58 protein-coding genes, 1 tRNA gene and 2 pseudogenes (1 of these 61 cut by a window edge) are annotated in these 55,032 nt (G+C 65.9%); 27 read left to right on the top strand and 34 right to left on the bottom strand.

Annotated elements, in window-relative coordinates:
* Nucleotides 1-180: 180 nt before the first annotated feature.
* Nucleotides 181-253: transfer RNA gene (locus A3ES_RS0115990), tRNA-Lys, on the top strand.
* A gap of 760 nt (nt 254-1,013) precedes the next feature.
* Nucleotides 1,014-1,298: a helix-turn-helix domain-containing protein gene (locus tag A3ES_RS47335; protein WP_020387847.1), complete on the top strand. Its 285-nt coding sequence runs from the start codon at nt 1,014-1,016 to the stop codon at nt 1,296-1,298.
* Nucleotides 1,299-1,469: 171 nt separating this feature from the next.
* Here the strand turns inward: A3ES_RS47335 and A3ES_RS52595 are convergent, their stop codons facing one another.
* The 14 genes from A3ES_RS52595 to A3ES_RS0116065 form a co-directional block, all read right to left on the bottom strand.
* Nucleotides 1,470-3,083 carry a thiol-activated cytolysin family protein gene (locus tag A3ES_RS52595; RefSeq protein WP_083933484.1) on the bottom strand — a complete coding sequence of 538 codons (1,614 nt, stop codon included), beginning with the start codon at nt 3,081-3,083 and terminating at the stop codon, nt 1,470-1,472.
* A gap of 479 nt (nt 3,084-3,562) precedes the next feature.
* Nucleotides 3,563-4,987 (bottom strand): helix-turn-helix domain-containing protein, encoded by a 1,425-nt coding sequence (locus A3ES_RS47340; RefSeq protein WP_020387848.1) that lies wholly within the window; start codon nt 4,985-4,987, stop codon nt 3,563-3,565.
* A gap of 21 nt (nt 4,988-5,008) precedes the next feature.
* Complete coding sequence (locus A3ES_RS0116010; protein WP_020387849.1) at nt 5,009-5,200, bottom strand: helix-turn-helix transcriptional regulator; 192 nt, start codon at nt 5,198-5,200, stop codon at nt 5,009-5,011.
* Nucleotides 5,201-5,401: 201 nt separating this feature from the next.
* Nucleotides 5,402-7,003: a DUF3987 domain-containing protein gene (locus A3ES_RS0116015; protein WP_020387850.1), complete on the bottom strand. Its 1,602-nt coding sequence runs from the start codon at nt 7,001-7,003 to the stop codon at nt 5,402-5,404.
* Nucleotides 7,004-7,070: 67 nt separating this feature from the next.
* The gene (locus tag A3ES_RS0116020; protein ID WP_020387851.1) at nt 7,071-7,955 is read right to left on the bottom strand and encodes a bifunctional DNA primase/polymerase; all 885 of its coding nucleotides are present in this window, start codon (nt 7,953-7,955) and stop codon (nt 7,071-7,073) included.
* Between the two features lie 92 nt (nt 7,956-8,047).
* Nucleotides 8,048-8,227, bottom strand: a complete 180-nt coding sequence (locus A3ES_RS0116025; RefSeq protein WP_020387852.1) for a hypothetical protein — start codon at nt 8,225-8,227, stop codon at nt 8,048-8,050.
* A 69-nt stretch (nt 8,228-8,296) separates the two neighbouring features.
* Nucleotides 8,297-8,557: a hypothetical protein gene (locus tag A3ES_RS0116030; protein ID WP_020387853.1), complete on the bottom strand. Its 261-nt coding sequence runs from the start codon at nt 8,555-8,557 to the stop codon at nt 8,297-8,299.
* A 118-nt stretch (nt 8,558-8,675) separates the two neighbouring features.
* Complete coding sequence (locus A3ES_RS47345; RefSeq protein WP_020387854.1) at nt 8,676-10,997, bottom strand: FtsK/SpoIIIE domain-containing protein; 2,322 nt, start codon at nt 10,995-10,997, stop codon at nt 8,676-8,678.
* A gap of 11 nt (nt 10,998-11,008) precedes the next feature.
* The gene (locus A3ES_RS51270; RefSeq protein WP_020387855.1) at nt 11,009-11,803 is read right to left on the bottom strand and encodes a DUF2637 domain-containing protein; all 795 of its coding nucleotides are present in this window, start codon (nt 11,801-11,803) and stop codon (nt 11,009-11,011) included.
* A gap of 23 nt (nt 11,804-11,826) precedes the next feature.
* Nucleotides 11,827-12,294 carry a DUF3307 domain-containing protein gene (locus tag A3ES_RS0116045; RefSeq protein ID WP_020387856.1) on the bottom strand — a complete coding sequence of 156 codons (468 nt, stop codon included), beginning with the start codon at nt 12,292-12,294 and terminating at the stop codon, nt 11,827-11,829.
* Nucleotides 12,294-12,659, bottom strand: a complete 366-nt coding sequence (locus A3ES_RS0116050; RefSeq protein ID WP_020387857.1) for a hypothetical protein — start codon at nt 12,657-12,659, stop codon at nt 12,294-12,296. The genes A3ES_RS0116045 and A3ES_RS0116050 overlap by 1 nt, the downstream gene beginning before the upstream one ends.
* On the bottom strand, nt 12,659-12,838 hold the full coding sequence (locus A3ES_RS0116055) for a hypothetical protein (protein WP_020387858.1): 180 nt from the start codon (nt 12,836-12,838) through the stop codon (nt 12,659-12,661). Before A3ES_RS0116055 ends, A3ES_RS0116050 begins: the two co-directional genes overlap by 1 nt.
* Nucleotides 12,838-13,059, bottom strand: coding sequence for a hypothetical protein (locus A3ES_RS0116060; RefSeq protein WP_020387859.1), 222 nt, complete (start codon nt 13,057-13,059; stop codon nt 12,838-12,840). The genes A3ES_RS0116055 and A3ES_RS0116060 overlap by 1 nt, the downstream gene beginning before the upstream one ends.
* Nucleotides 13,056-13,259, bottom strand: coding sequence for a hypothetical protein (locus tag A3ES_RS0116065; protein ID WP_020387860.1), 204 nt, complete (start codon nt 13,257-13,259; stop codon nt 13,056-13,058). Before A3ES_RS0116065 ends, A3ES_RS0116060 begins: the two co-directional genes overlap by 4 nt.
* 165 nt (nt 13,260-13,424) lie before the next feature.
* On the opposite strand from A3ES_RS0116065, the gene A3ES_RS51275 reads away from it, so the two are divergent.
* Entirely contained in the window at nt 13,425-14,258 is an 834-nt protein-coding gene (locus tag A3ES_RS51275; RefSeq protein WP_020387861.1) for a GntR family transcriptional regulator, read from the top strand.
* Nucleotides 14,255-14,830, top strand: a complete 576-nt coding sequence (locus A3ES_RS47360) for a GNAT family N-acetyltransferase (protein ID WP_020387862.1) — start codon at nt 14,255-14,257, stop codon at nt 14,828-14,830. The genes A3ES_RS51275 and A3ES_RS47360 overlap by 4 nt, the downstream gene beginning before the upstream one ends.
* Nucleotides 14,831-14,947: 117 nt before the next feature.
* Here A3ES_RS47360 and A3ES_RS54045 read toward each other — a convergent pair whose 3' ends face one another.
* Together A3ES_RS54045 and A3ES_RS52600 are read right to left on the bottom strand one after the other, a co-directional pair.
* Complete coding sequence (locus A3ES_RS54045) at nt 14,948-15,790, bottom strand: hypothetical protein (RefSeq protein WP_157630546.1); 843 nt, start codon at nt 15,788-15,790, stop codon at nt 14,948-14,950.
* Nucleotides 15,791-15,798: 8 nt separating this feature from the next.
* Entirely contained in the window at nt 15,799-17,181 is a 1,383-nt protein-coding gene (locus tag A3ES_RS52600) for an AAA family ATPase (RefSeq protein WP_083933488.1), read from the bottom strand.
* Nucleotides 17,182-18,697: 1,516 nt separating this feature from the next.
* Here A3ES_RS52600 and A3ES_RS0116095 point away from each other — a divergent pair.
* Nucleotides 18,698-18,916 (top strand): hypothetical protein, encoded by a 219-nt coding sequence (locus tag A3ES_RS0116095; protein WP_020387866.1) that lies wholly within the window; start codon nt 18,698-18,700, stop codon nt 18,914-18,916.
* 104 nt (nt 18,917-19,020) lie between these two features.
* Here A3ES_RS0116095 and A3ES_RS0116100 read toward each other — a convergent pair whose 3' ends face one another.
* From A3ES_RS0116100 to A3ES_RS0116110, 3 genes are read right to left on the bottom strand one after another with little or no spacing between them, the layout of a single operon-like run.
* Entirely contained in the window at nt 19,021-19,491 is a 471-nt protein-coding gene (locus A3ES_RS0116100) for an Imm1 family immunity protein (protein WP_020387867.1), read from the bottom strand.
* Nucleotides 19,491-20,210, bottom strand: coding sequence for a DddA-like double-stranded DNA deaminase toxin (locus A3ES_RS0116105; RefSeq protein WP_020387868.1), 720 nt, complete (start codon nt 20,208-20,210; stop codon nt 19,491-19,493). Before A3ES_RS0116105 ends, A3ES_RS0116100 begins: the two co-directional genes overlap by 1 nt.
* A 5-nt stretch (nt 20,211-20,215) precedes the next feature.
* Nucleotides 20,216-20,476: a hypothetical protein gene (locus A3ES_RS0116110; RefSeq protein WP_020387869.1), complete on the bottom strand. Its 261-nt coding sequence runs from the start codon at nt 20,474-20,476 to the stop codon at nt 20,216-20,218.
* 574 nt (nt 20,477-21,050) lie between these two features.
* On the opposite strand from A3ES_RS0116110, the gene A3ES_RS47370 reads away from it, so the two are divergent.
* Together A3ES_RS47370 and A3ES_RS0116120 are read left to right on the top strand one after the other, a co-directional pair.
* Entirely contained in the window at nt 21,051-22,460 is a 1,410-nt protein-coding gene (locus A3ES_RS47370; RefSeq protein ID WP_020387870.1) for a hypothetical protein, read from the top strand.
* 21 nt (nt 22,461-22,481) lie between these two features.
* Nucleotides 22,482-22,925, top strand: a complete 444-nt coding sequence (locus A3ES_RS0116120) for a glycoside hydrolase family protein (RefSeq protein WP_020387871.1) — start codon at nt 22,482-22,484, stop codon at nt 22,923-22,925.
* A 221-nt stretch (nt 22,926-23,146) separates the two neighbouring features.
* On the opposite strand, the gene A3ES_RS51280 is transcribed toward A3ES_RS0116120, so the two are convergent.
* Both A3ES_RS51280 and A3ES_RS47380 read right to left on the bottom strand, forming a co-directional pair.
* The gene (locus tag A3ES_RS51280) at nt 23,147-23,713 is read right to left on the bottom strand and encodes a hypothetical protein (RefSeq protein WP_020387872.1); all 567 of its coding nucleotides are present in this window, start codon (nt 23,711-23,713) and stop codon (nt 23,147-23,149) included.
* Nucleotides 23,714-23,836: 123 nt separating this feature from the next.
* The gene (locus A3ES_RS47380; protein WP_020387873.1) at nt 23,837-24,634 is read right to left on the bottom strand and encodes a RibD family protein; all 798 of its coding nucleotides are present in this window, start codon (nt 24,632-24,634) and stop codon (nt 23,837-23,839) included.
* Nucleotides 24,635-24,823: 189 nt separating this feature from the next.
* Here A3ES_RS47380 and A3ES_RS0116135 point away from each other — a divergent pair, with 189 nt between their 5' ends.
* Nucleotides 24,824-27,058 carry a penicillin acylase family protein gene (locus A3ES_RS0116135; RefSeq protein ID WP_202806520.1) on the top strand — a complete coding sequence of 745 codons (2,235 nt, stop codon included), beginning with the start codon at nt 24,824-24,826 and terminating at the stop codon, nt 27,056-27,058.
* A gap of 147 nt (nt 27,059-27,205) precedes the next feature.
* Nucleotides 27,206-27,811, top strand: coding sequence for a hypothetical protein (locus A3ES_RS0116140; protein WP_202806521.1), 606 nt, complete (start codon nt 27,206-27,208; stop codon nt 27,809-27,811).
* Nucleotides 27,812-28,342: 531 nt separating this feature from the next.
* On the opposite strand, the gene A3ES_RS0116145 is transcribed toward A3ES_RS0116140, so the two are convergent.
* Nucleotides 28,343-28,837, bottom strand: coding sequence for a hypothetical protein (locus A3ES_RS0116145; RefSeq protein WP_157630547.1), 495 nt, complete (start codon nt 28,835-28,837; stop codon nt 28,343-28,345).
* A 133-nt stretch (nt 28,838-28,970) separates the two neighbouring features.
* Between A3ES_RS0116145 and A3ES_RS47385 the strand changes: the two genes are divergently transcribed.
* Nucleotides 28,971-31,256 (top strand): tetratricopeptide repeat protein, encoded by a 2,286-nt coding sequence (locus tag A3ES_RS47385; RefSeq protein ID WP_157630548.1) that lies wholly within the window; start codon nt 28,971-28,973, stop codon nt 31,254-31,256.
* Here A3ES_RS47385 and A3ES_RS0116155 read toward each other — a convergent pair.
* From A3ES_RS0116155 to A3ES_RS0116170, 4 genes are all read right to left on the bottom strand, one after another.
* Entirely contained in the window at nt 31,245-31,805 is a 561-nt protein-coding gene (locus A3ES_RS0116155; protein ID WP_157630549.1) for a hypothetical protein, read from the bottom strand. The two genes, A3ES_RS47385 and A3ES_RS0116155, sit on opposite strands and share 12 nt — an antisense overlap.
* A gap of 90 nt (nt 31,806-31,895) precedes the next feature.
* The gene (locus A3ES_RS0116160; protein WP_020387879.1) at nt 31,896-32,840 is read right to left on the bottom strand and encodes an SDR family oxidoreductase; all 945 of its coding nucleotides are present in this window, start codon (nt 32,838-32,840) and stop codon (nt 31,896-31,898) included.
* A 52-nt stretch (nt 32,841-32,892) separates the two neighbouring features.
* The gene (locus tag A3ES_RS0116165) at nt 32,893-33,516 is read right to left on the bottom strand and encodes an NADPH-dependent F420 reductase (protein WP_020387880.1); all 624 of its coding nucleotides are present in this window, start codon (nt 33,514-33,516) and stop codon (nt 32,893-32,895) included.
* A gap of 67 nt (nt 33,517-33,583) precedes the next feature.
* Nucleotides 33,584-34,318 carry an SDR family NAD(P)-dependent oxidoreductase gene (locus A3ES_RS0116170; RefSeq protein ID WP_020387881.1) on the bottom strand — a complete coding sequence of 245 codons (735 nt, stop codon included), beginning with the start codon at nt 34,316-34,318 and terminating at the stop codon, nt 33,584-33,586.
* Nucleotides 34,319-34,537: 219 nt separating this feature from the next.
* Between A3ES_RS0116170 and A3ES_RS0116175 the strand changes: the two genes are divergently transcribed.
* Complete coding sequence (locus A3ES_RS0116175) at nt 34,538-35,431, top strand: LysR family transcriptional regulator (protein ID WP_020387882.1); 894 nt, start codon at nt 34,538-34,540, stop codon at nt 35,429-35,431.
* A gap of 6 nt (nt 35,432-35,437) precedes the next feature.
* Here the strand turns inward: A3ES_RS0116175 and A3ES_RS0116180 are convergent, their stop codons facing one another.
* Nucleotides 35,438-36,103: a hypothetical protein gene (locus A3ES_RS0116180; RefSeq protein WP_020387883.1), complete on the bottom strand. Its 666-nt coding sequence runs from the start codon at nt 36,101-36,103 to the stop codon at nt 35,438-35,440.
* Between the two features lie 134 nt (nt 36,104-36,237).
* Between A3ES_RS0116180 and A3ES_RS51285 the strand changes: the two genes are divergently transcribed.
* Together A3ES_RS51285 and A3ES_RS0116190 are read left to right on the top strand one after the other, a co-directional pair.
* Nucleotides 36,238-38,181 (top strand): sensor histidine kinase, encoded by a 1,944-nt coding sequence (locus A3ES_RS51285; RefSeq protein WP_083933492.1) that lies wholly within the window; start codon nt 36,238-36,240, stop codon nt 38,179-38,181.
* Nucleotides 38,172-38,822, top strand: a complete 651-nt coding sequence (locus A3ES_RS0116190; protein ID WP_020387885.1) for a LuxR C-terminal-related transcriptional regulator — start codon at nt 38,172-38,174, stop codon at nt 38,820-38,822. Before A3ES_RS51285 ends, A3ES_RS0116190 begins: the two co-directional genes overlap by 10 nt.
* 288 nt (nt 38,823-39,110) lie before the next feature.
* Here the strand turns inward: A3ES_RS0116190 and A3ES_RS0116195 are convergent, their stop codons facing one another.
* Together A3ES_RS0116195 and A3ES_RS0116205 are read right to left on the bottom strand one after the other, a co-directional pair.
* Entirely contained in the window at nt 39,111-39,275 is a 165-nt protein-coding gene (locus tag A3ES_RS0116195) for a hypothetical protein (protein ID WP_157630550.1), read from the bottom strand.
* Between the two features lie 231 nt (nt 39,276-39,506).
* Complete coding sequence (locus A3ES_RS0116205) at nt 39,507-40,079, bottom strand: TetR/AcrR family transcriptional regulator (protein ID WP_020387888.1); 573 nt, start codon at nt 40,077-40,079, stop codon at nt 39,507-39,509.
* On the opposite strand from A3ES_RS0116205, the gene A3ES_RS0116210 reads away from it, so the two are divergent.
* Complete coding sequence (locus A3ES_RS0116210; protein ID WP_020387889.1) at nt 40,072-40,950, top strand: hypothetical protein; 879 nt, start codon at nt 40,072-40,074, stop codon at nt 40,948-40,950. The genes A3ES_RS0116205 and A3ES_RS0116210 overlap by 8 nt on opposite strands.
* A gap of 8 nt (nt 40,951-40,958) precedes the next feature.
* Here A3ES_RS0116210 and A3ES_RS0116215 read toward each other — a convergent pair whose 3' ends face one another.
* A complete protein-coding gene (locus tag A3ES_RS0116215; protein WP_020387890.1) occupies nt 40,959-41,870 on the bottom strand; it encodes a LysR family transcriptional regulator in 912 nt (303 codons plus the stop codon).
* Between the two features lie 126 nt (nt 41,871-41,996).
* Here A3ES_RS0116215 and A3ES_RS0116220 point away from each other — a divergent pair, with 126 nt between their 5' ends.
* From A3ES_RS0116220 to A3ES_RS0116240, 5 genes are all read left to right on the top strand, one after another.
* The gene (locus A3ES_RS0116220; protein ID WP_020387891.1) at nt 41,997-42,704 is read left to right on the top strand and encodes an SDR family NAD(P)-dependent oxidoreductase; all 708 of its coding nucleotides are present in this window, start codon (nt 41,997-41,999) and stop codon (nt 42,702-42,704) included.
* Nucleotides 42,704-43,060 (top strand): nuclear transport factor 2 family protein, encoded by a 357-nt coding sequence (locus A3ES_RS0116225; RefSeq protein ID WP_020387892.1) that lies wholly within the window; start codon nt 42,704-42,706, stop codon nt 43,058-43,060. Before A3ES_RS0116220 ends, A3ES_RS0116225 begins: the two co-directional genes overlap by 1 nt.
* Nucleotides 43,061-43,153: 93 nt before the next feature.
* Nucleotides 43,154-43,741, top strand: coding sequence for a CGNR zinc finger domain-containing protein (locus A3ES_RS0116230; RefSeq protein WP_237744974.1), 588 nt, complete (start codon nt 43,154-43,156; stop codon nt 43,739-43,741).
* Nucleotides 43,738-44,556: a pyridoxamine 5'-phosphate oxidase family protein gene (locus tag A3ES_RS47395; RefSeq protein ID WP_020387894.1), complete on the top strand. Its 819-nt coding sequence runs from the start codon at nt 43,738-43,740 to the stop codon at nt 44,554-44,556. Before A3ES_RS0116230 ends, A3ES_RS47395 begins: the two co-directional genes overlap by 4 nt.
* A 2-nt stretch (nt 44,557-44,558) precedes the next feature.
* Nucleotides 44,559-46,241, top strand: a complete 1,683-nt coding sequence (locus A3ES_RS0116240) for an MOSC and FAD-binding oxidoreductase domain-containing protein (RefSeq protein ID WP_020387895.1) — start codon at nt 44,559-44,561, stop codon at nt 46,239-46,241.
* Nucleotides 46,242-46,450: 209 nt separating this feature from the next.
* On the opposite strand, the gene A3ES_RS0116250 is transcribed toward A3ES_RS0116240, so the two are convergent.
* Both A3ES_RS0116250 and A3ES_RS0116255 read right to left on the bottom strand, forming a co-directional pair.
* Nucleotides 46,451-46,906, bottom strand: coding sequence for a rhodanese-like domain-containing protein (locus A3ES_RS0116250; protein WP_020387897.1), 456 nt, complete (start codon nt 46,904-46,906; stop codon nt 46,451-46,453).
* Nucleotides 46,907-47,025: 119 nt separating this feature from the next.
* On the bottom strand, nt 47,026-47,721 hold the full coding sequence (locus A3ES_RS0116255) for a hypothetical protein (protein ID WP_020387898.1): 696 nt from the start codon (nt 47,719-47,721) through the stop codon (nt 47,026-47,028).
* Between the two features lie 239 nt (nt 47,722-47,960).
* Here A3ES_RS0116255 and A3ES_RS0116260 point away from each other — a divergent pair, with 239 nt between their 5' ends.
* The 3 genes and pseudogenes from A3ES_RS0116260 to A3ES_RS56735 form a co-directional block, all read left to right on the top strand.
* A complete protein-coding gene (locus tag A3ES_RS0116260) occupies nt 47,961-48,662 on the top strand; it encodes a GAF and ANTAR domain-containing protein (RefSeq protein ID WP_020387899.1) in 702 nt (233 codons plus the stop codon).
* Between the two features lie 11 nt (nt 48,663-48,673).
* Complete coding sequence (locus tag A3ES_RS0116265) at nt 48,674-49,828, top strand: ROK family transcriptional regulator (RefSeq protein WP_020387900.1); 1,155 nt, start codon at nt 48,674-48,676, stop codon at nt 49,826-49,828.
* A gap of 35 nt (nt 49,829-49,863) precedes the next feature.
* A pseudogene (locus A3ES_RS56735) lies at nt 49,864-49,971 on the top strand (GNAT family N-acetyltransferase); the annotation flags it as partial.
* A 123-nt stretch (nt 49,972-50,094) separates the two neighbouring features.
* Here the strand turns inward: A3ES_RS56735 and A3ES_RS0116270 are convergent.
* Together A3ES_RS0116270 and A3ES_RS47400 are read right to left on the bottom strand one after the other, a co-directional pair.
* Nucleotides 50,095-50,568: a carboxymuconolactone decarboxylase family protein gene (locus A3ES_RS0116270; protein ID WP_020387901.1), complete on the bottom strand. Its 474-nt coding sequence runs from the start codon at nt 50,566-50,568 to the stop codon at nt 50,095-50,097.
* Between the two features lie 237 nt (nt 50,569-50,805).
* Complete coding sequence (locus tag A3ES_RS47400) at nt 50,806-51,177, bottom strand: CGNR zinc finger domain-containing protein (protein ID WP_157630551.1); 372 nt, start codon at nt 51,175-51,177, stop codon at nt 50,806-50,808.
* 238 nt (nt 51,178-51,415) lie between these two features.
* On the opposite strand from A3ES_RS47400, the pseudogene A3ES_RS57080 reads away from it, so the two are divergent.
* The 5 genes and pseudogenes from A3ES_RS57080 to fdhF all read left to right on the top strand — a co-directional run.
* A pseudogene (locus tag A3ES_RS57080) lies at nt 51,416-51,853 on the top strand (alanine racemase); the annotation flags it as partial.
* Between the two features lie 37 nt (nt 51,854-51,890).
* A complete protein-coding gene (locus A3ES_RS56740; RefSeq protein WP_020387904.1) occupies nt 51,891-52,355 on the top strand; it encodes a D-alanine--D-alanine ligase family protein in 465 nt (154 codons plus the stop codon).
* Nucleotides 52,356-52,425: 70 nt separating this feature from the next.
* A complete protein-coding gene (locus tag A3ES_RS0116290) occupies nt 52,426-52,920 on the top strand; it encodes an NAD(P)H-dependent oxidoreductase subunit E (protein ID WP_051084727.1) in 495 nt (164 codons plus the stop codon).
* Nucleotides 52,917-54,485, top strand: coding sequence for a formate dehydrogenase beta subunit (locus A3ES_RS0116295; protein ID WP_020387906.1), 1,569 nt, complete (start codon nt 52,917-52,919; stop codon nt 54,483-54,485). Before A3ES_RS0116290 ends, A3ES_RS0116295 begins: the two co-directional genes overlap by 4 nt.
* Nucleotides 54,482-55,032 carry the 5' portion of a formate dehydrogenase subunit alpha gene (gene fdhF / locus A3ES_RS0116300; RefSeq protein WP_020387907.1) on the top strand. The gene runs 2,263 nt beyond the window's last position, so 551 of the gene's 2,814 nt are visible here — the first part of the coding sequence; it begins with the start codon at nt 54,482-54,484; its stop codon lies off the right edge, out of view. The genes A3ES_RS0116295 and fdhF overlap by 4 nt, the downstream gene beginning before the upstream one ends.

Consider the following 55,032-nt stretch of genomic DNA (forward strand, 5'->3'; position numbering starts at 1 on the left):
ACCACCGCTGGTCGGCCGGCGGCGATGCCCTCACCCCCGAAGAACGACCCACCACCCCATCCGGTTCAACCACCCGTGACCTTTCCATCACCCTCCGAAACCACCCGACGCACTGGTCTACCCCCAACCCATTCGCGCCCCACCCCCGTCACCTGACAGACTGTCCCCAGCACACACCCAGGGCCTCTAGCTCAATTGGCAGAGCAGCGGACTTTTAATCCGCGGGTTGTCGGTTCGAGTCCGACGGGGCCTACAAAACCGCAGGTCAGAGCATCGACCTGCGGTTTCGCGTCTCTCCGGCCCATGGTTTACCCCATGGTTTTGCCTTGTGACCTGAGGATTCGGTCCGGCACCTTGCTGCCCAGCCACCATGGCCGGCGGCACTCTTGAACGTGAGCCTTGGGCATCCAGCCGGCCATACCGGGCGAACTTCGCCGCCAGTAGATGCCGTGTTGGACGATCGATCCGTCAGACCAAGTCGGCACCGTCACCACATGGCCGCCATCGCCCATGTCCGTATTCAGCACCCACCCATCCCCCGCAGGCCGAACCTGGGTCAAAAGCGGCTCCTCAACTAGCGCAAGCCAATGCACTACGCCGTACTGCCAGTCCGGTGCGTATTCGGCCGCATGGTCGCCGCTCACCGATGACACTCCAGATCGTCGCGTCCACTCGATGCCACGAGCACAGGCCAGCCGCGAGCATCCAGCACCGCTACCCGTAGAGGCGGTGGCGGGCTAAGAGCCAGTTGAACAGCCCGGAGCTTCTCGGCCGGCGCTCGCGTCGAGCTGAGGATTTGCCGGATCTCATCCCGCAGAAAGCACGCCTCGCATCGGATCGCATGGTCCAGGTGCTCGGGATCAGGTCTGTCCATGGTGCGCCCCCGTTCGGCCATTTCACTTTGTGTCGATTTTTCAGACACTGAGTGAGATTATCCTACTTGGCGTTTACAGAGGATTGCTCTAGGCGACTTGAGGTACATCACGTCGTGTTCTTCGCCATGACGTCAGCCGATGCCAGCGGGCAAGATCGGCAACGTGAAGCCGGAAGAGATGGACGCGCTGATTGCGGGCAACGTGCGCGCAGCTCGCGCCAGAACCCGACTACGCCAAGAAGACCTAGCCGACGAGATGGGCTGGCCGCGCGCCACAGTCACCAACCTCGAATCCGGCACCCGCCGCGTCACCCTGGCAGAAGCCGTACAGCTCTGCGCCGCCCTGAACCTCAGCCTCCGCGAACTCCTCCACGGCGCCCCACAAGACGTGTTCGATTCACTGGGCTTCCCGGAGGCCCAGTGACGTCGCCTCAGACATCGCCTTGGGGCGGAGACGAGGGGATTCCACCCCTATCTCCGGCCCTGCGAAGGCGGTTGCGCTAACCCCCTTGTCGGGTGCCGTGCCGGGCACCATACGACTTTGCCGAGCCCCTGGTAGCGAACCCCAACTGCTTTTGCCCGACTCATGAGTTGGTCAAGCGAGATAAATTCTTGCGCTGGCGGGCTCGCCACGGTACACGTGAATCGTCGCGCCGAACTGCTTCCTTGGGTCTCCATTGCTGGGATCGTTGTCATTTATACCCAGGACGAGTCGCTCAACTGCGGTGGATCCACTGTTCCCCGACCAGTAATCACCTACTTTGAACGGGTCATTGTCACCGAAACGCGCGGTGAGGCAATGCACATTTTCGCCGGGGAGCGGCCAGTCAGCCGGCGCGAGCCAACCGGACCACCCGTTCGGACCCGTATCTGGACCCAGGAATACTCCGGAAGATGTTCGACCCGAACCGATAATCTCAACTTTGTCACCTGGGGCGACGAGTATCTCCGTAGCAACGGTGCCACCATTCACCCCATCCCAGACCGGTATCGGTAGCGTTGTGTGGTAATCGGGCAGAGTGGCACTGACGGGCTCAACGTAGTCAGCAAACATTCCTATCGCTGCTACGTCATTGTCAAGCAAATAGTTTGCCGAGAAGCTTATAGGCTCACCAGGGTTGTCGACCGAGACTTTCAACCCCTCGTTGATTAATCTCGGCAGATCTTCTGCTGGATTCAGAAGCTCGAACGGCGCCCCCATCGACATCACGCCGGTGGCATAGAACCTCACTTCAGACCTCTCTAGGATCTCTTTCGCTCGCCCTTCGAAGGCGGCCTTCCCGCCGGCCACGACAGCTCCCCATCCGCCTTCGAGAGCCAACTTTAGTTCTTGTCGAGAAGTATCTGCCTTGACAGTGATGTACATAGCGCGGCCGACGTCGACCTTCGAGACATAGAGCGGCGGCCCACCATTCACCGGTTCGGTGAAAGGTGCGAGATCGCCGCCCTTGACTTTTCCTGTGAATAATCCGCCCGGCGGCGGAGAGTCTGGCGTGAAGGTGACTGAGTAGAAGACTTGACGCAACCAGAACATCAGGGTAGTCGAGTCGAGATTGACGTCGGCGGAAGCATCAAGCTTGACGTTGTAAGTCGCGGCGCGGACGTCAACTCCGAGCTTGAGAAATGTCTCTCGGATTGTGTGTACACGCTCAAAGTCTGCCGCGACCTGTCCAGATGAGCCGTCTGGATCGACTGCGTGAAGGATCTCGCGCACCGCCTCGTTGGCGCTGGCTGAGGAGGGCCTTTCAAGATGCCGATACTGACGCACCGGCCCGGCCGCCTTGTTTTTTGGCTTGAAGTTCGTCGTGATTTCAAGAGTTCCGGGCGCGCGTTCAGCGATTGGTATTTCGGCCGTGGTTCCCCTAGTCAAAGGACCAGCTTGCAGCAACTGACCTGGCCATACTCGCGTGGCAGTATCCTGTAGATAGGAAAGCGAGAGAAGGTTATTGAACTTATTCCATCTCTGCTCGGTGACTACCCAAGATAGTCCGCCTCGCGTCACGGATCGCTGCGTTGTGCCTAACGGAATGTCTTGAGAGGAGCGGGGCGCAAAGCGCCCCGCATCAACAACCACATCGAACACGGTCCGCGCATTCGCACTAGCTGCGCTTTCCCCATGCTGGCGAATGAAGGGATTGGCTTCATGCTGAGCTCGGAGCGCGGCAAGCGCTGCTTCATTCAATACCGTCGTACGCATTACGCCCGCCATTGCTCCCCCTTGACTCGCAGGTTGGTCTACGATTTAGAGTTACATAGGCCTGATTGGTCGGCAAGCGTCGACGACTCGCATATTTGGATTAAGCGATTGATTTTCAGAGCAAGCGTTTATTTCACTTGCGCCTTTAAAGAAGGCTCCGTCTAGTCCGAAGGTAGACGTGCGCGGGCGTGCATGGGTCCGGCTGGGCGTCAGGGCTGGCCGGTGCCAGGTCTTGCCGCTTCCGCTTGGTATGAGAGTCCTTCCAACTTCACACCGGATCGTCCGGGGCGCGGGATTCGGCCGACAAGGCACGCCCCGGAACAATCCCCGCCCACCGCTTCGGAGGCCTGCCCCCAAATCCGTAAGTGGTCGAGCAAGAAGATCGGAGAGTTGGACCTCTTCCACAGTCCAGCCCTCACAAGCTTCTGCTGGCCATGGGGGTGCCGACTTCGTTGCTGCGCGTTTTGAGCTACGACCGCCGGATTGCTGACCTACTCGGTAGTCTTGAAGACGGCTTCCAACGCACTCGCAGCGCTCGGGTTCTTTGCCTTCCGCCCCATATAGACGTCCTGGGTCATCGACGGTCGCGCGTGGCCGAGCTGGTCCGCGATTTGGCGGGCACTTTGGCCGGCGTCGTCCAACATCGTTGCCGTGGTCTTGCGGAACACATGCGACGTCAGCCACGAGAACGCGTCTGCCTCGCTCGGCTCGGCCGCCGCGTCGACCATGGCCAGGGCTGCCGCACGCTCCGCCCCACGTTGGCGGTAAAGGTCCAGCAGGGCGACGGCATCTTCACGGCTGAGCTTCAGCCGGGCTCGCTCAATCAGCGAGATCCGAGAATCAGCCCAGCCCAGCCGTCGCGAAGTCTCCTTCTGAGTAAACCCCGCCTGCCGCCGCGCGTCTCGGAGATGAGTGCCGAGGTTCTGGCGCACCTGACCGCCGACCGGCGAACGGGCCATCCGGAGATCGCGACTGACGTTGGAGGGGTCACGGAATCCGCCGGCCGAATCGGCGAACACCGGTCCGTCCATCCGTATCGCCGGCGCCGCTCTGTTGCGCAGCATTGAGACGCACCAGGACGGCGCCATCAGCACCCGCTCGCCTGCACTGGACTTCGTGCCCGTACGGATCAGCCCTTGACCGGTCGCACGGATGATCTGGTGCGTGATCTCGACTTCCCCGCTGTACAGGTCGACCTGCGACCACAGCAAGCCCAGCGACTCCCCGATCCGGACGCCGGTGGCGAGTAGAAACATCGTCAGGTCTGGCAGATCAGCACGTACGGCGTCTTCGTCTTCGCGAATGTGCGTGAACCAGGCTTCCCGTTCCGCCTCGGTCAGCGACCGCGGCTTCTTCTTCGGCAAGCCCTCGATTCGCTCGACATCTCGGACGGGGTTGGAGACCAACGCGCCGTAACGAACTGCTAGCCCGAGGACACCGGAGATGATGCTCCGGCAACTCCGAGCGGTAGACTGCCCGACCTCATCCCGGATCGCGCCTACCACCTTGTCCACAAGGGGTGTCGTCATTTCTCCTAGGCGGAGCTCCCCAAGAGCGGGAAGCACAGTCCGGTCCAGGTGACACCTGTAGGTGTCCAGGCTCCCGGCCGACCGCCGGCCTTCCTTCACCATCTGCCGGAACTTCTTGAGCCAGAGGTCCGCCGCGAGAGCGAACTTGTCCGACCCCTTGAGCTTGCTACCGCGGCCGGCACTGGTTCGTTCTAGAAGCTTGGTTTTCAGGTTGCTTTCAGCGGCGGTCGCGCTTCGCCCGTTGGCCTCTACCTGACGGGTCCGGCCGTCGAAGTCGCGGAAGTACGTCGCTGCACGATAGCCATCGGCCTTGCCCTTCTCGTTGGTGTGAGTGACGTAGGTGCGGATCTTGCCCCACGTGCCCAGCTCAAGCGGCTTTCTCGCCATTTCTGCAGGTCCCCTCTGCCGTCAGGAAGCGATCTTCTGAGCGTCGAACCATGCGGCGACGTCTTGCGGGTCGTACTTGATGTGCTTGCCCAGGCGGACGCCTTGCGGGCCATAGCCGGCAGTCCGCCAGTTGTAGAGCGTCTTCACTGGGATACCGAGGTATCGAGCAACGTCAGCCACGCTCCAGCGGGGCTCGGTGTTCGTCGACATCATGTGGCCTTTCTCGATTGATCAGCGCAGACGTTGGGTGTTCGTCGTGGCTCAGGGCCCGGAAGGCGTTGACACGTTGACAATGCGGCGCGTGCGGTGAAGTTCCCGCAGGTCAGGGCAGGGTCGGTGCCGTCAACGGGTTCCGTTGACAGGCGCTGACAGCCGTTGACAGCAGCGCTGGGTGTCAACGCCTGTCAGCGGACGTCAACGGGCCCTGTTGACGCTTTGGATAGGACTACGACCTGCGGAAACGTCGCTCACGATGTCGGCTGTCAACGCGTCAACGCTCCCGGAGGCTTCGGCCGCGCGGGGGTGGATCTCGTAGCGAGCGTCCGGCGTTCGGCGCACCCATCCGAGTGCGGTCAGCTCGTCCAGAACGGCGCCGACCTGTTCGGCCTTGGGAAGCTGCCGAGAGACGCGCCTGTGCAACTCGCGCTTGGTGAAGACGGTCATGTTCTTGGTGGTGAGCACGTCCAAGACGTAGCGGGCGGTCTCGATCGCGCTGTCACTGGAGATGGCGGTCAGGGCAACGCGGTAGTGCGCCACGAAGAATTCCGCGAGCCTCACAGCGCTAGCCATCTGATCGGCGGCGATCGGCCGGCGCCATGCTTCGGAGGGATGGTGAGCAACGTGCAACAGCCCGGCCAGGCGCAGGGTGGCGCCCGTCAGTTTGTTGCCCCACTCCCTGAATTCGTAGAGATCTCCGCTCGGCCGTAGCTGAGCCTCAACCGCGGTGGCGGCTTCCAAGCGAACTCGGGTGGCTTCGGGAGTGAAGACGACGACGGCGGGGTCTTCCCACTCGGCCAGCGTCACGGCCAGATCGTGAATGTTGGCCGCGTAGGCGGAAGCAACTGCCTCAGGGATCGGCGCCATCTCAACACCGCGATATCCGGCCAGGGAGCGAGGCAGCGCGAACAGGAACCGGGCAGGCAGACCACGCCCCGCCAGCTCGGCATTGCCCCCGAACTTCCGCAGTACGGACGGTTGAGCCATGACGCAAACCGTCAGAGCTGGCTTGTCGACCGAGACACCTTCTCTGGTCTGGCGTTCGTTCGACATGGGCTGACCGGCATGGCCCTTGAGATAGGGGTCGAGATTCGGGGCACCGGAGTAGCGGCCGGCCACGGTATCGAAGATGCCGCCTTCATCGCTGATGATCGCCATTCGCCCACCGTTGGCGGCCATCAATCCGATGAGCGCTTCCGGGGTCGCATCGTCCACGATCAGCCGGGGAAGGTTCGGCACAGTGACCGCTTCGGCTGCGAGTGCGGCGGCAACAGCAGCGTCGGAGGCGTCCACCCGCTGATCCGGGTCGGAGGTCTTGGCGGCTGCGGTCTTGGCTTGCTCGGCTTGACGCTCGGCGATGTCCTTCAAGGCAGCCGCTTCGGCGATCCGCGGACGCATCGCCTCCCCCAACGTGGACTGAGCAGCGAACAGCGGCCGCGTCATCGCTCGATGTACGGGGCTCTTCCGTTCGCCGGGACCAGCGATGACGGCGGCGAATACATTGACCGGTTCGCGCCACCCAGCCACGGGTTCTACCTCGAGGCGGCCACCGGCACAGGCCGACAGCACAGCGACGGCCAAAGTGCCGGCCATCGCGGGATCGGTCTGGGTGAACTGAGCAACCCCAGTCACCATGTCGGCCAGCCAACCGGGGAACACATCGACCGGAAACGGCGGCGGCGCGATGACCGGACCGTTCAACGGAACTGGAACATCCCAGAGTCGGCCGGTCTGATCCTGAGGACCGTCGTCGGCGACCGTCGTGAGTAGCTGAAGGTTCGGCACCTCGGCGGTACTCATACCTCGTGGCTCCTTCCGTGCAACCGGGGCGCGTGTCCCTGGGCGACTTGGCGTCGTGTGGTGAGCATCAGGCGGCTACCGTCCTTGGTCGCTTGGCTCCGGCCCGCAGGCCGGACGCGATGGTCTTGTGGGCTTGCCTTTCCGTGTGAGGCGGGTTCGCTGAGCAGGTGGCGGCTAGCTGGTGTTCCGCGGTGAGCAGTGCGGCGTACACATCGGCTTCGGCCAGAGCGCCGCCGGCGACCAGGCGCCCGAGGTTCTGTGCGGCGATGAACAGGGCGATGTTGTGTTGTCCGGCAGGCGCGTTGACGACGTGGTCGCATTCGGCACGCAGTGCAGCCGTCAGGTAGGTCGACCGCCGCGCGGCGTCGAGCTGGATGGGCGCGGCTTGGGCCATCGGTGCGGGCTTGAGAGCGTCTGTGAGCCACTGCGGCAACGGAGATGGGCTGATGCTGTGGGCAGTGCGGTAGCGGCGTCCAGCGGCGAGAGAACCGGCACCGACGACGTACCCACCGGCCGCGCGGGTGTCGATCAGCCAGCCCAGTCGAGCCTGTGTGTTACGCAGCTCGGTTCCTGTCGGGGCACTGAAGTACAGATGCTCGCCACCTCGCCCGGTGACCACGGTGTGTGTGTTCCAGGGATAGGCCTGCCCGGCCGATTCGGCGCGGTCGGCCAGCACGTCGGCGCCGCAGGTGATCCCCGGTCGCTGCCATGCCTCAGGCGGGGTCTGACGGGGCTTGGGCTGGTCCAGGTCGACCACCACTAGCCGAGACGGTCCGCAGGCGATGCCGACGCCGTACGGTCCGGCGGACCAGCACTTGTCGATCCGGGCCGGGTCGAGGGTGGCGCGGTTCTCCCAGTCCTCCACAGCCGGGCGCTTGTCGTCAGGGATGAGCGGGAACACGTGCCAGCCACGTTCGGCGGCTGTGTGTGCGGCGTTCAGCAGGTCGTTCACGTCGGTCTCCTTCGCGGGATTGGGTAGGTCCGGTGGGTGCGCGCGCCCGACTCGAACGGGCTCGGCTACCGGCTAGCGGCGCGCTGTCGGGGCTAGAAGAGGCTCAGCCGGTTCAGCCGACGTTCGGCCGTGTCAAGACGTTCAGCGGCCTGGCGGTAGGCGCCGGTCTCGTTGTTGGCGTCGAAGCGGCGAAACTCCTTGAGTGCCTCGCGGTACTCAGCTAGAGCCGCCTTGCGTTGCAGTCGACGGCTGGTCTTCGGGTTGTCTGGCATGGCCCTGCTCCGTTCGCGGAAAGGAATCTCGGGTCAAGCGGCGGATCTGCCTGAGTGCGGTGGCCGGCCTTATCGCCCGGCCCGTTCGCGGCCACGGAGCCGCATGTAGGCGCGGCGACCGATCCGGACGCGGGCGCCAGATCCTCCACAGCGCTTGCAGTCGCGCCAGTGGGCCCGACCGGGCGAGTGATGGCGACCGAGGCCGTCGCACTTGCGGCACTTGCCGAAGGGGTAGGCGGCACAGGCGAGGAAGTAGCCGGCGACCAGCAATCCGGCGACAACGACCAGGCTGAATGTGCTGCTAGCGCTAGCGGCGATGAGGGGGGTCATGGATGGCTCCTTGAGGCATGGCGGGGTCTGGCGTTCTGGCGGGTGCTAGAACGCTTGTTCGCAGGTCAGAGGGTGTTTTTGCCGCTAGCGCGGGTGCTAGGTCTAGCGGCCCTCGGTGCTAGCGGTCGGTCTCTTCTGCTTCGCTGCCGATCGAGTCGTTCGAGGTGGCCGGCCGGGGCGAGTCGACCGGGCGCGGCTGGTGCTTGGCGATGGCGCGGTCAAGGTCGTTGCGGGTGATGCCACGCCGGTTGGCGCCGACGCCGGTGTCTTCGTCCTTGCCCCACACCTGAACCGTCTTGACTCCGTACGGCGCGAGCGCCCCGGCGAGCTGGGCGGGCTCCCAGCCCTTGTACTGATCCGGCCGCAGGCCAGCGAGTCGGGCCACGAGGGTTTCGGACCAGACCTTGTCCTCTCCGCCCACAAGCACGGCGGCCACGTCGGCCAGCACCGAGGAAGCACGGGTGTTGTCGTCGGCCACCTGTTCGCCGATCGCGTGCCCTGTAAGGGTTCCTGCCGCGTCCCGCAAGGCGCGGGCGCGAGTCACGATCGCTTCAGCAGCCGGGCCGTCCACGTAGTACGTGCGAACGACCTGCGGGTCGTCGGACGCACCGGAGAGGTACCCGATGCCCTTGTCCTTCGGCGTGAGCGTTGTGGCACGCACGCCGTTGCGGTAGGCAGATGTCCCGAGAACCATGTCGTTTTCAAGCTGCCCGGTGACTCGCAGACAGAACCGGATGCCCACGTTCGCGCTGACGCCGGTCGGGAGCGACTTGGCATCTGGGCGCTGTGTGGCAAGCAGCAGGATCACGCCGAGGGCGCGGCCAAGCTTGATGATCGCGGTAGCCAGGTCTGCCGCTTCGGCGCCGTGATCGGGATGCGTGAACAGGTTCTGACACTCATCGATCGCCATCACGATCGGTCGCAAACCCTTGTTCCGCTTGGCGAGTTCGGCCGTGACTTTGTTCTCCGGGCACACATCCCGCGGCAGCCGCTTGATGATGTCCGCCCGCTTGCGGACCTCATCCCGCAGTGCCCGCAGGCCAATCAGCGCAGCCTCGGCCGACTCATCGTCGGCGCCGGACGAGTACCGCTCGCACACCGGCTCCAATGGCCCAAGGTCACCGGTCCCCTTCAACTCGTACAGCCACAGCCGGACCAGCGGGTCAAGCGCGGCGGCCAGTAGCGGACCGCGCAGAGCGAACGTCTTGCCAGCCCCAGGCATGGCGCCGATGAGGACGTTGTCGTACATAAGCGTCACGGTCGCGGGACGGCCACGCTGATCGGTCCCGAACGGGATCGGCTTGAAGATGTCAGCCGTGCCCTTCTTGGCCAGCGGCCACGGTGCAGGCTTAGCCTGCGACATGTCCCGGTCCCCGACCCAGAGCACGAGCCGTCCCGCGTGCTGATCGTGAGCCGGTTCCGGCCACACGCATCCGAGCGGGCGGCGAAGTCCCGACGCGACCCGGTCCCGTCGTTCGATGATGTCGACGGCGGTCACGCCGTACGGCAGATCAACGTCGGCCCGGAAGCCGGGACCGTCGCGGGTGATAGGCGCCGGGAACGAGATCCCATTTCCGCCCTTGGCGATGGCCTTGTTGATCTCGGCAATACCCAGCGCAGCCAGAGCGCGGACCACCATGTCGTCGGTCAACTTCGGGACCTTGCGTGTGACCACAGCACGTCCCGTCAGCGGTCGGTCAGCAGGTGCACCGATCTTGCCCAGCAACGCCAATACTCCCGCCATCGTCAGTCCCGGCAACCAGCCCGGTCCCGCCATCATCAACGCCAGTCCCGTCCCGGCAGCGGTCAGAGTCCCGGTCGCGAACAACGCAAGCCGGGTCCGCTGCCGCTCCGAGCGGAGCCGGGCCAGCCGCATGTACTCCGTAGCATCCGCGACCCTCACGGCTTCCTGCCGCAGCGGCGCCGCCTCGGCATCGGTCAACCACCGTGCGGTCGCAGCAATCACACGGCCAGCACCGCGCGGCGAGCGGGCCAAGAGAGTCCCGCCGTACAGGGGCAGGCGCATTGCGTGGAACGCGGCGTGATGTCCTGCGTACGACGCAGCCCACCGGGCGGCGGTCTTCGCCTCATCCTTGTCGCGGAGCCACACCGGGACCACCGCGCGTCGTTGCGCCTCGCGCTGCCAGGGCGCGACGTAGTCGGCGATCTCGCCCGGCATGTTCACCGGGACAACCGGAGCGTCGTCGTCTACGAGCTCGCCGTCAACCGCCTCACTCTCGCTCCCGGTCAACGGGACCTGGAACACCTTCGGTCCGGTTTCGGACTCAGTCCCGACTGACCGCGCGTCGTCGTCCCGGGACCGGAACAGCAACACCTCTCCCCCGTCCTGATCTTCAGTCCCGCTCGCGGTCCCGGAGAGCGCGTCATTCAGGTCTACCGGGATCTTGCCGTTGTTGTCGCGGTCCCGTCGCTTGTCCATCCAACTAGCCATCAGGCAGCCCTCCCGGTCGTCTCACCGATCACGGAAACTTCGCTGTTGCTCTCGCTGGTCGCCTCTGCCGGACTGGTAGCGGCCTGCCAGTCCCGGAGCCACCGGCGCCCGAGACTTCCGTCGACTCCCACCGACCGGGCAACCGCCGCACCGGACGGCTCCCGGCCCTCAGCACGCTCCCGCTCCCACCACTCCCGCGCCTCCGGCTCCCGACTCGGACGGGACTTGCCCGTCGTCGCCCGTGTCTTGGCCGGCATCTTCTTCCGCGGTGCAGGTGTCATGGGGCGAGGCTCGGTCAGCTCGGCGCCGGCCGAGTCCGGCAGGGTCTCAATCGCCTCCGCTTCGGTGTCGACATCGACAGGAAGACGCAGGCGGCGGAGCAGCCGCATCAGCAGCTCGTAGGAACCAACCAGCGCCAGCGGCGGCCACCCGGCGATAGCGATCTCAGCAGCTCGGGCAACCCAATCGTGGGCAACGTTCGCGGTCACAGAGACCAGCGACCCGACCACCACGAGCGCCCAGGCCAGCCAGTCGGCTTTCCGCCCCGAACGGGAGTCGGCCAGCAGCACCGCAGACGCCGCGATGAGTAGCCCGTCGACCGAGAGCGGGAACAGCAATGCCCGCCAGGACGGCTCGCCGTTCGCCAAAGCCCAGTCGTGCATGTGGCCGTACGAGATCGCGGCAGCAATACCCGCCACTCCCGTCACCACAGCGACGGTTGCCGCCAGCAACGTCCGCCGTTCCCACACGCTCGGCCCCGTGACCGTCGTGTCGGTATGCAAGGTGTCAGTCATCGAACTCACTCCCCTTTCTCGATCTAGATGAGCGCGGTCAGCAGCGCGGCGACGAACAGGCACAGAACATGGAATGACTGATCAAGGTGGAAGGCGCCGGTACCGACGCACGGGTTGTCGTTGTGTCGCTCACGCGGGACACCCAGCGCGGCGTACTCACGCTTCCCGACGATCCGGATCAGCGATGCGAGGGTGAATCTGCGGTCAGCCCAGTAGTGCGTTACTGCGCTGACGATCTGGCCCACTAGGAACCCGCCGGCACTGATTTCCAGGCCAAGCGGCAGCACCCAGATGATTGCGGTGAATGCTGCCGTGGTGACGGTGTAGGTGACGACGTGCCGTAGGCAAGCGAGCGAGCCAACGCGACTCCGCTTGCCCTTGTGCATCGCCTGATGGTGGGTCTGAATCCACTGATCACCGAGGTTGTGTGCAACCCACAGGGCAGCGAAGACAGCAGCGAAGGTGACGCCGGACGCGGTTTCGATGGTCATCAGTTCTTCCCCTCGGTGAGGCGACCGTTGTTGCCCTGCCCGCTGATCGCGGCCTGAGCCTCGGCGAACCGCTCGGCGGCCATGTAGACGTGGCGGGCGCCGTCGATCAGTGCTGCCTCGGCCAGCACCTGACTGGCTTTCGGGTCGCGGTTCGTGTCGTACACGTCGTACAGGTCCGGTGACCGCAGCAGCCCGACTCCGATCTGACCGGCCAACTGGTCCATGCGGTAGCCGATCTCAGCCATTCCGGCCAACAACTCGTAGGCCACCGGGGCTGGGACATCACGGAGTTGGGTGGCGTGATTCAGTGCCCGGATCGCTTCCGATGCGGTGCCAGCAAGCTCGACGGCAGCAGCGGCGTCCATTACGCCTCGCTCCGAAGGCGAGCGATCGGCGGGTGAGCGGCCAGCGCGTCGGCCAACTCGGCGATCGCGTCGGCAACCTCCGGCTTGTCCTGCTCCCAGAACTCGTGCGCCTGGGTGTACAGCGAGTCCAGGACGTCGTCCCACAGAAATCCGTCCAGGTTCGGCAGAAGTTCAGGCATTACGCGGCCCTCCGAAAGTCGATGCTGTGAATGGGGTCATTGGTGTGCCAGGTGCGCATGTGCTCGTCGGCGTCAGCACTTGCCAACGGCTGGGACCAGGTCCGGCCCGAGAACGGCGCCGGGTCCGGGTCGCACAGGCGGCAGCGCCACTTCCAGGCCCCGTCAGCGTCCTGCCAGACACGGCAGAACCGGTCGAGGCGCCAGGCGGTCAGCGCGGTCATGCCGACCACTCCTGGAGCTTCGGAAACAGCTCGTTGCCCCAGGTGGTGATCTGCTGGACCGCTTCCACACCGAGCGGGGTGGAAGCCAGGAACAGGCCGAACACGACCGAGAACACGACGATGCCAAGGTTCCAGCCGCCCCACTTCACGCCTAGGAACACGAACCCGGCCATCGCGATCACGAATGGAACTGTTTGCATCTGTAGTCACTCCCCAGTCAAGGCTTGGTCTGATCCATGTCAGCTTGGTCGGTACCAAACTCTCTTGGATGGAACCAAACCACAGAAAGTCACCGAACACAAGCCCTTGGTGCCAACCAACTTTGCTTGGTACCGTCCAACGGGGAGAGAGACAGGAGAGCACCGGTGAACAGCGCGACGCGATGGGAGAGCCTCTACGAGGACCTCCGCAGCCGCCTCGAACGACAGGAACTGAAGGCGGGTGATCGGCTGCCATCGGAGCGCGAGCTGATGGCGCAGACCGGCCTATCCCGCAACACTGTCCGCGCGGCAGTGAGCCGTCTGGAGCATGAGGGATTGATCGAAGATCTCGGCGGCAGCCGCGGGCGCGTCGTCAGTCAGCGCATGCGTATCTCGTTCGATATGTCCAAGTTCGAGCTCGGCGCCTATACCGACGACCCGGCCAACGGCAAAGACCAGTGGCTAGCCGGAGTCGAGGCAGCAGGCTGGACCGGTCGACAAATCGTGGTCGACGTGACCGAGCTGCCCGCCCCCGAGCAAGTCGCCGACTTCCTCCAGCTCGATGCACCCGGCACACCAGCCGTACGCCGTCGCCGCCTCCGGCTGGTCAGCAAACCCGGGGAAGGCATTCCGGAGCGGGTGGCGATGATCGCGGACACGTGGACCCCGCCGGATATCGCCTACAAGCTCATCGACGGCAGAGCCCCTCTGATGAACCCGGGCGACACCACCTTGCCGGGCGGCATCTACTACGCCCTGGGCTTTCGGCAGGTTCGGTTCATCGACAACATCGAAGTTCGGATGCCAACGGCCGAAGAGGCCGACCTGATGTCCCTGTCCCCCGGAACAGCAGTCGGCCAGCACGCACGAATCGGGATCGATGAAGCCGGCCGACGCGTCCGCGTCCTAATCCACATCTGGGCCGGTGACCGCCAGGTCATCACGTACGACCTTCCCGTCCCGGAACGGCGCCTGCCAACCAACGGAGATGCCCAGTGACGACCTACCACGTACGCGCGGCCGGTGAGGAAGACGTAGACGCCGTGGTCGGGCTTCGACGGCATGCGGAGGACTGGCTCAGGTCCGCAGGCATCGAGCAGTGGACAAGGAGCGACTACGGCGCACGAGTCGTCAAGGGCTGGATCGGCGCCGGTAGCACCTTTGTAGTCGAGACCGAGGACAACGAGATCATCGGCAGCTTGTCCCTCGACGCAGGCGACCCCACTTTCTGGACCGAGGAAGAGATGCGGGCACCTGCCCTCTACCTCTACAAGTTCATCATCCGATCCGACCACCGAGGTGCCGGCCTGGGCGACGTCCTCCTGGACTGGTCCTGCTACCGAACCGAGATGGCGGGCGGACTCTGGCTCCGCCTCGACTGCTGGCGCGACAACACCGGTCTCCACAAGTACTACTTAGACCGCGGGTTCCAGTACCTCACAACGCGCACCGATCCCGTACGCATGTCCGGCGCCCTCTTCGAAAGGCCGGCCGAACTACGCCTAGCAACCAACTGCCCGACCAAACTGATCGACTACACCCTTGGAGGCGAACCCTTCCCTCCACGCTAGATCCCCTGCGTTCTAGCCCGATCTACAGCCACGCCCGATCAGGCTGAATACGAACATCCCCGATCTTCCCAATGTCGCCAGGCGACATGGACCCCAGTAGTCCGACTGCCTGATCATCTACGCGCAGGTCCACGCAACCACGCCAAAGGTCTGCGCCCAATCTCGGACAGCAGCAAATACCACCGTCCTACTCCAGCACGCACAAGAGACGGCGGCCCTGAGCGCTCCCGCCAACACCTCATTGCCGACGTTCGCACCTCCCCACCTTCCGCGTATTAACGCACCAAGCGCTCCGACAAGATCATGCCCGCTGCAGAGAAGACGTCTATCACTCCACGGCGCAAGCGTCGCCTCCATATCGGCGACTGTCGGTGGGGTAACGCCGGCCGATGACCTCATCACACCCATCGCGAGTACAAACGAATGCAACGATCCAGCCTCGAATCCGTCTAATGCCCTATGCATTGGAAAGTTGCGAAGGAACAGTCCGACACTGTGCGTCACGGACAGGTACCGCAAAACCCCGACCGACAACGACAGGCGCGTTACTAGGTCTGCGGCGGAAATACTCCAGGTAGTTGAATACGCAGAATAGTCCGCATGGCTAGAGAAGTTGTAGGTAACACTCTTTATCATGTCAGGACAATGAAACATAACATCTGCGTCAATGTCGTAGAACTCTGTCAGAATAACGTTCGCAGTATATGTCTTATCAGCGCCAGTGAACCGGTCGAAGTCGGCGTCTACGATAGGCGCGATCGACGTGACTCCATTTGCATCCAACAAACCTGCAGCCTCGACCACAGACTTCTTTCCGTATCCGGGGTACGACTGAAGGTCAGTCTCATTGAGATGCGGGTCAACAACTCCGCAATCCTCGGAACACTCGACCAGCAGTACCAAGCGTTGATCGACTTTATGATGCATCATAACCGCATTGAATAGATCTACGCCCGTCAAGTGTTGCATCATGATTGTTCCAACTCAGCATCTAGTTCAACAGTCTGATTCCAAGACTTATGAATGATCTGAGGCGAATGGGTCGCGATCACAAATCGCAACGACGCCACCTTCGCAACCTTCGTTAGGTCTTGCAAGAATCTTTGCTGCCACACAACATGCAGCGAAATTTCCGGCTCGTCGATCATTACAATCGAGCCTGGAGGGACATTAAAAAGCAGGTCGTAAATCAGAATCAACTCATGCTGCTCACCTGACGAGAGCGCCTGCGGAGACAGGGTCCGTCCAGATCTCTCGGATCGAATCGTTAACCCAGATTGGGCATTTACGGAGATCTTCTTTCGGAGAAATCTGCTGTTTACAATTTCCTCAAGCAGAGTAATCTTGTTCAGAACATCATCGAAGCTTGCCAATTTCTTATCAGTATCGTCGAGATAGGTGCGCAAGACTCCCTGCTGCCAGCCCTCGATCTCCTGATCAGGCAATGGAAAGTCAGCCTGAGCTTCGATAAGACCTAGGGCCGCAAGCCTAGTTCGCCGATCATTCTGCGCAACATATCGGGCTCGGATCTCGCTCTCGTCAATACCTGGCACACTTGGCTGAATTAGGATGCGCCTAGGAAATGATCTATCAAGCTGTTGCGTAATACGCGAGTTCGTTGCCAAGGCTTGATTGAGGCGAACCTCCAAGTCCTGCGAGTATTCTGTTACCGTCGACGTAGTAGACGGCCTTGAGCTCACCGATCGACTAGGGCTTGGTTGCTGATACTTGCTTCTGGTGAGAAGTCGCTGGGTTTCAATTAAGTGACATTTCAACTCGTCGCAGAACCGCCGAATATCGTCGCTCACTTCTTCTATTTCATTTCGCCGAGCCGTCCCCTGAGCTATCGCCTGATATCTATTTCTAAGTGATCCATAGGAGACGACTTCACCATCAGACGTATCCTCCCAAAGGTCATCACCTACTTGATACCAGGTGGTGTGCCGGTCCAGCCAGGACGCAAAACGGACCTCCCCCTCCTTATCGAAGGGGATCGTGCAGGTACTGACCATCTGACCTTCTAGAGTGAGTGAAAATGTTAAGTCCGCTGGCTCCTCGACAGATGGATTATCGGAATAGCTCTCCGACCACAGAGTTTGCTCATTATGGTCGCCCCTGAATACAGATAGCCGCGAGCCGTCATCGAACTGCAGCGACAAGGAGGCAAAGGGTGCCGACCAGAGTCGATATAATTGGAGTGTAATCAGCGACCTGACCGATTCAAGGAGCCTGGTCTTCCCAACCCCATTTTGGCCGTACATGATTACGAACGTCCAGTCGGCAGGGAAAGGGATGCGGTGATTGAACTCTCCCAATAGACCACGGGTCTGGATCAGAGTCAGCTTACGCACATCGATGACCTTATCTTCAGATGTTAGATCTGAAGCAGAATATACACAGGCCCAGCGATTGGGGAATCCCCCGGAGGATACGAATCGACCACGAGCAGCTATCAAGGTGAAGCCAGCAACTCCCGCTCGTCTCAAGGGTCTCGTTGTCCCAGAGGTCTGCGACCACCCCGTTTACGCGGAACCGACGATGGTTGGAGCCGCGGGCGACGTGAGAGAAGATCTGCTTCCGACCTAGAAGAGGACCGCTTTGCGACGCCAGTCCAGTAAGTACGACATTCTGCTGCCCCGGCTTGACATTGGGGTGATCGAATCCAACAAACGCCGCATCATGAACGGGCGACGGCAGAACGGGGTGGCCAGATCCGAGCTTGGCCGGGACCTGCGGATTGGGGACGCATACCTCGTCAACGACGAGAGTCAGATCTCGCTTCGGCGTGCAGTCCACGCGCTGGCCGGCTACTTCAGGCATGAGTTCAGGTTTGACTTCAATCAGTACCCGGTCGAGAGCGACGACTCACGGGAAGCGTGGTTGGGGTAGCGGACGAGGGGACCAACCTTCGCGCCCTCGGAGCCGCGGTGTTCGACTTCGAGTCCATCCGTGTCGACCACCAGGGCAAAGAGCGTTGGAGGTCGGTCGCGACACTCAGCTTCGTTTGGATCCATCCGTACGAGCGCGGGGAAGGTCTCCTCGGTGCATCCTGGGACGGCTGGCAGGCTCGATATCCCGGATTTGAGATCGAGGAGCCTTGGTCGCCTTCTATGGAAGCATTCCTCCGGCGTCACCCGCATGTCTCGCACGACGGCACGTCCACGACGGAGGTCCTCGGCAGGCAGTTCGACTAGCGCACGCGCTGCGGTTCGAGCCGTCGTCTCCGTCGACGGCTCGAACGCCCGGAGGCTCGGAGGCCCATGGGATATCCCATGGCTTTGGACGGGAAGCGATGGGAGTTGTCGGGGGCGGGCCGCAAGCCTGATCGGGCATACGTGCAGGTCAGGAGGCATGTCGGGAACCAACGGGCATGATGGTGGCGTTTCTGGGGCGAATCCGCGGGTTGTCGGTTCGAGTCCGACGGGGCCTACTCACCACCCGGGAGTACTCCGCCCACGCAGGTTCCTCCGTCGCCGGCTCCCCACCCCCCAGCTACCTCGCTCCTCCGTCACTCGTCCGCTGCCGCGACGACAGGTGTATCGGGGCGCGGCAGTTGCCCATGGCTAGCTCGAGCCTGGCCTCGGTGGCACCGGGCTGTCCCGGGTGTGGGGGCGACCCTGTCACCGGAAGGAGCTGTATCTGACTAAGTCGACGACCAACGCGAGAAGGTCGACGAGATCCATAAGGACCGGCGGATCACGCCCGAGCCCGAGCCTGGGCTCGGCTGGTTCATCCCCGTGAGTGACCGCCAGAGCCCACTACTGCGTTCTCATTAGGGCACGCGCAGGGCACGAATTTCTGATCCGTAGGAGCCTGCAGGCGGTCATCGGTGGCCATCACAACGGACTGCAGCACACGGCGCGCTCGATGTCGCCAAACACCCCATGCAGCGCAGTCGAGCGCGTCGGTATCGGGATCGATATCGGTCTGCCGCTAATCAAGACCGCCGCCCGAGACACCTGCGCGGCTTCCAACTCCTCAGCGGGCGACGTACTTACCGTGACCGGCTGGGTATTGCAGGTCCTCGCCTGGGCACTCGCCACGCTCTTCATCGCCGGCTTCACCGGCGCAGTGCGCAAGACATGACCTAGGCGGGAAGTATGAGGTTGGCTTCGGCGGCGTTCTTGCGCGGGTGGATCGTCGAGCCATCCGCACGCTCGGCGGATGGTTGTCGCAGGCAACTAGGCCGGTCAGATCGGCACCTCTTCGGGCCAGGCGGTCCACTTGACGCCGTGCCAGCGGTCTCTGGCGTGCTCGCGGAAGTGGTTGACCGCGGCCTTCACGTGATCGAGCGGGATCTCCGAGTCGGGGGGCCAGGGGACGGGGTTGCCGAAGATCGTGTAGCTGACCTCATCGTCGGCGGCGTCGCCCGCGGCGTACCAGATGGTGTCTTCGTCGTAGTACTTGAGGCTGCCAACCTTGCCGTTTCGGTTCACGGCGAACATCAGGCTCTGGGGCGGGAGGCCGGTGTCTTCGTCCACCGGCGTGTCGAGCAGTCGGGCGTAGGCGGCGTGGCTGCCGTAGTCCTCGATCAATCCCGCGACGAACTGGTCGAGATCATCAGGGGTGGCGATCACCAGCAGATCATGACCGGTGGGCAGGAGCTTCTGCCCCGGTAGTGGGAGACCACCGTCGAAGGTGACTCCGATCGTGTTGGTCATCACTGATCCTCTCGTCCGATGAATGTGTGACGGAAGCCGGGCGCTACGACGGTCAACCTCGCGCCCGGCGGGAGTAAGTCTCTGAGGTAACGCTTGCAGCCGTAGGGGATGTCGCAGGGGATGTTGTTGATGACGATGGTCTCGTCGATCAGGCCCCGTTCGCGCATCGTCATGGCAAACTTCACCTCGACGTGGGACTCAATCGCCAGGCGGTGGTACGGCTTGGGGCCCAGCCCGCGATTGAAAATGAAGTCCCTCGCTTTCTGTTGGTACTCGTCGTGCCCGCTGACCAACTCAGGTGTGTCCGGGTCGCCGACGACTCGGAAGCCTCGAGTCTCGTCGTCCGGCCGTCGGGTAGGCAACTTGTCCAGAAGCTTCGACGCCGCATCATCGGGACCGTTGCTGTTGCCGCTGGCTGTGCCTCTCTGACCTGCCGGGCGCCGGTCGGCTGTGTGAAGTCCGCTGATCATCTGCTCGGCCCACGCCCCGGCCGCCGAAGGTGCCATCGCGGCAAAGTGCGCTGCCTCCTCGCAGGCCCGTGCGGCGGCATCGAGTTGCAGCGCAGCCATCCGCGCCGCTGGGTTGCTCGTCGAGTCGGCAACCCGCGACGCATTCTCTCGGCAACGTGCCGCTAGTCGCTGCAGGGAGGCCACCATGGTTGGGATCTGGTCGAGGCATTCGACCAGCGCCTGCGCGACGCGTTGCAGGTCGGAGGGCATTCGACCTAGATCTGGTTGGCGTAGCTCGCGCAGCCGGCCGAGGCGATCTCCAACGCCTCGATTGCCTGGCTGACGGCCCGCCCAGCCGCGTCCAGCACTTCGCTGATCTGCCGGTCCACGCCAGTTGCTGACCCGGCAATCAACGCCTGTACCTGGGCACTGCTCTGACCGAACCGATTCTGGAATCCGCCCAGACCTCCAGCTGCCTGCTTGGACTCCATCGACAGGTGATGTAGCTGCTCCTTCAACTGCGTGACGGCGGACATCGGCATCTCCTCGCTGGCGTTCTGGTCGTTGGTGGAACAGCGGGCGGGCGGCGCCCTCGCTCGAGTACGCCCGCCCACTGGCCTGAAGGAGCCTTCAGCCTCGGGAGGCCGAAAGTTCCAACTCTGGCTGACGAAACCGGCATCGACGGGCGATCACCTGCGCCAGCGCTGGATGTCGGATCCGTCAGTTCATAGCGCCGCGCGGCTGTACCGAGGCGGCCGTCGATCAGGAGCCGTGACAGGGACACAACGCAACTGCCGCTGCGGCAGCCCACAGATGCGGCGTTGGAGCACATCGACATAGGCCTGAGCCAACCCAGCCGGTCCGATGTGCTCCTCAACCAGGTGATCACCTAGCCAAAGCTGCACTCTCCACAGCTGCCGTACCTCGATCACCGGTTCCATATGGATCAGTGAATACTGGTGTGGCCGTCCCCAAAATGCAGCGACAGTGCGGTCCTGATGCATTGCTAGTGCAGTCCCGGCTCCATGACTTTGCGGAGGGTTTTACCAGGTGGACATAGTTGATCTGTGGACTGGTCGTCGAGCATCGGCCCTGCGAGCTTCGTTGCGGATGACGAATGAGGCATTCGCCGCTCATCTCGGCGCAGCGGTCCGCACCGTCGCCACCTGGGAAGCCAAGCCGGACATGGTGCTGTCCGCAGCAATGCAAGAGATCCTCGACAGCGCTCTCAAGGGCGCAGACGAGGACGTCCAGCGCCGTTTCGCGATGATCCTCAACGTCTCCGGAAGTCTCGATACCGAAGCGGCGCGCACGGCCGAGCGCACCCTTCACAGCACCGTGCGTCCCGCGCCGGAGGCAGCAGTTGAGGCTAGCCAGCAGAACTGGCGGCAGGTCCGGCAGTACCTGACCGAACAGGGCATCGACCTGGCTGCACGTACAGCCGATCTGTATGACGCCGAACTGCGCGTCGAGCACGTGCCCGCGCTCAGCACGCCGGCCTGGCTACCGCAGCGCCCTGTGCTCCTGGAAGATGTCAAGCTGCGCTGGAACGAGGCGTCGCCACAGCCTCGTCTGACCGGCAGCGAAGCAGAAGCTCGTACCGCGCTACCTCTAAGGGCACCTGGCCACGCGTTCACCCAGTACACCAGCGCGATCCGGTACCTCCGCCCGCCGGCACTCTTCGAGAACCGGAGCAGCTACCGCCTCCTGGATGTCGACTGGTCGAACGGCAAGGGAGCAATGACCTTCGGCCTGTCCACCTTCTTCAACAAACTCGATATTGGCGAGGTACTAGCCCACGAAGCCGGCGCAGCCGACGTCTCCGGCAATCTGAACTGGGCCCATCTGCCGTTCCGTTCCCTGCTCGGCGACTTGTTCGATCTGTCCAACCGTGCAGTCAACCCAGGTATCAGCACCCTCACGATCCGACGGGACATGACGACCGGTGACGGTAGCTTCTTCCTACTACGCCGCGACCCAACCCAAGTCACCAATGGCCGGCACTACAGCCTGCTACCCGCAGGCGAATTCCAACCTGCCAGCATCTCTCCCCAGAGCCTCCTCGTCGACCTCGACATCTGGCGCAACATGGTTCGCGAGTACGCCGAGGAGATGCTCGGTCAACCCGAGCACGACGGCAGCGGCGGCACCCCCGTCGATTACGAGGTCTGGCCCTTCTACCGAGACATGACAGCGGCCCGCAACGCCGGAACCATCCGGCCGTACGTTCTTGGCGTCATCCTCGACGCCCTCAGCCTCAACGCCTCAATCGCGACCGCCACAGTGATAGACGACCACATTTTCGACAACCTGTTCCGCGACCGAGTCGCCACGAACCCCGAAGGCGAGGTCGTCAGTTCTATCGGGAACAACAAGCCCATCCACGGCCTAACCTTCGACGAGGAAACCGTCACCCGCCTCACCACACAGGAACCCCTAGGCCAAACCAGCGCCGCCTGCCTCACCCTCGCCTGGAAACACCGAGCCACCATCCTCGGCGCTGGATCGTCGACCTCCTGATCCGAAAGAACCTGCACCCGCATGGTTCGGACATGGCCGACCTACGCCGGTGACCCGGTGGTTGGCGGGCCGCCGTTCATCGAGCCCGGTGCGTACCACCACATCGACGGTGGCCTGTACTCCGAGGGTGACGATGCGTGGCTCGTGCTGCACAACGACTTGTACGCGAAGTTCCGGGACGGCATGGAGGACATCGTCACGACGACGAACCTCCCTCGGTTCCAGCAAATGCCTTATACGCCAGAGCCTTATCTCGAAGGCGGTGTCGGTGCCGGCCACAACAACTTCTTCACGGATCGCAGCGGCCACCTGTGGGCAACCTTCTTCCGCAACCCGAACTTCGGCTACTGGTCCGCCCCCTCGCGCCTCCCCGACACCGCGGTAGCTGGCGTCGTCCGACTGGAATGGACCGGCCCGACACGCAACCGCCTGTACGTCCAACGCCGACGAGCCCTCAACGGCTGACCACCCCAGTACTACGCCCACGCACCTCCTCCGTCTGCGCTCCCCCCTCCCCGCCGCTCCTCAGTCGCGGCTCGCGGAGGGCTGCGCACGCACAACCCGGTACCGATGGCCCCGACGCGCCGAGGGAAGCGCTTGCCGACGGAGATGGGTATGCGCGGGCCTCCGGCCGCTCCCGGCAATGTGCCTACGGCCGGCATGCTGTGGCCCTCAGCGTCCGGCGGTCAGTCCTCCGGTCCGCTGGGGCCAAACGCCTCCTCGATCATCTCCGCATACTCGGCGTCGGTTGCGCCACGGTGGTCGCCGGTCGTCGGGTCCTGGACCAGCCACGGCTGGTACAGCGTGCCCTCGACCCACTTGGAGAACCAGTCAACGATCGTCATGTGCTGCGGGAACGTGCATGACACGCCGTCCGGGGCCGGGTTCGGGTCGTAGCCCCAGATCTGGCCGTCGGCGAGGTTGAGCTCACTGCTGATGGCGCAACCCCAGTCGCACAGAGTGAGGACACCGCCCTTGAGCCCGGTCAGCGTGTCCAGGCCGCCAGGGCGATGCCCGTCCCTGAGGCCGAGGAGACCGTAACCGGGGCCGAAGCCGCCGTTGCCGACCTCCAGGTAGAGCCGGCGCAGCAGCGATGGCAGTGCCCGGCCGGCCAGTTCCTCGGCCTCCGCGACTGCGGCAGGCGGCGCGGGTCGGAGCGGTGCCAACCGGCTGGCTGGAACCTCGTCGATGTACCCGCCGGCGGCGATCCGTCGGACCACCGCATCGAACACCTGGTCCTCTCTTGTCGACATGGCCCGCAGGGTAGCCGCACGGTGCGCGATTCATCCCGTCGGCCCGTCGTCGGGTGGACTCGCGCACCGCACTGAACTCGGCATGAGCGCGCTTCGCAGCATGGTCGGGCGGTCGTAGTCGTATCAACTGCTCGCCCAAGCTGTCGCAGGAGAGGGCAGCCTTTCGGTTGCGGCGTAGTGGAGGCGGACGGAGCCGCCGGTGTCGGTGTGGACCGAGAGCAACTGCAATCGGGTCGGAGGTTCGCCTACGGCGAGAGGCGGGCCGTCCATGATCGATGGTGTGCCGAGTCCGCCGATGAGGGCGGGCGCCAAGGTCAGGTGTAGTTCGTCGATCAGGCCTGCCCGCAACAACGCGCCGTTGAGGCCGCCGCCCGCGGTTGATAGGACGCATTTGACGCCGAGTTCGGTGCCCATCGCGGCTATCGCTTGGGCCAGGTCGACGCGCGCTTCGCCGACAACGAGGTAGCAGATGCGTTCCCGGCGGAGATAGCCGAGATAGTCGGCCGGTGTCGATCGTGCTACCAGGACCAGCGCGTCCCAGTTCTCGTGTTTCTCGGTCCAGCGCACTCTTCCGCGGCTGTCGACGACGGTGAACCACATGTGCGGCGGCGACGGTTGTCTGGTGATGTCCGGCGGAAGGAAGTGCTGGTAGAGCTCGGCGGTGTCACCGTCGTAGGCGGGCAGTTCTTCCGGAACCGCGTCCTCGGTCACCAGGCTGCCGCTGCCCTCCAGGATGGCATTGCACCCGTACTGCTGTCTGAGCACCTCGATGACGTCGATCGACACTGAATCGGCGGCCCGCGGCGTCATCGATTCCCACAGCTCCGAACTCGGCTGCCGCATCAAGAGCGCGTCTCTGGTGAGCGCGACCTTCCCGTCGACGCTGGCCCCCACGCTGACCACCACCCGCGGTCGCTGCATCACAGCTCCTCTGGCTCGCCGGACACTCAGATCTACCAGCGGCCACCGACAAAAGCGCGCCGGCCACCTTCACGACGCCCAGTCAGCAACCTTCCGACGATTCGGAGTACACGCCAAATGTTGCCCTCGCCACGGTCCGCACCTAGCGTTCTGGTGGCGGTCAGGGTCCCCGAGAGAGCGGAGTACCTCGTGAACCACGTGCAGAATCCAGGGCCGAGTCGGCGGCACGTACTGGGTGGAGCGGCCGGGCTGGCTGCGGGGGCCGCCACTGGGTTGCCATCCGGTACTACGGCCGCCGCTGCACCTAGCCCCGAGCTTGCACGGTGGCGTCGGCAGGCGGCGCGGGTACGGATCACCCGCGACGACTGGGGTGTCGCGCACGTGACCGGCCGGACCGATGCCGATGCGGTGTTCGGGATGATGTACGCCCAGGCCGAGGACGACTTCAACCGGATCGAGAACAACTACCTGGTCAGCCTCGGTCGCCTCGCCGAGGCCCAGGGCGAGAGCGCGATCTGGCAGGACCTGCGGCAGCGGCTGTTCGTTGACCACGAGGTACTGAAACGCGAACACGCGAAGAGCCCTCGGTGGCTGCGCGAACTGATGCAGGCATGGGCTGACGGGCTGAACTTCTACCTCGCGACTCACCCCGAGGTGCGTCCGCGCGTACTCCGGCGGTTCGAGCCGTGGATGCCGCTGAGCTTCTCCGAAGGCAGCATCGGCGGCGACATCGAGCGCGTACCGCTCAGCCAGCTCGAAGCCTTCTACGGGCTGCGCGACGTACCGATGACCGATGCGGAACGCGGCCTGCTGTTCAGCGAGCCCAAGGGCTCGAACGGTTTCGCGATCGCGCCGAGCCACACGCGGGACGGCCGTGCGCTGCTGCTGATCAACCCGCACACCAGCTTCTTCTTCCGCGCCGAGCTGCACGTGACCAGCGACGAGGGGCTCGACGTCTACGGCGCCGCGACCTGGGGGCAGTTCTTCATCTACCAGGGCTTCAACGCGAACGCGGGCTGGATGCATACCTCGAGCGGTGTGGACAACGTCGACGAGTTCGCCGAGACGATCGTGACCGGAGCCGACGGCCGTCGCGCCTACCGGTACGGCGACGAGCTGCGGCCGGTCACGACGAAGACGATCACGCTGTCGTACCGGACGGCCGACGGCGAACTGGCGCAGCGCGGATTCACCACCTTCGCCACGCACCACGGACCGATCGTGCGCGAGGCGGACGGCAAGTGGATCGCGTTCGCCTTGATGAACCGGCCACTCGCGGCGCTGCAGCAGAGCTTCCTGCGCACCAAGGCGCGGGACTATGCGAGCTTCCTCAAGGTGGCCGGGTTCAAGGCCAACAGCTCGAACAACACCCTGTTCGCGGACTCGAAGGGCGAAATCGCCTTCCTGGTACCGCAGTTCATGCCCGTCCGCGACGACCGCTTCAACTACCGCAAACCCGTCGACGGCAGCGATCCGGCGACGGACTGGCGCGGGGAGCACAGCCTGCGGAGTCTGCCTCAGGCGGTGAATCCGAAGAACGGCTGGGCGTTCAACACGAACAACTGGCCCTGGACCGCTGCAGGCGCGGACAGCCCCGATGCCGCCGACTACCCCCGGTACTTCGACCAGGCCGGCGAGAATCCGCGCGGCCCGCAGGCGATCCGGGTACTGACCGCGCGGAACGACTTCACCCCGCGAACCCTGATCGACGCGGCGTTCGATCGCTATCTCACCGCATTCGCACGACTCGTACCGGGACTGGTCGCGGCGTGGGACAAGCTGCCCGAGCGGGACCCGGACAAGGCGCGGCTCGCCGGCCCGATCCGCCTTCTCCGCCGCTGGGACTTTCGCTGGAGCGCGGATTCGACCGCGACGTCGCTGTCCGTCTTCTGGGGCGAGGCGCTTTGGGCGCCCCTGGCCCAGGCGGCGAGGGACGCGGGGATGTCGATGTGGGACTACCTGGCCGAGCGGGCCACCGACGCGCAACGACTCACCGCGCTCCGGGAGGCGGCCGACCGGCTGACGCAGGACTTCGGCAGCTGGCAGGTGCCCTGGGGCGAGATCAACCGCTTCCAGCGCAACGACGGCGCGATCGTCCAGACGTTCGACGACACCAAGCCGAGTGTTCCGGTCCCGTTCACATCCGCGCAGTGGGGCTCGCTCGCCTCCTTCGGCGCCCGCCGCTACCCCGGGACCAAGCGGTACTACGGCACCAGCGGCAACAGCTTCGTCGCCGTCGTCGAGTTCGGCCGCAAACTCCGCGCCTGGGCAGTAACGGCCGGCGGCGTGAGCGGCGACCCTGCCTCGCCTCACTTCAACGACCAGGCCAGGCGCTACGCATCCGGCAACCTCCGGCCGGTCTACTTCTACCCGCAGGACCTCAAGGGGCACATCGAACGCAGCTACCGCCCAGGCAGCACCTGAGTACTACGCCCCACGCACCTCCGTCGGCGCTCCCACCCACCCCAGTCCGCCGCTCCTCCGTCGCGGCTCGCTGTCGCGCGCGGTTCGGCTGTCGGCGGGGGTCTCATCGCGTGAGGTCGCGCAGCGCGCAGCGGAACGCAGTACCAGTTGGCGGCGCGCTGGAAATGGTTCGAGGACGTTGGGTCGCGGTTTGATCGTCCATGGGCGCTGGATACTCGGTGGGTGTCCTACTTCGATATTGAGGGTTACCGACCGGAGTGGCTCAACGGCCGCCACGCGGTCGCTGCCGCCCACGGTCGGCGGCTTGGTGCGCTGGTCGGATGTCGGCTCGACCGCGTCTGGCTGGTCTGGGACCGCGGGGCCGACGAGTGGTTTGCCGATGGCCCGGTTCTGTTCGACTTCGGCGGCGAACAAGTGGAGGTCAACCACCAGAAGTTCAGCGACCTGTCCATCACCTGGAACACTGTTGATCCCGTCGGGCAGGCGACCTGGTCGAATGGCGACGACGATGCCCCGTACACCTTTCATTTGGGTTGGCGGCATGACGCCCTGCCCGAGTTGGCGGTCCTCGAGGGCCAGCGGCTGACAGCTGTCGAGCTGCTCGAATGGGCTGGTGGGGACGTCGCCGACGGCATGGTCGCGGTCAGTTTCGTCTTCGCCGACGAACGGGTGACGATCAGCAACGCGCTCGATGAGAACGCCCTTGAATTGGGAACTCCGCACCAGAGCTACAGAAGGCATCCGCTCCATTGATCACGACGTCCGGCTGGAGTACTGGCCGAGTTCGCACGTCGCGGGCTGAAATCGCCCCCTCCTTTGACCACCCCGGCCCACCTTGGGCACCGGCCACGCGCCCAACCCGCCGAACGGCGCCCAGCCCGTGCCCAAAGTAGGTCACCCCTCGCAGGGCTGGCGAGGAAAATGTCCCTGGACCGGGGCAAGATCCGCCCCGGGGTCCAGCGAGAATCCTCCCCAACTCCAACCGCGCCCACATCCACGGATGGGTCAGACGAGCCCTTTACTCCGCGCAGGCAGGGTGCGGATCAGGGCCGGCTACCTCGTACACCACACCGCTGGACTTGACCGTGTGGGCTGCACTCCTGGTGCACGCACCTCGCCCTCCGGAGCGGGCGACCCTGCCAGAAGGCGGCGGCGCGCCTGACCGCGAGGCGCGACGGAGGAGCGCCGGGTAAGGGGTGGGTGGGAGCGCCGACGGAGGAGGCGCGTGGGCGTAGTACCCGGTGCTCCTCCGTCGAGCGGTGCTGGCAGATCAGGCCCGTGGGGTCAGCGGTTCGGGTTCCATTTCCAGGCGCTGGCGGCGTTGTCGTTCGGGGAGGTGTTGCAGCCGTCGCGGCCTTCGCATTCGCGGAGGATCACTCGTACTGCGCCCACTGTCTGAGTGTCGTAGAAGCGATAGTCGCCGTGGCCGACGTCGCCGTCGCTGCAGCCCGACGTGTCCGCGATGGGGGTGCGCTTCCAGACGCTGAACGAGTTGCCGAGGCGCGTCTGGTACCAGATGTACGCACCAGCGCCATCGCCGCCGCTGAGGCAGATGTCGGCCACCCGGGCAACGTGGACCGTGAACGACTTGGCTCCATGCCAGGCGACCCTGCCGCCCGCCTCCGCATGCCCCGCGAACTCGCCACCGTTCATCGTCCTGATGGCGTATCCCGGCCCTTCCGGTACCTCCGGAACGTCGGCCGCCGTGGCGACCGGCACGCCCGCAACCAGGCCGGACAGACCCATGGCTCCGGCTGCCAGCAAAGACGCAATCCTCATCATTTCCTCCAGATGGATGATTCGCGCCGGGGTGGTCCCGGCTGGATGAGCATGCAGCCGCCGTACCGGCCTGATCGTTCGAACTGATCGAATCCGATCACTGGTAGCCGCCGGGGTTGCTAGCGTGCCGGGCATGGAATCCGGCCGCGAGCCGCCCCACCCGGGCTTGGTGCGCACGTACGACGAGCTGGCCGAGCGCCTCCGCGCGCTTCGGTCGTGGGCCGGGGCGTCGTACCGCGAGGTGCACCGCCGCACCGTCCGCGACCGGACCAGCCGCGGTGTCTCCGAGATCCCCGCCTACGCCACCGTCTACAACTGCTTCCAGCCTGGCCGGAGCCGGATGGACCCGGAGCTGGTGGTCGACGTCGTCCAGGCGCTTGTCGGCGACGACACCGCCGGGGCCGAGTGGCGGCAGGTCTGCCAGGTGGTCGACCAGCGCGCCGCCGAGGCGTCGGTCGTGGAGGTGGCTGTCGACCTGCCGGCCGACCTGCCTCACTTCATCGGCCGGCAGGCCGAGCTGAACCGGGTACCGGCCGGCACCGAGACCGGGCTGGTGGCGATCCACGGCATGGCCGGCGCAGGCAAGACGACACTCGCCACTCACATCGCCCAGCGGCTGACGCCCGGGCCGCGCCTGTTCGTCGACCTGCGTGGCCACGACCCGGAGCGTCCACCGGCCGACCCAGCGGCCGTGCTGGGTGCCTTCCTGCGCCGGCTCGGCGTGCGCGGCAGCGAGATCGCGCCGCTCGACCTGGCACGGCGTACGGCGATGTACCGCGGCCTGGTATCGCGTACCCGGGCTCTGGTGCTGCTCGACAACGCAGGCAGCGAGGACCAGGTGGCGCCGCTGCTCACCGACACGGACGGCTGTCTGACCCTCGTGACGAGCCGTCGACGCCTCCAGCTACCGGGAATCACTCAGGAGATCGCGCTGGAGCCGTTCGCTCCGGCGGAGTCGGTCGAACTGCTGCGCCGGACCGCCACCGGCCGGGCCGATGCCTCGCCAGAACTGGCCGCCCAGATTGCAGACCTCTGTGGGCATCTACCCCTGGCGGTCGCACTGATCGCCGGCTGGATGGACAACCGACCGGACTGGACCCTGTCGGACCACCTCGATCGGCTCGCGGAGAGACGTGGCGGGCTCCGGCTGGACAACGCAGTCGAGGTCGCGCTGGCGACGTCGTACGAGCGGCTGCCGGAGGACGACCAGCGGCTGCTACGGCTGTTGTCGCTTCACCCCGGCCCGGACCTGGACGTGTACGCCGCGGCCGCGCTCACCGGCGGCGGCCTGAGCCGTACTACGGTGACGCTCGACCGACTTGTGTCCGCCAGTGTGCTTCGGCAGCCGACGACGAGTCGGTACGCGATGCACGACCTGGTCCGAGTGTTCGCCTCCGACCGGGCTCGCGAGGAGGAGCGGCCGGCCGGGCGGCGGTCGGCACAACTCCAGCTGTACGACCACTACCGCCACTCAGCGAAGTGCGCGATTGAGCACTACGCGCCCCAGGACAGGCAGCGCCACCCAGAGGTCCCGGATCCGGGTACGCCCACGCCACCGATCGCCGTCCGTGACAGCGCGGCCGCCTGGCTGGAGGCGGAGCGGGCCAACCTACTGGCGGTCGCGAGCCAAGCCGGCAACAACAGTTCGCCTCGGCACGCCGTCGACCTGTCTGTCCTACTGTTCCGATTCCTCGACGATGCCGGGCATCATCAGGACGCTGCGATGGTGCACGGCCTGGCGGCGACGATCGCGGAGCCACCCGAGCGAGCCCGCGCGCTGATCAACCTCGGTACCGCGTGCTGGCGGCTCGGCCGGTACGACGAAGCGCTGGGGCACAACCAGGCTGCGCTGGCCATCCACCGGGAGTTGGGCGACCGGATCGGCGAGGGCATCGCGCTGACCAACCTGGGCGTGAGCTACGGACGACTCGACCGGCTGCCGGAGGCGATCGAGCACTACCGAACCGCGATCGACATCCTGGCCACCACCGACGACCGCGTCACCGAAGGCGTGGCCCTCGGCAACCTCGGGTATGCCTTGGAGCGCAGCGGCCGGCTCGACGAGGCGCTCGAGCAGAACCTCAGGCACCTGGAGCTCGCGAGAAGGATCGACGACCGGGCGGCCGAGGGGGTCGCACTCGGCAACGTCGGCAGCGTGTACCAACGGTTGGGACGGCTCGACGAAGCTCTGGAGCACCACGAGCAGGCCCTCGCGCTCGCCCGCCAGACCAGCTATCGCCTGGGCGAACTGTCGATACTCAACGAACTGGCGGCCGATCTGCACCTGCTCGGCCGGCTCGATCGTGCCCTGGAGACCTACCGACGTGCCGAGGACCTGGCCGGCGCGCTCGACAATCCGGGTGAGCTGAAGTGTGCCCGCGCCGGGATCGAGCAGTGCCAGCAGGCCTCAGGCCGGTGAGCAGCGCGCGGGGATCTTGCCGTGCGGCGGATATTCCCGGGGCAGGCGGTCCGTGAACCGGTCCTCCGTCGGGTGTACCCGATGATCGGTATAGCTGTAGTAGGCCAACCGCGCGTAGGTTCGGCCCTGCCACTCCCAGTACTGCGTGCCGGGCACGTAAACGCTGCCGTCGGTCGGCCGCCGGAAGTGCGGATAGCCGATGAACATCCGCCTGACGCCGTCGGTGCCCAGGTACTTCCCGTCGAGCTTGCAGTTCTTTACAGTCGCCCGCCACCAGTCCGCCCACTCGTAGCGGTCGTCGTCGGGGTAGTACCAGCCGGTCCGGCCGAGGTCACCGACGGTCTGCCCGCAGAACCGGCGGATCGTACCGCTCCGCTCGATCCGCTCCGGTCCACAGACCTCGTACGCCTCGCCGGCCTGCACCGCCGCCACCGGATCGGGTTGGTTGCGGGCCACGGCAGGCGTGCCCGGCCCCGGAATCAGCACCGCCAGTGCCACGGTTGCCGCGACCAACCGCAGTACGCGCCGAACATGGTGTCTCGCAAACATCAAGCTCCCCCGTCTGTCGACCGCCCGAGAGCCTAGTAGGTCCTGGGGGCAGCTCAGCACCTGAGTACTACGACCCACGCACACCTGCCGTCAGCTGGCGGGGAAGTAGTGGCCGTTGTCCAGATCGGCGAGCAGGCTGGGCTGAGCGGGTTCCCAGCCGAGGGTCCGGCGGGTGATGAGGTTGGACGCCGGGAAGTCCAGCGTGACCACAGACGCGAGGAACCCGAAGTATCCCGGCAGCATCAGTTCGTCCGCGGGTACGCTCACGGCGGGCAGGCCCAGGCGGGTGCCAATAGCCTCGGCGATCTCGCGGAACGGGATGCCCCCGTTCTCAACTGCGTGCCAGTATCTGCCGGCCGGCCCCGTCTCCAGCGCCAGGCGGAACAAGGAGGCGACATCGCGGACGTGCACGGCGTTCCACAGGTTCGCGCCGTCTCCGGGGTAGCCGGCGAAGCCCTTCTCCTTCGCGACCGCGATCAGCGTGGGCAGGAAGCCGGCACTATCGGTCGTGCTGTGCGCGATGTTGGCAATCCGCACGATCGACGACCGCACTCCCCGCTCGGCGAGGCCGATTACGGCGGTTTCCACGACGTTGCGAGCCCGCAGGGTGCCCTTGTGCTCATCGCCGCCGGGAAGGGCCGGGTCCTCCTCGGTGGCCGGCCGGCCCAGGTTCCTCCCGTTCCCGGGCGAGCCGATGCTCCCCGCCGCGACCAGCGGCTTTCCGGTTCCCGCGAGTGCCTCGCCGTACGCGAGCATGACCGGGAGCTCCGCGGCGGCCACGGCGTCGATCCCGCCGGATGGAAGCAGCTCTTGCCTGTGCGCGACGTGGATGACGCCGTCGGAGTCCGCCGCCGCCTCCTTGAGCCCGTCGAGATCCTGGAGGTCGCCGCGGCGCACCTTCGCGCCGAGCGCGGACAGCGCCGCCGCGGCCGTGTCCGACCGGGCCAGGCCGGTGACCTCGTGCCCGGCCGCGATGAGCTCGGGGATGATGTACGAACCGGAATGGCCGGTCCCGCCAGTGACGAAAACGCGCACGCTACTGCTCCTTGTGAATGATGTGGCGCGAGAAGTGGTGGTGCGGGTGCGCTCAGCCGGTGAATTCGTTGACGCCGAGGGCGAAGTCCCAGTGGCCAATCCCGTTGGCGGCGAGGCCCATCGTGACCAGGCCCATTCCTTCCAGCCAGTGCGCCATTTTCAGGCCGCCGACGTCCAGCGGGCGCAGCCCGAGGCTCTCGATGAATGCCGCCACGCCCGCCTTGGCCTGCGCATTGTCGCCAGCGATGAAGACGTTGGGCCGGCCCTTCTCCAGGACATTCCGGAAAATGGTGTTGAAGGCCTTCACCACGCTGACGCCGGCCGGGGCCACTTTGGCGACTTCATGCGCGATCGAGGTCTCCTCGCTGTGGGCCAGACCGTCGAACGTGGCGTTGAAGGGATTGCTGATGTCGACGATGACCTTGCCCGCGAGGGCGTCTCCGTACTCGGCGACGACCGGAACGACACCGTCGTACAACAGGGCCGTGATGACGATGTCCCCGGCCGGGACGGCGCCCCACTTGCCCGTCGTCGCGCCGCCGCCCAGCGCCTCGGCCAGGTCATCGGCCTTGGACTGATCGCGTCCCATGACCTCGACGGTGTTGCCGCCCGCCACCGCGAGCGTGCCGATGGTACGGGCCATGTTCCCCGTACCGATGAGGGTGATGCTGCTCATAAGGGTGTGCTCCTCTTCAATGAGTTGTGGCGACTGGGGTGTGCCCGCGGCACTCCTGGTGTGTGGTTCAGATGGCGGTGATGCCGCCGTCGGTGACCAGTTCCAGGCCGTTGACGTAACTGGAGTCGTCGGAGGCGAGGAACAGGGCGACGGTGGCGATCTCTTCGGGGCGGCCCATCTTTCCGCGGGGGATGAGGGACTCGAAGGCGGCTATGGTCGCCCCGTCGAACAGTTCTTCCTGCTTGGCGGTGGCGACCTGGCCGGGGGTCAGGACGTTGACCCGGATCTTGCGGGCGCGCAGTTCGTTGAGCCAGACGCGGGCCCAGGCCTGCTGGACGGCTTTGCTTCCCGCGTAGAGGCTCCAGCCGGGGAAGGCGCCGAGGGAGGCGTTGGATCCGGTCATGAAGATCGAGCCGTGGTCGTTGATCAGCGGCAGTGCCTTCTGCACGGTGTACAGGGTGCCGCGCGCATTGAGCGAGAAGGCGCGGTCGAACTGTTCCTCGGTGATCTCGCCGAGGACGGCCTCTTCGCCGTTCCCGGCGTGGGCCCACAGCACGTCGATCGAGCCCTTTTCCCGCTTGACGGTGTCGTACAAGCGGTCCAGGTCGTCCAGGTCGGCCGCGTCACCCTGGACGGCGGTGACGTTGCGGCCGATCAGCTTGACGGCGTCGTCCAGGGCAACTTGTCGCCGGGCCTGGATGAAGACGTGTGCTCCTTCCTCGACGAACAGTTTGGCGCCGGCCAGTGCCATGCCGGTGGATCCGCCGGTGATCACCGCTACCTTGCCATCGAGCTTTCCCACGACCACTCCGTTGAATTGATGGATATCCGAAACAATTCGGTTGGGCCCAGTTACTGACGTGCTCATTCTGGTGCTGGGCCCTGCTATCAAATACCGACGCCGAATTCTTATACCGAATTCGCTCGGACTCCATTAACGATGCCATTGGCTTGAGTGAGTGTCCAAGACCTCTTTTAGCCGTGGTGATACCTTGGAGGTATCGCCGGACCGGGAGGCTCCATGGATCTGGACCTGCGCAAGTTGCGCTACTTCGTCGCCGTCGCCGACAGGCTGCACTTCGGCCGCGCCGCCGATGAGCTGCACATCGCACAGCCGGTGCTCAGCCGGCAGATCCGCGCGCTGGAACAGGATCTCGGCGCCTCGCTGTTCACCAGGGACAGCCACGGCGTAGCGCTGACCGACGCGGGCCGGCAACTGCTGGACGACGCCGGTCCGCTGCTCGCCTCCACGCAGGCAGTCCGGCGCCGGGTGTCCGTGGCCGCCCGCGGCAGCCGGCGGCTGGTGGTCGGCTTCCGGGCCGGCATCCCGGTCATCCCGGCGGCGCGGGCATTCGAGGCCCGGCATCCGGACGTGGTCGTGGACGTGCAGCGAATGGAATGGGACGACCAGGCCCTGATGCTGCTCGACGGCCGCGTCGATGTCGCTTATGTGCGGCTGCCCATCGACGAGACCGGCCTGCGCCTGACTCCGCTCTACACCGAGCCGCTCATGGTGGTGCTGCCCGCCGGTCACCGATTGGCCGGCAAGGAGGAGGTCACCGAGGCCGACCTGGCCGGTGAGCCGCTGGTCTGGCATGCCGACGCGAGCACGCAGCCCACCAGGCGCCCGCACCCCGACTCCGGGCTCCGGGTGCGCGGGGTGGAAGAGCAGCTTGAGCACGTCGCGGCCGGCCGTGGTATCTCGTTCGTGGGGCGTTCGGCGACCGTGTTCTACTCACGTCCGGACATCAGCTACGTACCCATCCCGGAACTCGCGCCCGACCAGGTGTGCCTCGCAATGGTGGCATCGCGCACCTCGCCGCTGGCCGACGCCTTCTTCACCGCGGCTCAGGCGACGGCCGAGATCACGGCAGAATGCGGGAACTATGAAATGTGGCAGCTTGGAAGCGCGTAGTACGCGTCAGATGCTGGCGGGTTGGCGCCAGATGGCAACGCCTAGGCAGAGGGACCAGAGCAGGGCTGCCGGGATCGCGAAGGCGCCGATCATTGCTGCGGTGGCGAGCAGGATGATCGTTGAGGTTGCCAGGCCGACGTAGCCGGACCATTTGGCCAGGACCCGCGTTCGCAGGATGACGATGGAGATGGCGAGGATGGTCAGGGCGAGGGTTGCCATCGTGATGGTGCCGATGAGGTTGTAGTTGAGGGCTGTGGAGTAGCGCAGGACGTCGAGGCCGGGCAGCGGTTCTTTGTCGACCTTCACCATGTGGCCGATCACGCCGCGCAGGGCGGCGGAGACGAGCAGGCTCATGCTGAAGATCAGGCCCATCGAGCGGGCGAACGCTGTCCACTGGACGGCCGAGGTACCAGCCGCGAGTGTCCTGAAGTAGTTCAGGAGTACGACGAACAGCACGGCCGCGGCGAGCGCGCAGTACTGCGAAACCATGCCGGAGAGTTGGTTGCTGCTCTGCTGCCACCAGTTGAGCAGTTCCGCGTCGCCTGCCTCGCGTGGGACGTTGACGCTGGCAACGGTCCAGAAGAAGGCGGCAGCGAAGAGGACCGCCGCGGCCGACGCGACTTTCGCTGCCGAGGTCCTGGTCGTATGAGCGTGGGTGGTTGCTGTAGCCATGATGGAACTCCTAACAGTTCGAGGTGAGTTCCAGCGTCGTGCGCTCACCAGAAGCGAACGACCGAGCAGGCACCCGACTTCACCTCAGGGCTGTCCCTGAGTACGCCGCGCGGTTTTCCTGCCACTATGACGAGATGGGCAGGATTGCGAGGGTGCTGGCGCGGGCGCTCGCCTGGCCGCTCGCGCCTGCGCTCTTCGCCGGGATGGTTGCGCTCGACCACCGACTCGGCGGTGGGCACACAGAGCCTTCCGATGTCATCTACTTCGTCGCCATGCTGGTCTGCTGGGCGGTGGGCGTGCTCCTCACCTGGCGAGTATTCGACCAACTCGCCGGCTGGGCCTTCCTGGGACTCGGCACCTCCCTGACCTGGAGCGGGTTCACCGAGCTGTACACGGACCTCGCGCTAGGCCCTGACCCTGCGCCGCATGGGCAGCTGATGGCCACCTTCAGCGACACCAGCTTCGTCTGGTGGTTCCTGTTCCTTGCCCTCGGCCTCCAATTCACCCCAGCCGTCCGACCGAAGTCACGCGCTCTCCCCGTCCTGACGGTTGCCTCAGGCATCGTCTTCCAGATCGCCGCCCTGTTGCGCTCCACGCATCTCGAGCGTCCGTATGACCACCTCATCAGCCCCTGGGCCGTGACGGGACTCGCCGGCCCGATCGCGATTCTGGCCGCGATCTCAGTGATAGTCCTCGGCCTTTGCCTGCTCGCGAGTGTTTACGTCCTCGTGGCCGCCTTCCGTCGAGCCAGGGGTGAAGCGCGCCAACAACTGCTGTGGCTGGTAGCCGGAGCAACGCCACTCGCGCCGGCTGTGGTCGCGTCGTTCGCTGCCTCGTACGCCGGATTCGCCAACGCCGCAGGCTGGGTGATGAGCGTCGGCGTCATCAGCCTCGCGCTGGGTGCTGCCATGTCCGTGGCGAAGTACCGCCTGTACGACGTGGAACGGATCGTCACCGACTCAGCGGCGTACGCGATCTCGACCGGCTCGGTCATCGCTGTCTTCGGCCTGGTGGTCGTGGTCATCACCAAAAGCCTTCCTGTCCAGGCCGACGCGCAACTGCTGACGATCCTGGCCACCCTGGCCGCGGCGGCGGTCGCGCGTCCGGCGTACACGTGGGCCCGTCGGATAGTCGATCGCCGCTTCAACCGCCGCCGCTTCGACGCCGTACAGATTGTGCAGGCAGGGCTCGCCAAGTCACCGCCTGACCTTGACGCGCTGCTGGTCGCGGCGACTGGAGATCCGCAGGTGCGCGTGCTCTTCCCGACCGACGGCGGTTGGGTCACCGCGGACGGTCGTGCTGCCGTGCCCGGATCGGACGTGGTCGACGTCGTACGCCGGGGCGAGGTGAGCGCGCGGATCGAGTTCAACCCGTCGTACTGCGATCGCACCGTCGTGGAAGCCGTCGTCCACGAGGCCTCCGCCGAGATCGACAACCTGGGTCTGCGGGCAGAACTCGCCAAGCAGGTCGAGCAGATCACCGAGTCGCGCGCCCGTCTCGCCGGCGCGCACCTGGACGAACGCCACCGGATGGAACGCGACCTCCACGACGGCGCTCAGCAGCGGATCCTCGCGATCGCGCTTCAGCTCCGTTCCGCTCGCGTCAACGGCGCCGACACGGTACTGCGTGCCGAGGTCGACCGGGCCATCACGGATCTCGCGTTGACGGTGCAGGAGCTCCGCGACTTGGCCAGCGGGCTGCAACCGGCGGCGTTGGCGGGAGGCGGTCTGCGGGCGGCGACTGATGAGCTGGCCGGCCGGATCCCGGTGCGGATGAAGCTCGACGTGGTCGACCAGCGATTCCCTTCCTCCGTGGAGAGTGCGGCCTGGTTCGTCATCGCCGAGGCGGTCTCGAACGTCGTCAAGCACGCCGGGGTCGACGAGGTGGAGATCCGGGTCTCGGCCAGCGCGACACAACTGCACGTCGCAGTACTCGATGAAGGTGTTGGTGGAGTCGATCCCCAGGGTCGCGGACTCCAAGGGCTGGCGGACCGGGTCGCCGCCCTTGGTGGCGTGCTCTCTGTCCACGACCAGCCTGGCGGCGGGACCCGCGTCGAGGCGGTGCTCCCATGCGAGTAGTCATCGCGGACGACTCCGCCCTGATCCGGGAAGGTCTTGCCCGGCTGCTGGCCGAGTCCGGCGTCGAAGTCTGCGAGACCGTTGCCGATGCCAACGACTTGATCGCGGCCGTGGATCGGCATCTGCCGGACATCGCGATCGTCGACATCCGGATGCCTCCCACCTACACGCACGAAGGTGCGGCCGCGGCGATCGAGCTCCGGGAGCGGATGCCCGCGCTCGGAGTACTCCTGCTGTCCCAGGCGGTCGAGACCCACTTCGCCTCGCAGCTGTTGAGGCGTCATGCCGCGCGCTTCGGCTACCTGCTCAAAGACCGAGTCGTCGATGTCGAAACGCTGATGGGTGCCCTGCGCACCATTTCGGCCGGCGGGACGGCACTCGATCCGGAGATCGTCCGGCACCTGATGCGCGCCGACTCGGCCAGCGATCCCCTTGCAGCGTTGACAGAACGGGAACGCGACGTACTCGCCCTGATGGCTGAAGGCCGCTCCAACTCAGCCATCGCGGACCGCCTGACAGTCAGCCTCAAAACAGTCGAGAGCCACATCGCCAACATCTTCAGCAAACTAGGCCTCCACGGCGCGCAAGACGACCACCGCCGAGTCCTCGCCGTACTGGCCGCACTCCAGGGATCGCCCTAGCACTACAGCTGGAGTTCGTGATGTTCAGCGTGCGGTCGTCGGGTTGGGCCGGACCGCCGCCACTCACAAACCTCAACTGATCGCACCCGGCCAGGCGTGCGCAGGCGTGCTCCCGGGCGGAAACGGGAGGTTGTGAGTGGCGGAGGTCCGGGCCTGCCGCCCCAACATCACGAACTCCGGCTGAAGTACTAGAACGCAGCGGACCGCCCATTCCGGTGGGCCGCTGCGGAGGGTTGTCGTTCGCCGTGCGGCGGGGTGTCGTTCTGGGTGGGACGCGTCTTGCGGTTGCTAGGTGCCCAGCCAGAGGTCTGAGCTCTCGAAAGTCCTGTAGGTACCCCAGCCACCGCCGATCTTCGTGATGGCCCTGCTGTCGACATTGCCCTGGAGATCGGTGAAGTACTTGATCTCGTACATCTCGGTGCCGAAGACCGCGTACCCATACCGGCCGCTCACGGCGACAGCGAAGGATGAGGTCGAGTTTCGGCCACTCACCGGCGGCCTCGATGTAGCCGTCGCGGAAGGCTGTCACTGCTTTGCGGTTAAGGGTTGGGCGAAGGGTCCAGTGCCCTAGTGCGTAGCCGATTTCCAGGGCAGGGGTTTGCGAGCCGGTGAAGTCCCATTCGGTGACGACCAGTTCGTCGTGGTGGCCGATGCGGACGTGTTCGGGGACCGGGTCAACGGCCTCTAGAGGTTGCCGGTGATCAGGTCGGTGAGGGCAGAGGTTGCCAGCCGAGGTGTGGTTCGGTTGTGGGTTAGTTCGGTGGCTAGTGCTTCGGCGGCGCCGAGGAGGCCTATGCAGCGGAGTTTCAGGGATTTGGGTGGGAGTTCGGAGTACGGGGCGAGGGCTGTGGCCATCGCGGTTGTGTAGTCGTTGAGCAGGTCGTGCTGGATCGCTTCCATTTCCGGGTTGCCTTTGAGAGCGGCGGAGAGGGCGGCGAACTCTGGGATGTCGGTGCTGCAGGCGAAGTACGCGGCGCTCATGACGCGGGCGGTCGCGGCGACTGTGGGCTCGGCGGTTTTCAGCGCCTCGTCCAGTGCTGCTCTGTGGCGATCGTCGAGCTGGCGGTAGAGCGCGATCAGGAGGCCGGCGCGGGTGCCGAAGTGGTCGTAGACGATCGGCCGGCTCACCCCGGCTGCTTCCGCGAGGGTGACCAGAGTCAGGCCGTCGGCGCCCCGGGTGCGCACGATCGTGAGCGCCGCGTCGAGCAACTGCTCCCGCCTGGCCCCTTTGGACAGCCGGGTCGCTGGTGTGGCCACGTCTCTCACTGGATCCGTCCTCCACGCGAACGCCATCACCATCGACCTGAGCCGCGGCGATCTCGGTCTCCAGGCCGGCGACAGCTATTCGGCGGTGATCGCCACCCTCTGGGACAACCACCTCAACGGTCTGCGCTACGCACAGGACCACGGGTTGCCGTATCTCAGCATCTCCAGCGGCATGGTGGAGATCGCGCCGGAGGTCATCGCGAGTGCCCAGCGCCCGAGCGCCTCGCCGGTCCTGCTCGCCAGCCACTGGTGTGCCGGCGTGACCACACTCGCAACGATGCACTGGGCCCGGGAGTTCGGCCGCGTCGAGAGCATCCGGATCGGCGCAGTACTGGACGAACAAGACACCGGCGGTCCTGCAGGAGAGGCGGACCTCGAGCGCTTTTCCGTTTCAACGTCAGCAGCACTAGTACGCCGCGACGGCGTCTTCACCTGGCTGGCCGCACCCGACGCGCAGGTGAAGATCCAAAGTGTCGACGGCACCGTGCTACCCGGCCAGTCCGCGCCCATCCTCGACGTACCGAGCCTCGCCCTCGCGACGGGCGCACCCAACGTCAGCCTCGCCTTCGCCGTCGGTGAATCCGCCGGCCGACGCCGCGGGCAAGCCCCCTCCTTCGAGATGCGCATCGACCTCGAAGGAGTCGATCCAGCCGGTACTCCGCTCAGCCTGACCCGCCATCTCGTCCACCCGGCAGGGCAGCGCCCGGTGACGGCAGTCGGCATCGCCCTCGGCGTCGAGCGACTGCTCGGCCTCCGCGGCGAAGCGCTCCCACCCGGCATCCACACCCCCGAGGCCGTGATCGACCCGGCCTACGCCGTAGAACGCCTACTGGAGGCAGGCACCACCTTTCCCCGGCCATAGAGAAACCATCAGCGATAGGGGTCGTCGGCTGGGAGCCAGCAGGCTGAGAGGTCGGCGCATAGTGGGGGGATGCCGTCGGTCAGGGCGTGGATGCTGGATCGGACCGCCGCGCGCGGATCCGCCTGGCGAGAGAGGAGGGACCAGGTCCAGTACGGCGCCGGGTCGGTGACCGGGCGCTCGATCAGGTCTGGCGGGGTCGGTGTAGTGGTGCGCTTCGGGTTGTTGAGAACCGGACGGCGCAGGCGGCGTACATGCTCATGGAAAGCAGGCCCGGTGAGACCGCCGTCGTCGACGTACTCGAGTCGCGCCCCGGTCGCCTTCGCAAGCTCCTCGGCGTAGTCGTTCCACGACGCCCACGTCGCGATATCCGAGTCGACCAAGATGACGACATCCTTCGCACGGACCGGCGAATCGTCAGAGCCGGGCGATACGGCGTACAGCCGGTCGGCGCCGATGAAGCGTGCCTCCAGCTTGAGCTCGTCGAGCGCGGACTTCTTGATCCAGGCGATCGCGAGGTCGACACTGCCGTCGGCGACGCGGGCGGCTTGGGTGTGGGAGGGCATCACCCAGGCATCGATGCGGAGTTGCGCGACGCCCGAGGCGCGGGTGAGCAAGTCCGGTGGATGCCAGCTGACATAGCCGAGGCGGACCGGTTCGGCTTTCGAGAGGCCGGCTGCTGATCGGCGCAGCTCGTCGGCCTGATTCAGCAGGTCGCGGGCCGGAGCCAGCAGCGCTTCACCGGAGGGGGTCAGCGTGACGGAGCGGCGGTCGCGGTCGAACAGCCGGATGCCGAAGTCGCGTTCGAGCGCTTTGATCTGCTGCGACAGCGACGGACCGGCGATGTGCAGGGTGGCGGCGGCGCGGCCGAAGTTCAGTTGCTCGGCCACCGCGACGAAGTACCGGAGCTGCCGCAGTTCCATCTGCTGATCGTAGGCGTTGCCTCTCAGCTCAGAGCCAGGAAGTCGTGGAGAACCGCTGGGCGCCGCGCCACCATCGAGGCACGGAGAACGATCGCTCTCCTCGAGAGAACAGAAAAGAGCAGCACAGTGAGTACGCAGAAAGTCGCAGTCATCACCGGCGCATCGCAGGGCATCGGCGCCGGGCTGGTGACCGCCTACCGCAAGCTCGGGTACGCCGTCGTCGCCAACTCACGATCCATCCAGCCGTCCGACGACCCGCTGGTGCTGACCGTGGCCGGCGACATCGCCACCCCGGGCGCCGGGAACCGGATCATCGAGCACGGCCTGGACGTGTTCGGCCGGATCGACACCCGGGTCAACAACGCCGGTGTCTTCATCGCCAAGCCGTTCACCGACTACACCGACGAGGAGTTCGACCTTGTCACCGGGGTGAACCTGCGCGGCTTCTTCGAGGTCACCCGGCGTGCGGTCGAGGCGATGCTCGGCCAGGACGGCGGCCACATCGTCAACGTGTCGACCAGCTTGGTCGATCACGCCAACACCAACGTGCCGTCCGCACTGGCCTCGCTGACGAAGGGCGGGCTGAACGCGGTGACCAGGTCACTGGCGACGGAGTACGCCGCTCGAGGTATCCGCGTCAACACGGTGTCCCCCGGCATCATCCGTACGCCGATGCATCCCGCCGAGACCCACGAGGTCCTCGCAGCCCTGCACCCCGTCGGCCGGATGGGTGACATCTCCGACGTCGTCGGAGCCATCACCTACCTCGAGGACTCCCCGTTCGTCACCGGCGTGGTCCTGCACGTCGACGGCGGACAGAACGCCGGCCACTGATGAACACCACCAGCGTTCTCAGCACACTCCTTGACCAATGGATGGCCGGCGTCGGCACCCACGACCCAGCGGCCGTCGCCAAACTCTTCACCGACAACGCGATCTTCCAAGGACTGCGCCCGTACAGCATCGGCCCAGCGGGCGTAGCGCAGTACTACGAATCGCAACCGCCGGGCCTGAAGGCCGGCTACGAGATCCTCGAGTCCAGGCACCTCACCGACGACCTGGTCCTCGGCTATCTCAAGGTCGCCTTCTCCTTCGTCGACCTCCCGACCCTGGAGGTCTTCCTGAGCATCATTGCGCGCCATAGCGACAACGACTGGAGCATCGACCACTACCAGGTCTCGAAACTCTAGAGCCTGGGCAATGCTAATAATAAACTGAAGACAGAACCATTAAGCAGATCCTTGATCTGTGGCGCAACTAATGCCTAAGGTATGCAGGTGAGCATGAGTCCGAGTGTCGAGGATCTGTTGGCCGCGGGGTTCGCCATGGGTGGTGAGCGGGTGGTCGCGCTCGATCTGGTGGACACGAAGATTCTGGCCATGGATCCGCCGGTCGATCTGATCGAGACGCCGGAGCAGCTGGCGAAGTGGTGGGAGATCCAGGAGGTGCGGCTGCCGGCCGGGCCGGTCCCGGACGGTACGGCGGTGCGCAGGCTGCGGACCGCAGTACGCGACGTACTCGACTCGCACCTGGCCGGGCGGCTGCCGTTGCCGACCTCGGTGGAGGACATCAACGCAGCCGCTGCCGCGGCACCGCAGAGCCTGCGGATGGTGGTGATGGGCGATGAACTGCAGGCGGAGACGCGCTGGCATCCGGAGTACGGCGGGAATGCGGCACTCGCGTTGATCGCCCGCCAGACGATCGAGCTGATGGCGGACGCCGGCAGGCTGGCGACGCTCAGGCGATGCGCGAATCCGAACTGCTCGATGCTCTTCCTCGCCGAGCACAAGCGGCGGCAGTGGTGCGTCGGCAGCGTGTGCGGCAACCGCGCCCGGGTCGCCAGGCACTACCAGAAATCGAAGCGATCATGACCTTCCACGAGGGCGAGCTGGACGTTCAGGAGAAGGCCGGAGTGGCGCAGGACGCAGCCCGGCTCGAAGGGATGCTGCGGCCTGCCTCGCTCGAGGGTGGCGCGAAGAAGTTTCTGGCGCAGCGCGACTTCGTGGCGATCACGGCTCGCGACGGCGATGGAAGGCTATGGACGACGGCGATGTCCGGATTGCCGGGCTTCCTCGACTCCAGCGGCAGCACTCTGACGATCCGTACTGCGCCTGGCGCGGGTGACCCCTTGTGCGGACTTCCCGCCTGGCAGCAGGTCGGCGTCTTGGTGATCGATCTCGCGCTTCGGCGACGAGTGCGGATCAACGGCGAGCTCGTTCGCAGTACCGATGGGGAGTTGGAGATCGCAGCGGAGCAGGCCTACGGGAACTGCCCGCAGTACATCCATCCCCACGAGGTCGTCCAGCCGGCGTCGACCTTGCCGATCGTGACCGACGGGACGCTCGGCGTGGAGCAGACGGCGCTGATCGAGGCCGCCGACACCTTCTTCCTCGGTACTGCGCACCCGACGCGTGGCGCCGACACCTCTCACAAAGGCGGCGACCCCGGCTTCGTGCGGATCGACGGCACGGACCTGTGGTGGCCGGACTACCCGGGCAACAACATGTTCAACAGTCTGGGCAACATCGCGATCGACCCGACCACCGCGCTGCTCTTCCTCGACTTCACCACCGGCACAGCGCTGCACCTGTCCGGCACGGCGACGATCGAGTGGGACGCCGGCGGCGAAACAGGCCGGGCGGTCCGCTTCCATCCAACCCGCTCAGTACTCAACAGCTGGAGCTGATCATGGCCACGCTGCGCTCTCTCAACGTCGGCACGCCGAAGGACGTGTCCTGGAACGACCGGACTGTTCACACAGGTATCTGGAAGACGCCCGTCGAAGGACCGAGGATGGTTCGGCGGCTGAATGTCGACGGCGATGGTCAAGGCGATCTCAACGGGCACGGTGGCGAGCAGCGTGCGGTGCTCGTCTATCAGCTCGACTCCTACGCGTACTGGCAGGAGTACTTCGGGCGCGACGATTTCACCTACGGGATGTTCGGCGAGAACTTCACCGTGGACGGGTTGCCGGATGACGAGGTCTGCATCGGCGATCGGTACCGGATCGGCGAAGCGGAGTTCGAGGTCAGCCAGCCGCGCGTGACCTGCTATCGCGTCGGGATGCGCCTCGGCGAACCAGAGCTGCCCTCGCTACTGGTCCGGCATCATCGGCCGGGCTTCTACCTGCGGGTGATCAAAGAAGGACTCGTCGAGGCGGGCGACGAGATCGTCCGCACGCGAGTCGGTCCGCAGGCGTTGAGCGTCGCCGGCATCGATGCCCTGCTGTACCTCCCGGATCGCGACGAGGCGATGCTCCGGCGCTCGCTCGACATCCCGGCGCTCAGCCCGGGCTGGCAGCAATCCTTCCGCGAACTCGTCGACCAGTACTCCGATGCGCCTGCACCGGCTTCGTCTGGCTGGCCGGGATTCCGGCCGTTGAAGGTCACCGAGGTGGTGCACGAGAGCGACACGATCCTCTCGGTCCGCCTTCGACTTGAGGACGAAGGGCCAGCGCCGGCCGCGCGGGCCGGGCAGTACCTGACCCTCCGGGTCGCGGCTGCTGACCCACCGGCCGTCCGGAGCTACTCGCTGTCGTCGGCGCCCGGCGCGGCGGAGTACAGGATCAGCGTCAAGCGCGAGGGTCTGGTCAGCAGCTACATCCACGATCAGCTGGCGGCTGGGATGACCGTCGAGGCGGCGGCGCCGCGCGGCGATTTCGTGTTGACCGATGACACTGGACCGATCGTGTTGGTGTCGGCTGGGGTCGGGGTAACGCCGGTACTCGCGATGCTGCATGCACTCGCCGACAGCAAAGCTGCCGGGCCGGTGTGGTGGATTCATGTTGCCCGCGACGAGGCTCAGCAGGCTTTCGCGGCAGAGGCGAGTGAGCTGCTGGCTTCGCTTCCTGAGGTGCGAGAGCACGTGTTTTACACCGCGAACGGTAGGCGTCCGACCGCGGAGCAGGTCGCCGAACTCGGGTTGCCGGCGGACGCGACGGCGTACCTCTGCGGGCCGGCCGGGTTCATGGACGAGCTGAGCGAAACCCTTGCAGGCTTGGGGATTGAGCGCAATCGGATCCATACCGAGCTGTTCGGCACGTTGCCTACGATCAGGCCGGGGCTGACCGATCACCGCGCAGTAAAGCCTCATCCGCCCGAAGGTGAGCCAGGGACGGGTCCGCTGATCACCTTCGCCCGCAGCGGCCTGTCGGTGCCGTGGTCCTCGGAGCACTCGTCGCTGCTCGAACTGGCCGACGCCTGCGGCGTACCGACGCGCTGGTCGTGCCGGACGGGCGTCTGCCACACCTGCATGACGCCGCTGATCTCCGGTGAGGTGAGCTACCGGCCGCAACCGCTGGAGCCACCGATCGCCGGCCAGGTGCTGCCTTGTTGCTCACAGCCGACCGGCGATCTGGTGCTCGACCTCTGAGTCCTACTTCGCGATCTCCCACACGCGGCAGGCCGGGTCGGCGGCCAGGCATGATGGAGTGGTGAGCAAAGACCTGACGCCTACGAACAGGCGCTGGCCACCCTGCTCCTGGTGATCGCCGACCGCATCGACACCCCAGAACTGAAACGCTACGAGGCTGCCATCCGAGGCAACGCCGACTACCTGGCCAACCTCAACACCTGAGCAACTCAGCAGGCGCAGGCGATCCCCAGCGGAGCAACCAGCGGGTCGGAAGGCTGGCGGGTGATGCCGCTGGCGGTTTCTACCGGCAGACCTTCTCGGGTCCAGTACTCCATGCCGCCGATCATCTCCTTGACCGGGTACCCGAGCTTGGCGAACTCCAGGGCAGCTTTGGTACCACCGTTGCAGGCCGGTCCCCAGCAGTAGGTGACGACCGCGGTCCCAACCGGTACTACGGCCGCAGCGCGGGCCGCGATCTCCGCCGTCGGCAGGTGAATCGCGCCGGGTACGTGGCCTTGGTCCCAACTCGCCTGGCTCCGGCTGTCGACCAGCACCCAACCGGTCGTCCCGGCGCCGATGTCAGCCGCGACATCCGACGGGTCCGTCTCGAACTTGAGCTTCCCAGCAAAATGAGCAATCGCCTGCTCCTGCACCGCAGGCGGAGTCTGCAACACCGTCGACATCTTCCATCCCCTTCAGCCGAGGTAACTCCGGAAGCACCAGCCTCCCGGAGTAGCCTCGACTGCAACAGTGGCAGAAATGACCTACTACAACTAATTTCTGCCACTGTCCTTGCAAAAGGCTAGACCTGTGGCACCACCGCTTCTCCCGTGCTCACCTCGGGCAGGTGCTCGCGGACCATGTAGCCGCTCGCGCAGACCAGCCAGACGGCCGCCACCAGCAGCGGGACCGTGGTCATCAAGGTGCCTCCGGCAACAAAGGCGCCACTCTCGACGAAGATCCCGAACGCGCCGGCGAACGACACCAGCGCTGCCAGCAGGGCCAGATAGCCGAGCCAGTCCGGCATCAGATGGGTCCGCAGTACGCCGATGCCGGCTGCCGCGAGGGGCAGCGTGGCCGCGAAGCCGATCATCGTGGTGATGACCGCCGACCACTCGAACATCATCTGCGTCATCGCCGCGTCTCTTCCGTCGACACCGTAAGCGGTGGCCGCAGTGACCGCGGCGTTGACGAAGATGGCGCCGCCGACCAGCACGGAGCCTGCCAGCAGGGCCATGTGGATGTCGCTGCGATCGTCTCTCTCCCGCATCGCCTCGGCGAAGGCCGCGGCGAACCAGATGATCAATCCGGCTGCGGCGCTCGTCATGAGCGCGCCGGCCAGGATCGAGGTCCGGCCGTCGGTGAGGAAACTCGTGATCGCGTTCGCCGACTCGTCGACGCCTGGCGGGTTGCCGGGCAGGAACCTGCCCACCAGCACCAGCAGGACGAAGGCCAGTCCGGCGAAGCCACCCCAACGCAACTCGTGTCGCTCAGTCATGGGGAACACCTCCAGTAAATGCACCGCGGAACTGTGGTGCACCTACTGCTGATGTTCCACCGTTCTCCGCCGCCGTCAAGTGGCTGTAACCCCAGGTTGCCGGATGGTCACCTGCGGCTGTCAAAGTGAAACCAGAAGGGGATCCGGCTACCACTTCCGGCGGGCGAGGCTGCATTATGTGCGCTGAGGAACACTCCAGCCACGGGGTGCCCTGACACTGACCCATGTCTGGAGCCCAGATGGCTGACCCAGAGGTTGCCGCGTCGACGTCCGCGGACGCCTTCGCGCAACTCGCCATCGAACTGCACGACGCGCCAAGCGTCGAGGAGACAGTCGATGCGGTGATCCAGTTCGCCCTGCAAGCCCTGTCCTGCACCCACGCCGGGATCGCGCTCTACACGCGCGGCTCGCAACCGGAGGTCGCGGCGGTCACCGATCCGGTGGTCAGCGACGTCTACAGCCTGCAGATCACCTCCGATACCGGCCCACTGATCACCGCGTTGCGGGAGCGCAGCACGGTACTCGTCCGCGACACGACCCAGGACCAGCGCTGGCCGGAGTGGGCGGCGAAGGTGGCGAGCCTCGGCGTCCGGAGCGTGCTGGACGTCCCGCTGACCACCGGCGACGCGACTCGCTCGACGGTCGGCGTACTGGGCCTGTACTCGCCCGAGCCGGACGCGTTCGGCGAGGACGACGAGGCGATCGCGCACATCCTCGCCCGGCACGCGTCGGTAGCGGTCGCGTCGGCGCGGCAAGAGGAGACGATGGCGCAGGCGGTCGACGCCCGCAAGCTGGTCGGACAGGCGATGGGCATCCTGATGGAACGCTTCGACGTGGACGGCGACCGGGCGTTCGCGATCCTCAAGCGGTACTCCCAGGGCACCAACACCAAGCTCCGCGACGTCGCCCAGCAACTGATCGACACCCGCAAACTGCCGTAGGGTCTGGTGGAGTGGGAGGGATTTCGGCGGGAGCAGGGGCTTGGCGGCCGCTGAGCGGGCCTTCACATCAGCTTGCGCTGGAGATCCTGCTCGACGGGCCGCTGTCGCGGGCCGAGCTGGCCCGGCGGGTCGAGTTGTCGGCGGGCAGTCTGACCCGGCTGACCAAGCCGATGCTGGAGTCGGGGCTGCTGGTCGAAGTACCGGGCGGGCCTGCCGATCCCAAGGTCGGGCGGCCGTCGCAGCCGCTCGACATCGTGCCTACCTCACATCACTTCGTCGGCGTGAAGGTGACCGGAGACGCTGCTCTCGGCGTGCTGACCACCTTGCGGGCCGAGGTGATCGCGACCGAGGAGCGCCCACTCCCCAACCACTCGCCCGAGACGGTTGCCGATGTGGTCGTCGACCTCGCCCGCTCAATGGGTGAAGGCCAGCCGGAGGTCACCGGCCTAGGGATCAGCGTCGGCGGCCATGTTTCCAGCACCGGCGACGTACTCCGCGGCGACTTCCTGGCCTGGGAGGACGTGCCGTTCCAGCGACTCGTCGCCGAGCGCATCGACGCCCAAGTGGTCGTCGCGAACGACGTCACCGCGGTCACCGAGGCGATCCACTGGTTCGGGGCCGGCCGCGGACTCAGTCGCTTCTGCCTGCTCACCATCGGCGCGGGCATCGGCTACGGCCTGGTCGTCCACGACAAGCTCGTCGACACCACCGAGAGCGGGCTCGGCCTGATCGGTCACTTCCAGCTCGACCCGGACGGTCCGCTCTGCGAACGAGGCCATCGCGGCTGCGCGAGCGTGCTGCTCACCACCGAGGCCATCACCAGTCAGGTCGGCGAGGCCCTCGGCCGCCAGATCGGGTACGACGAATGCCTGGACCTGGCCAAGAACGGTGAGCCCGCGGCACGCCGGGTGGTCGGCTCGGCGGGTCACGCCCTGGGCCGCCTGGTCGCGGCAGCGAGCAACTTCACCATGCCCGAGGCCGTCATCATCGGCGGCGAGGGCGTCCAGCTGGCGACAGTCGCGCAAGACGAGCTCCAGGCCGGTCTCCAGTCCGACCGTCATCCATCAGCCATGCCACCGCCGATCGTCCTGCAGGACCCGTCGTTCACCCAGTGGGCCCGCGGCGCCGCCGTCATCGCCATCCAAACCTTCGTCCTCGGCCGCTGACCCACTCTGTGCACCACCTGAGCATGGATGCCGTCATGCATGACATCCACACCGACCCGGCGCATCGCCGCCGGGGACTGGGCAGCGTCGTGATGGCGCTGCTCAGCCGGCGAGCGATCGCCCGCGGTGCCGCCACCGGTCTGCTGATGGCGACCACCGATGGCGGCTACCTCTACTCCAGGCTGGGCTGGTTGTCAGAGGCAACAATGCCGACTACGGTACCGAACCCACAAGAACCCCGCCCCGGGGGGAATGGGAATCGAGGGTCAGCCGAACTGACCGACCACGTAGCCGCCAGCCGGCTGGCGGGTGATGACGTTCAGCCGGTTGTAGGTGTTGATCAGAGCGATCTGCGAGACCAGGGTGAAGAGCTGGTCCTCGTCGTAGTGATTGGCCGCATTCGCCCAGACCTCGTCCGAGACCCCGCCGTTCGCGTCCGCGATCCGCGTGCCCTCTTCCGCCAGCTCCAGCGCGGCGCGCTCAGCCTCGGTGAAGCAGGTCGCCTCCCGCCAGGTCGCGACCAGATTGAGCCGCTGCTGTGTCTCACCGGCAGCGATCGCGTCCTTGATGTGCATATCGGCGCAGAAGCCGCAGCCGTTGATCTGGCTGGCGCGGAGATTCACCAGCTCCAGCGTCGCGGCGGGCACCGGGCCGCCGGCCAGCGCGTGGCCCGCGGAGCCGATGTACTTCAGGACCTTGCCGGCGTTCGGGTTGGCGAAGATGTTCAACCGGGCATCCATGGTGGGACTCCTCTGTCGTATTCAAAGTGCCTACACCTGTACGACAAAGCAACCCGGCGAACTGTGACCTCGCTGAACGTGACCTGCATCTCTCCACGCCAGCCGGAGGTGGTGATGTTGGGCGGCAGGGCCGGACCGCCGCCACTCACAAACCTCAACCGATCGCACCCGGCCAGGCGTGCGCAGGCGTGCTCCCGGGTGGAAACGGGGGGTTTGTGAGTGGCGGAGGTCCGGGCATCACGGACTCCGGCTGCACCAGGCACGGGAGCGGAACGCGGCGACCTTCGTGCGGTTCTGGCAAGCCGTCGAGCAGAACCGCTGGGTGTGGTTGCGGGTCGCGTCCAGGAACAAGTTGTCGCACCGCTCAGCGCCACACCGCCGCAACAACTCCAGGTCGTCGCTGCCGACCAGCATCGCGACCGCGGTGGCGAACTCGGCCAGCCAACTGGTCGCCATCGACACCTCGGGGCCGGCGAAATGCAGATGCCAAGGCGCCCCCTCGTACTGCGTCAGCCGCGGCGCCGCTCGCGTCACCCGCAACAACTCGTTGAGCTCACCAGCGCTCGCGTCGACGTCGCCCTCGGCCAGCAACACCATGGCGGAGTACAACCGGACTCCACCGGCCGCAGCTCCACTCCGCGCCGAACCGGTTGCCCAGCGCGATGCCCGCCTCGAGCGAAGCCTTCAGATGACCAGTCGCGTCCACCTGAGAAGAGTAAGGCGGCGGCTCGATCAAAAGGACGAGCCGGGATGAGGCGATGTCGTACCAGAGTCGTAGACCCGGGCGCCCGAACATCCGCCCGCGAACCGATGCGCCGACTCGTTGCCGGAACCAACAATGACGGATATGAACCTGGTCCAGAGTCCGGCCCGCACCTGCGTGGGGCTGGCAGAGGCCGTCGTCGACCTCTCCGTGGTCAGGGACAACGTACAAACCCTGCACAAGCGGATCCGGCCGGGCACGGAGATCATGGCGATCGTCAAGGCCGACGCCTTCAACCACGGCGCGGTCCAGGTCGCCCGGGCCGCGATCGAGGCGGGCGCGACCTGGCTCGGCGTCGCCCGCGCCGACGAAGCCCTTCAGTTGCGCGCCGCCGGCCTGACCGAACCGATCCTGATCTGGCTGTACGACGCCTCCGAGCTGCTGCTGCTCTCGGACATCGATGTGAGCATCTCCACCGTCGTCGAGCTGCAGCAGGCGGCCTCGGCCCCCAACGTGCGGCAGATACACCTCAAGCTCGATAGAGGTATGCGCCGCGGCGGAAGCGCCCCCGATCAGTGGATCGCGCTGACCCGCGTCGTTACGTCGAGGGGACCCAGCGGTGAAGGTGGTCGTGATCAGTGGCGGTGCCAGCCCGGAGCACCAGGTGTCGCTCGCCAGCGGGCGAGGCATCAGCAAGGCCGTGGAGCTGTCCGGGCATACCGCCATCCCGCTGGTGATCGATGCCCAGGGCAACTGGAACGACGGCCTGTTCGAGGCGATCTCACTGCTGCAGGACAGCGACGTGGTGGTCCCCGCGCTGCACGGCGAGGGTGGTGAGGATGGCGTCCTCCAGGGCTTCCTCGACCAGCTACAGGTCCCGTACGTCGGCAGCGGCGTGGCGGCGAGCGCGGTCGGGCTGGACAAGCATCTGACCAAGGCACCCGGCATCGCAGTTCCCGCGGATGTGGGCGGCGGCCGGGATGTCCTACGCCGCGGTGATCGAGAACCTGCTGACCACCGCTGCCCAGAAGAAGGCCGCCTGAACTACGATGAACAGGCGGCGCTGGTAACCAGTACCAGTTGATAGTTCGTGCCTATCACGTCATAGACAGGTTTGCTTTGACCCTGGGGTAACGGGCCGGGACAGTCGTTGTATGACGAGCGAAGTCATATCCCCTGCCCCCGTCCCGGCTCCCGGGCGTGCCGAACGTGTGCGTGAGATCGCGACCGAGTTGCGCGGTCTGCGCGGCGCGCTGATCCCGATCCTGCACGCGGTGCAGGAGGAACTCGGGTACGTCGACCAGACCGATGTCCCCGTGATCGCCGACGTGCTGAACCTGTCCGTGGCCGAGGTGCATGGCGTCGTCACCTTCTACCGCGACTTCCGGCGCAAACCCGCGGGCCGGACCACCGTACGGATCTGCCAGGCCGAAGCGTGCCGCTCAGTCGGCGCCGAGGAGCTCGCCACGCACGCGCGGCGGCGTACCGGGGTCGGCTTCGGGGAGACCACGTACGACGGGAAGCTGACCGTCGACGAGGTGTTCTGTCTGGGCAACTGCGCCCTCGGCCCGGCGGTCCAGGTGGGCGACAAGCTGCACGGCAGGGTCACGCCGGCCAGGCTGGACGCGTTGCTCGGGGAGGCACGATGAAGGTCTATGTACCCCGCGACGCGGCGGCCCGGTCGGTCGGCGCGGACGAGGTCGCCGAGCGCATCGTCGCGGCGGCTGATGCCGCTGGTCGCGAGATCGAGGTGGTCCGCAACGGGTCTCGCGGGATGCTCTGGCTGGAGCCGCTCGTCGAGGTGGAGACACCCGAAGGGCGGGTCGGCTACGGACCGGTCGCTCCGGAAGACGTCGATGGCCTGATTGCAGCGGGCATGCTCGACGGTTCCGCGCCAGACATTGCTGTGGTACCCGTCGGCGGTGCAGCGCCGGGCGGCGGTGCGGGGCTTGGGCTGGTCGAAGAGCTGCCGTGGATGAAGCGCCAGCAGCGGTTGACGTTCGCGCGGGTCGGCGTGATCGACCCGCGCTCGGGCGACGACCACGCGGAACACCAAGGAAACAAGGGCCTTCAGACCGCGCTGGCCATGTCACCGGCGGACGTGGTCGAAGAAGTGGTGAGTTCAGGCTTGCGCGGCCGAGGCGGCGCCGGCTTCCCCACGGGGATCAAGTGGCGCACGGTGCTCGGCGCGGAGTCCGATCTCAAGTTCATCTGCTGCAACGCCGATGAGGGCGACTCGGGCACCTTCGCCGACCGGATGCTGATCGAGGGTGATCCGTTCACGCTGATCGAGGGCATGACGATCGCCGCCCACGCCGTCGGCGCCACCGAGGGCTATGTGTACCTGCGGTCGGAGTACCCGGATGCGATCGAGGCGCTCAACGCGGCGATCCGCACGGCCCGTGACCGCGGCTGGCTCGGGCAGAACATTCTCGGCTCGGACCTCACCTTCGACCTGCACGTCCGGGTCGGGGCCGGCGCCTACATCTGCGGTGAAGAGACCTCGATGCTGGAAAGCCTCGAGGGCAAGCGCGGAGAGGTCCGGGCCAAACCACCGATCCCCGCCCTGGAAGGGCTTTTCGGCCGCCCGACGGTCGTCAACAACGTGTTGTCACTGGCAACGATCCCGACCATCCTGGCGAACGGCGCCGCGACCTACGCGGCGTACGGGATGGGCCGGTCGCTCGGGACGAACGTCTTCCAGCTCGGCGGCAACGTCGCGCACGGCGGCATCGTCGAGACGGCGTTCGGCATCACGCTCGGCGAGCTGGTGAACGACCTCGGCGGTGGTACCGCGTCGCGACTGCCGGTCCGTGCGGTCCAGGTGGGTGGGCCACTGGGGGCCTACCTGCCAGTCGAACAGTTCGACCTGCCGATGGACTACGAGGCGTTCGCGGCCGCCGGGGCGATGGTCGGCCACGGCGGCATCGTGGTGTTCGACGACACCGTCGACATGTCCGCGATGGCCCGGTTCGCCTTCGAGTTCTGCGCGGAGGAGTCCTGCGGCAAGTGCACGCCTTGCCGGGTCGGCGCGGTCCGCGGGGTCGAGACGATCGACCGGATCCGGCGCGGCGAGGACCGCAAACAGAACCTCGTCCTGCTCGACGACCTGTGCGACCTGATGACCGACGGCTCGCTCTGCGCGATGGGCGGGCTCACCCCGCTCCCCGTCCGCAGCGCCGTCCGCCACTTCGGAGAGGACTTCACCGTATGACGCTGCTCAAGGAACCCGACTTCGGTACGCCGGCCCGCGAGGGTGAGGCGACTGTCGAGCTGACCATCGACGGGGTGAGCGTCGCCGTTCCACCCGGTACTTCGGTGATGCGTGCGGCCAAGCAGGCCGGGCTCGACATCCCCAAACTCTGCGCCACCGACAGCCTCGAGGCGTTTGGGTCCTGCCGGCTCTGCATCGTCGAGATCGACGGCGCCCGCGGCACTCCGGCCTCCTGTACGACGCCCGTCGCGCCCGGCATGGTCGTGCGCACCCAGAACGAGAAGCTGGGCAAGCTGCGCCGCGGCGTGATGGAGCTCTACATCTCCGATCACCCGCTCGACTGCCTCACCTGTTCGGCCAACGGGGACTGCGAGCTGCAGGACATGGCCGGGGTCACCGGGCTCCGCGAAGTACGGTACGGCTCGGGTGTCGAAGCCGGTGCCAACCATCTCGACGCACCGACCGACAGCTCCAACCCGTACTTCGATTTCGACGCCTCCAAGTGCATCGCCTGCTCGCGCTGCGTCCGCGCGTGTGACGAAGTACA

This window comes from Kribbella catacumbae DSM 19601, assembly GCF_000372465.1.
GTDB classification, from domain to species: Bacteria; Actinomycetota; Actinomycetes; order Propionibacteriales; family Kribbellaceae; genus Kribbella; species Kribbella catacumbae.

Excerpts from the sequence above, each read along its gene's own strand:
- A3ES_RS47335 (WP_020387847.1), top strand. The coding sequence starts at position 1,014 with ATGCCAGCGGGCAAGATCGGCAACGTGAAGCCGGAAGAGATGGACGCG.
- A3ES_RS52595 (WP_083933484.1), bottom strand. The coding sequence starts at position 3,083 with ATGGCGGGCGTAATGCGTACGACGGTATTGAATGAAGCAGCGCTTGCC.
- A3ES_RS47340 (WP_020387848.1), bottom strand. The coding sequence starts at position 4,987 with ATGGCGAGAAAGCCGCTTGAGCTGGGCACGTGGGGCAAGATCCGCACC.
- A3ES_RS0116010 (WP_020387849.1), bottom strand. The coding sequence starts at position 5,200 with ATGATGTCGACGAACACCGAGCCCCGCTGGAGCGTGGCTGACGTTGCT.
- A3ES_RS0116015 (WP_020387850.1), bottom strand. The coding sequence starts at position 7,003 with ATGAGTACCGCCGAGGTGCCGAACCTTCAGCTACTCACGACGGTCGCC.
- A3ES_RS0116025 (WP_020387852.1), bottom strand. The coding sequence starts at position 8,227 with ATGCCAGACAACCCGAAGACCAGCCGTCGACTGCAACGCAAGGCGGCT.
- A3ES_RS0116030 (WP_020387853.1), bottom strand. The coding sequence starts at position 8,557 with ATGACCCCCCTCATCGCCGCTAGCGCTAGCAGCACATTCAGCCTGGTC.
- A3ES_RS47345 (WP_020387854.1), bottom strand. The coding sequence starts at position 10,997 with ATGGACAAGCGACGGGACCGCGACAACAACGGCAAGATCCCGGTAGAC.
- A3ES_RS51270 (WP_020387855.1), bottom strand. The coding sequence starts at position 11,803 with ATGACTGACACCTTGCATACCGACACGACGGTCACGGGGCCGAGCGTG.
- A3ES_RS0116045 (WP_020387856.1), bottom strand. The coding sequence starts at position 12,294 with ATGACCATCGAAACCGCGTCCGGCGTCACCTTCGCTGCTGTCTTCGCT.
- A3ES_RS0116050 (WP_020387857.1), bottom strand. The coding sequence starts at position 12,659 with ATGGACGCCGCTGCTGCCGTCGAGCTTGCTGGCACCGCATCGGAAGCG.
- A3ES_RS0116055 (WP_020387858.1), bottom strand. The coding sequence starts at position 12,838 with ATGCCTGAACTTCTGCCGAACCTGGACGGATTTCTGTGGGACGACGTC.
- A3ES_RS0116060 (WP_020387859.1), bottom strand. The coding sequence starts at position 13,059 with ATGACCGCGCTGACCGCCTGGCGCCTCGACCGGTTCTGCCGTGTCTGG.
- A3ES_RS0116065 (WP_020387860.1), bottom strand. The coding sequence starts at position 13,259 with ATGCAAACAGTTCCATTCGTGATCGCGATGGCCGGGTTCGTGTTCCTA.
- A3ES_RS0116095 (WP_020387866.1), top strand. The coding sequence starts at position 18,698 with ATGTCGCCAAACACCCCATGCAGCGCAGTCGAGCGCGTCGGTATCGGG.
- A3ES_RS0116100 (WP_020387867.1), bottom strand. The coding sequence starts at position 19,491 with ATGACCAACACGATCGGAGTCACCTTCGACGGTGGTCTCCCACTACCG.
- A3ES_RS0116105 (WP_020387868.1), bottom strand. The coding sequence starts at position 20,210 with ATGCCCTCCGACCTGCAACGCGTCGCGCAGGCGCTGGTCGAATGCCTC.
- A3ES_RS0116110 (WP_020387869.1), bottom strand. The coding sequence starts at position 20,476 with ATGTCCGCCGTCACGCAGTTGAAGGAGCAGCTACATCACCTGTCGATG.
- A3ES_RS47370 (WP_020387870.1), top strand. The coding sequence starts at position 21,051 with ATGACGAATGAGGCATTCGCCGCTCATCTCGGCGCAGCGGTCCGCACC.
- A3ES_RS0116120 (WP_020387871.1), top strand. The coding sequence starts at position 22,482 with ATGGTTCGGACATGGCCGACCTACGCCGGTGACCCGGTGGTTGGCGGG.
- A3ES_RS51280 (WP_020387872.1), bottom strand. The coding sequence starts at position 23,713 with ATGTCGACAAGAGAGGACCAGGTGTTCGATGCGGTGGTCCGACGGATC.
- A3ES_RS47380 (WP_020387873.1), bottom strand. The coding sequence starts at position 24,634 with ATGCAGCGACCGCGGGTGGTGGTCAGCGTGGGGGCCAGCGTCGACGGG.
- A3ES_RS0116145 (WP_157630547.1), bottom strand. The coding sequence starts at position 28,837 with ATGAGGATTGCGTCTTTGCTGGCAGCCGGAGCCATGGGTCTGTCCGGC.
- A3ES_RS47385 (WP_157630548.1), top strand. The coding sequence starts at position 28,971 with ATGGAATCCGGCCGCGAGCCGCCCCACCCGGGCTTGGTGCGCACGTAC.
- A3ES_RS0116155 (WP_157630549.1), bottom strand. The coding sequence starts at position 31,805 with ATGTTTGCGAGACACCATGTTCGGCGCGTACTGCGGTTGGTCGCGGCA.
- A3ES_RS0116165 (WP_020387880.1), bottom strand. The coding sequence starts at position 33,516 with ATGAGCAGCATCACCCTCATCGGTACGGGGAACATGGCCCGTACCATC.
- A3ES_RS0116175 (WP_020387882.1), top strand. The coding sequence starts at position 34,538 with ATGGATCTGGACCTGCGCAAGTTGCGCTACTTCGTCGCCGTCGCCGAC.
- A3ES_RS0116180 (WP_020387883.1), bottom strand. The coding sequence starts at position 36,103 with ATGGCTACAGCAACCACCCACGCTCATACGACCAGGACCTCGGCAGCG.
- A3ES_RS51285 (WP_083933492.1), top strand. The coding sequence starts at position 36,238 with ATGGGCAGGATTGCGAGGGTGCTGGCGCGGGCGCTCGCCTGGCCGCTC.
- A3ES_RS0116190 (WP_020387885.1), top strand. The coding sequence starts at position 38,172 with ATGCGAGTAGTCATCGCGGACGACTCCGCCCTGATCCGGGAAGGTCTT.
- A3ES_RS0116215 (WP_020387890.1), bottom strand. The coding sequence starts at position 41,870 with ATGGAACTGCGGCAGCTCCGGTACTTCGTCGCGGTGGCCGAGCAACTG.
- A3ES_RS0116225 (WP_020387892.1), top strand. The coding sequence starts at position 42,704 with ATGAACACCACCAGCGTTCTCAGCACACTCCTTGACCAATGGATGGCC.
- A3ES_RS0116230 (WP_237744974.1), top strand. The coding sequence starts at position 43,154 with ATGAGTCCGAGTGTCGAGGATCTGTTGGCCGCGGGGTTCGCCATGGGT.
- A3ES_RS47395 (WP_020387894.1), top strand. The coding sequence starts at position 43,738 with ATGACCTTCCACGAGGGCGAGCTGGACGTTCAGGAGAAGGCCGGAGTG.
- A3ES_RS0116240 (WP_020387895.1), top strand. The coding sequence starts at position 44,559 with ATGGCCACGCTGCGCTCTCTCAACGTCGGCACGCCGAAGGACGTGTCC.
- A3ES_RS0116250 (WP_020387897.1), bottom strand. The coding sequence starts at position 46,906 with ATGTCGACGGTGTTGCAGACTCCGCCTGCGGTGCAGGAGCAGGCGATT.
- A3ES_RS0116255 (WP_020387898.1), bottom strand. The coding sequence starts at position 47,721 with ATGACTGAGCGACACGAGTTGCGTTGGGGTGGCTTCGCCGGACTGGCC.
- A3ES_RS0116260 (WP_020387899.1), top strand. The coding sequence starts at position 47,961 with ATGGCTGACCCAGAGGTTGCCGCGTCGACGTCCGCGGACGCCTTCGCG.
- A3ES_RS0116270 (WP_020387901.1), bottom strand. The coding sequence starts at position 50,568 with ATGGATGCCCGGTTGAACATCTTCGCCAACCCGAACGCCGGCAAGGTC.
- A3ES_RS0116290 (WP_051084727.1), top strand. The coding sequence starts at position 52,426 with ATGACGAGCGAAGTCATATCCCCTGCCCCCGTCCCGGCTCCCGGGCGT.
- A3ES_RS0116295 (WP_020387906.1), top strand. The coding sequence starts at position 52,917 with ATGAAGGTCTATGTACCCCGCGACGCGGCGGCCCGGTCGGTCGGCGCG.